The 48419-nt window shown below is 71.7% G+C and carries 46 protein-coding genes; 28 read left to right on the forward strand and 18 right to left on the reverse strand.

Features of this window, described 5'->3' with window-relative positions:
* Window positions 1–151: 151 nt before the first annotated feature.
* The 5 genes from ACSNOH_RS10290 (at window position 152) to ACSNOH_RS10310 (ending at window position 4519) form a co-directional block, all read left to right on the forward strand.
* Complete coding sequence (locus ACSNOH_RS10290) at window positions 152–631, forward strand: nuclear transport factor 2 family protein (RefSeq protein WP_436720944.1); 480 nt, start codon at window positions 152–154, stop codon at window positions 629–631.
* A 132-nt stretch (window positions 632–763) separates the two neighbouring features.
* Complete coding sequence (locus tag ACSNOH_RS10295; protein ID WP_436720945.1) at window positions 764–1327, forward strand: HAD family acid phosphatase; 564 nt, start codon at window positions 764–766, stop codon at window positions 1325–1327.
* A gap of 212 nt (window positions 1328–1539) precedes the next feature.
* Window positions 1540–2658: an amidinotransferase gene (locus ACSNOH_RS10300; protein WP_436720946.1), complete on the forward strand. Its 1119-nt coding sequence runs from the start codon at window positions 1540–1542 to the stop codon at window positions 2656–2658.
* Window positions 2659–2717: 59 nt separating this feature from the next.
* Window positions 2718–3656 carry a fatty acid desaturase family protein gene (locus ACSNOH_RS10305; RefSeq protein WP_436720947.1) on the forward strand — a complete coding sequence of 313 codons (939 nt, stop codon included), beginning with the start codon at window positions 2718–2720 and terminating at the stop codon, window positions 3654–3656.
* Window positions 3653–4519, forward strand: a complete 867-nt coding sequence (locus tag ACSNOH_RS10310; protein ID WP_436720948.1) for a hypothetical protein — start codon at window positions 3653–3655, stop codon at window positions 4517–4519. Before ACSNOH_RS10305 ends, ACSNOH_RS10310 begins: the two co-directional genes overlap by 4 nt.
* A 146-nt stretch (window positions 4520–4665) precedes the next feature.
* Here ACSNOH_RS10310 and ACSNOH_RS10315 read toward each other — a convergent pair whose 3' ends face one another.
* The gene (locus tag ACSNOH_RS10315) at window positions 4666–4989 is read right to left on the reverse strand and encodes an antibiotic biosynthesis monooxygenase family protein (RefSeq protein ID WP_436720949.1); all 324 of its coding nucleotides are present in this window, start codon (window positions 4987–4989) and stop codon (window positions 4666–4668) included.
* 74 nt (window positions 4990–5063) lie between these two features.
* Window positions 5064–6230, reverse strand: coding sequence for a sensor histidine kinase (locus ACSNOH_RS10320; RefSeq protein ID WP_436720950.1), 1167 nt, complete (start codon window positions 6228–6230; stop codon window positions 5064–5066).
* A 131-nt stretch (window positions 6231–6361) separates the two neighbouring features.
* Here ACSNOH_RS10320 and ACSNOH_RS10325 point away from each other — a divergent pair, with 131 nt between their 5' ends.
* Complete coding sequence (locus ACSNOH_RS10325; protein ID WP_436720951.1) at window positions 6362–8008, forward strand: amidase; 1647 nt, start codon at window positions 6362–6364, stop codon at window positions 8006–8008.
* 29 nt (window positions 8009–8037) lie between these two features.
* Here ACSNOH_RS10325 and ACSNOH_RS10330 read toward each other — a convergent pair whose 3' ends face one another.
* On the reverse strand, window positions 8038–8442 hold the full coding sequence (locus tag ACSNOH_RS10330) for a hypothetical protein (protein WP_436720952.1): 405 nt from the start codon (window positions 8440–8442) through the stop codon (window positions 8038–8040).
* A 99-nt stretch (window positions 8443–8541) separates the two neighbouring features.
* On the opposite strand from ACSNOH_RS10330, the gene ACSNOH_RS10335 reads away from it, so the two are divergent.
* A complete protein-coding gene (locus tag ACSNOH_RS10335) occupies window positions 8542–8697 on the forward strand; it encodes a DUF6131 family protein (protein WP_436720953.1) in 156 nt (51 codons plus the stop codon).
* Window positions 8698–8812: 115 nt separating this feature from the next.
* On the opposite strand, the gene ACSNOH_RS10340 is transcribed toward ACSNOH_RS10335, so the two are convergent.
* The 5 genes from ACSNOH_RS10340 to ACSNOH_RS10360 form a co-directional block, all read right to left on the reverse strand.
* Window positions 8813–9277 carry an SRPBCC family protein gene (locus ACSNOH_RS10340; RefSeq protein ID WP_436720954.1) on the reverse strand — a complete coding sequence of 155 codons (465 nt, stop codon included), beginning with the start codon at window positions 9275–9277 and terminating at the stop codon, window positions 8813–8815.
* Window positions 9265–10164 carry an RNA polymerase sigma-70 factor gene (locus tag ACSNOH_RS10345; protein ID WP_436720955.1) on the reverse strand — a complete coding sequence of 300 codons (900 nt, stop codon included), beginning with the start codon at window positions 10162–10164 and terminating at the stop codon, window positions 9265–9267. Before ACSNOH_RS10345 ends, ACSNOH_RS10340 begins: the two co-directional genes overlap by 13 nt.
* 375 nt (window positions 10165–10539) lie before the next feature.
* Complete coding sequence (locus ACSNOH_RS10350) at window positions 10540–11535, reverse strand: aldo/keto reductase (RefSeq protein ID WP_436720956.1); 996 nt, start codon at window positions 11533–11535, stop codon at window positions 10540–10542.
* A 13-nt stretch (window positions 11536–11548) separates the two neighbouring features.
* Window positions 11549–12769, reverse strand: coding sequence for an MAB_1171c family putative transporter (locus tag ACSNOH_RS10355; protein WP_436720957.1), 1221 nt, complete (start codon window positions 12767–12769; stop codon window positions 11549–11551).
* A gap of 127 nt (window positions 12770–12896) precedes the next feature.
* On the reverse strand, window positions 12897–13469 hold the full coding sequence (locus ACSNOH_RS10360) for a toxin (RefSeq protein WP_436720958.1): 573 nt from the start codon (window positions 13467–13469) through the stop codon (window positions 12897–12899).
* A 400-nt stretch (window positions 13470–13869) separates the two neighbouring features.
* Between ACSNOH_RS10360 and ACSNOH_RS10365 the strand changes: the two genes are divergently transcribed.
* Window positions 13870–15144, forward strand: coding sequence for a family 2 encapsulin nanocompartment cargo protein terpene cyclase (locus tag ACSNOH_RS10365; protein WP_436720959.1), 1275 nt, complete (start codon window positions 13870–13872; stop codon window positions 15142–15144).
* 124 nt (window positions 15145–15268) lie between these two features.
* Window positions 15269–16126: a geranyl diphosphate 2-C-methyltransferase gene (locus tag ACSNOH_RS10370; protein WP_436720960.1), complete on the forward strand. Its 858-nt coding sequence runs from the start codon at window positions 15269–15271 to the stop codon at window positions 16124–16126.
* A gap of 154 nt (window positions 16127–16280) precedes the next feature.
* Here ACSNOH_RS10370 and ACSNOH_RS10375 read toward each other — a convergent pair whose 3' ends face one another.
* A complete protein-coding gene (locus ACSNOH_RS10375; protein WP_436720961.1) occupies window positions 16281–17651 on the reverse strand; it encodes a phenylacetate--CoA ligase family protein in 1371 nt (456 codons plus the stop codon).
* 115 nt (window positions 17652–17766) lie between these two features.
* A complete protein-coding gene (locus ACSNOH_RS10380; RefSeq protein ID WP_436720962.1) occupies window positions 17767–18432 on the reverse strand; it encodes a TetR/AcrR family transcriptional regulator in 666 nt (221 codons plus the stop codon).
* Window positions 18433–18655: 223 nt separating this feature from the next.
* Here ACSNOH_RS10380 and ACSNOH_RS10385 point away from each other — a divergent pair, with 223 nt between their 5' ends.
* The 6 genes from ACSNOH_RS10385 (at window position 18656) to ACSNOH_RS10410 (ending at window position 24956) form a co-directional block, all read left to right on the forward strand.
* Window positions 18656–19816 (forward strand): response regulator, encoded by a 1161-nt coding sequence (locus ACSNOH_RS10385; protein WP_436720963.1) that lies wholly within the window; start codon window positions 18656–18658, stop codon window positions 19814–19816.
* Window positions 19817–20028: 212 nt separating this feature from the next.
* A complete protein-coding gene (locus ACSNOH_RS10390) occupies window positions 20029–21615 on the forward strand; it encodes a hypothetical protein (protein WP_436720964.1) in 1587 nt (528 codons plus the stop codon).
* A 162-nt stretch (window positions 21616–21777) separates the two neighbouring features.
* Window positions 21778–22212 carry an ester cyclase gene (locus ACSNOH_RS10395; RefSeq protein ID WP_436720965.1) on the forward strand — a complete coding sequence of 145 codons (435 nt, stop codon included), beginning with the start codon at window positions 21778–21780 and terminating at the stop codon, window positions 22210–22212.
* A gap of 78 nt (window positions 22213–22290) precedes the next feature.
* Window positions 22291–22941, forward strand: coding sequence for a TIGR03086 family metal-binding protein (locus tag ACSNOH_RS10400; RefSeq protein WP_436720966.1), 651 nt, complete (start codon window positions 22291–22293; stop codon window positions 22939–22941).
* Window positions 22942–22972: 31 nt separating this feature from the next.
* A complete protein-coding gene (locus ACSNOH_RS10405; RefSeq protein WP_436720967.1) occupies window positions 22973–23800 on the forward strand; it encodes a 3-hydroxybutyrate dehydrogenase in 828 nt (275 codons plus the stop codon).
* A 235-nt stretch (window positions 23801–24035) separates the two neighbouring features.
* The gene (locus ACSNOH_RS10410) at window positions 24036–24956 is read left to right on the forward strand and encodes a hypothetical protein (protein ID WP_436720968.1); all 921 of its coding nucleotides are present in this window, start codon (window positions 24036–24038) and stop codon (window positions 24954–24956) included.
* Window positions 24957–25100: 144 nt separating this feature from the next.
* On the opposite strand, the gene ACSNOH_RS10415 is transcribed toward ACSNOH_RS10410, so the two are convergent.
* From ACSNOH_RS10415 to ACSNOH_RS10425, 3 genes are all read right to left on the reverse strand, one after another.
* Window positions 25101–26357, reverse strand: a complete 1257-nt coding sequence (locus tag ACSNOH_RS10415) for a protein-glutamine gamma-glutamyltransferase (protein ID WP_436720969.1) — start codon at window positions 26355–26357, stop codon at window positions 25101–25103.
* A gap of 202 nt (window positions 26358–26559) precedes the next feature.
* Window positions 26560–27057, reverse strand: a complete 498-nt coding sequence (locus ACSNOH_RS10420; RefSeq protein ID WP_436720970.1) for a hypothetical protein — start codon at window positions 27055–27057, stop codon at window positions 26560–26562.
* 208 nt (window positions 27058–27265) lie between these two features.
* Window positions 27266–27799 (reverse strand): GNAT family N-acetyltransferase, encoded by a 534-nt coding sequence (locus ACSNOH_RS10425; RefSeq protein WP_436720971.1) that lies wholly within the window; start codon window positions 27797–27799, stop codon window positions 27266–27268.
* Between the two features lie 290 nt (window positions 27800–28089).
* Here ACSNOH_RS10425 and ACSNOH_RS10430 point away from each other — a divergent pair, with 290 nt between their 5' ends.
* The 3 genes from ACSNOH_RS10430 to ACSNOH_RS10440 all read left to right on the forward strand — a co-directional run bounded on the left by ACSNOH_RS10430 (window position 28090) and on the right by ACSNOH_RS10440 (window position 30988).
* A complete protein-coding gene (locus ACSNOH_RS10430; RefSeq protein WP_436720972.1) occupies window positions 28090–29151 on the forward strand; it encodes a polyprenyl synthetase family protein in 1062 nt (353 codons plus the stop codon).
* 200 nt (window positions 29152–29351) lie between these two features.
* Window positions 29352–30212 (forward strand): ABC transporter ATP-binding protein, encoded by an 861-nt coding sequence (locus ACSNOH_RS10435; protein WP_436720973.1) that lies wholly within the window; start codon window positions 29352–29354, stop codon window positions 30210–30212.
* Window positions 30209–30988 (forward strand): ABC transporter permease, encoded by a 780-nt coding sequence (locus ACSNOH_RS10440; protein WP_436720974.1) that lies wholly within the window; start codon window positions 30209–30211, stop codon window positions 30986–30988. The genes ACSNOH_RS10435 and ACSNOH_RS10440 overlap by 4 nt, the downstream gene beginning before the upstream one ends.
* 95 nt (window positions 30989–31083) lie before the next feature.
* Here ACSNOH_RS10440 and ACSNOH_RS10445 read toward each other — a convergent pair whose 3' ends face one another.
* Window positions 31084–31332: a hypothetical protein gene (locus ACSNOH_RS10445; RefSeq protein ID WP_436720975.1), complete on the reverse strand. Its 249-nt coding sequence runs from the start codon at window positions 31330–31332 to the stop codon at window positions 31084–31086.
* 222 nt (window positions 31333–31554) lie between these two features.
* Between ACSNOH_RS10445 and ACSNOH_RS10450 the strand changes: the two genes are divergently transcribed.
* Window positions 31555–32136 carry a CAP domain-containing protein gene (locus ACSNOH_RS10450; protein WP_436720988.1) on the forward strand — a complete coding sequence of 194 codons (582 nt, stop codon included), beginning with the start codon at window positions 31555–31557 and terminating at the stop codon, window positions 32134–32136.
* Between the two features lie 75 nt (window positions 32137–32211).
* Here ACSNOH_RS10450 and ACSNOH_RS10455 read toward each other — a convergent pair whose 3' ends face one another.
* Window positions 32212–33288, reverse strand: a complete 1077-nt coding sequence (locus ACSNOH_RS10455; protein ID WP_436720976.1) for a terpene synthase family protein — start codon at window positions 33286–33288, stop codon at window positions 32212–32214.
* A 345-nt stretch (window positions 33289–33633) separates the two neighbouring features.
* On the opposite strand from ACSNOH_RS10455, the gene ACSNOH_RS10460 reads away from it, so the two are divergent.
* Entirely contained in the window at window positions 33634–34011 is a 378-nt protein-coding gene (locus tag ACSNOH_RS10460; RefSeq protein ID WP_436720977.1) for a hypothetical protein, read from the forward strand.
* Between the two features lie 63 nt (window positions 34012–34074).
* Here ACSNOH_RS10460 and bla read toward each other — a convergent pair whose 3' ends face one another.
* Window positions 34075–35034 (reverse strand): class A beta-lactamase, encoded by a 960-nt coding sequence (gene bla / locus ACSNOH_RS10465; RefSeq protein WP_436720978.1) that lies wholly within the window; start codon window positions 35032–35034, stop codon window positions 34075–34077.
* A gap of 179 nt (window positions 35035–35213) precedes the next feature.
* Between bla and ACSNOH_RS10470 the strand changes: the two genes are divergently transcribed.
* From ACSNOH_RS10470 to ACSNOH_RS10485, 4 genes are all read left to right on the forward strand, one after another.
* Window positions 35214–35603, forward strand: coding sequence for a hypothetical protein (locus ACSNOH_RS10470; RefSeq protein ID WP_436720979.1), 390 nt, complete (start codon window positions 35214–35216; stop codon window positions 35601–35603).
* Window positions 35604–35830: 227 nt separating this feature from the next.
* Window positions 35831–37489: a helix-turn-helix domain-containing protein gene (locus ACSNOH_RS10475; RefSeq protein WP_436720980.1), complete on the forward strand. Its 1659-nt coding sequence runs from the start codon at window positions 35831–35833 to the stop codon at window positions 37487–37489.
* 231 nt (window positions 37490–37720) lie between these two features.
* The gene (locus ACSNOH_RS10480) at window positions 37721–39088 is read left to right on the forward strand and encodes a diaminopimelate decarboxylase (protein WP_436720981.1); all 1368 of its coding nucleotides are present in this window, start codon (window positions 37721–37723) and stop codon (window positions 39086–39088) included.
* Between the two features lie 15 nt (window positions 39089–39103).
* A complete protein-coding gene (locus ACSNOH_RS10485; RefSeq protein ID WP_436720982.1) occupies window positions 39104–39310 on the forward strand; it encodes a hypothetical protein in 207 nt (68 codons plus the stop codon).
* Between the two features lie 90 nt (window positions 39311–39400).
* On the opposite strand, the gene ACSNOH_RS10490 is transcribed toward ACSNOH_RS10485, so the two are convergent.
* Together ACSNOH_RS10490 and ACSNOH_RS10495 are read right to left on the reverse strand one after the other, a co-directional pair.
* Window positions 39401–41929, reverse strand: a complete 2529-nt coding sequence (locus tag ACSNOH_RS10490) for a SpoIIE family protein phosphatase (RefSeq protein WP_436720983.1) — start codon at window positions 41927–41929, stop codon at window positions 39401–39403.
* Between the two features lie 151 nt (window positions 41930–42080).
* Complete coding sequence (locus tag ACSNOH_RS10495; RefSeq protein ID WP_436720989.1) at window positions 42081–43340, reverse strand: PP2C family protein-serine/threonine phosphatase; 1260 nt, start codon at window positions 43338–43340, stop codon at window positions 42081–42083.
* Between the two features lie 170 nt (window positions 43341–43510).
* Between ACSNOH_RS10495 and ACSNOH_RS10500 the strand changes: the two genes are divergently transcribed.
* From ACSNOH_RS10500 to ACSNOH_RS10515, 4 genes are all read left to right on the forward strand, one after another.
* Window positions 43511–44317 (forward strand): serine/threonine protein kinase, encoded by an 807-nt coding sequence (locus ACSNOH_RS10500; protein ID WP_436720984.1) that lies wholly within the window; start codon window positions 43511–43513, stop codon window positions 44315–44317.
* A gap of 39 nt (window positions 44318–44356) precedes the next feature.
* Complete coding sequence (locus ACSNOH_RS10505; RefSeq protein ID WP_436720985.1) at window positions 44357–45979, forward strand: serine/threonine-protein kinase; 1623 nt, start codon at window positions 44357–44359, stop codon at window positions 45977–45979.
* A 294-nt stretch (window positions 45980–46273) separates the two neighbouring features.
* Window positions 46274–47284 (forward strand): LGFP repeat-containing protein, encoded by a 1011-nt coding sequence (locus ACSNOH_RS10510; RefSeq protein ID WP_436720986.1) that lies wholly within the window; start codon window positions 46274–46276, stop codon window positions 47282–47284.
* A 44-nt stretch (window positions 47285–47328) separates the two neighbouring features.
* Window positions 47329–48327 carry an alpha/beta hydrolase gene (locus ACSNOH_RS10515; RefSeq protein WP_436720987.1) on the forward strand — a complete coding sequence of 333 codons (999 nt, stop codon included), beginning with the start codon at window positions 47329–47331 and terminating at the stop codon, window positions 48325–48327.
* The last annotated feature ends 92 nt before the right edge of the window (window positions 48328–48419 follow it).

Raw genomic sequence — 48419 nt, forward strand, 5'->3', positions numbered from 1 at the left:
CCGCCCACCCCCGTACCGCCGCCTTCGCTGTGGTGGTGGCGGAGGCGGCGGCACCCGCTCACGAACCGGCTCATCCACACCACCTCCTGTTGCTCAGGTCACTCTTGTGCCGCTGGACCTCAAGCATGCTTGAGGTGACAAGGTTTTCCTCATGGAGATCGAACAGATGCACCGTCAGCTGCAGGTCCTGACCGACCGCGCCGACATCACCGACCTGCTGGACCGTTACCTCCGCTCCCTCGACGAGCGGGTCTTCGACGAGGCATGGGTCCGCGCGTTCCACACCGAGGACGTGACCGCGGAGATGCCCATCGGCACCGTTCGCGGCCGTGAGGCCCTGCTGGCCCACATCCGGCGCGGCATGGCGCTCTTCGACCGCACCGTGCACTTCGGGACCGGTTCCGTCATCGAGATCGACGGCGACCGTGCCACGGTCCGCGGCACGCAGCTCAGCACGCACGTGCTCGCCGGCGGCTCCGAGGAGCTCTTCGTCTCCGGCGGCCGTACCCTCACCGAGCTGACCAGGACGGCCGACGGCTGGCGGATCAGTGCCACGGCGCTGCACGTGACCTGGACCCGGGGCACGCCCCCGCAGGTGCCGGACGAGTGGCTGGCGGCCCCTGCTGCCTGAGGGCGGCCGCCCTGCCGCAGCAGGCCCCCCGACTGGACATGTTCATGGCGGTGACATCTTCCCGTCGCCCGTACGTCCTTCCGGTGATCGATCTTTCTGACCGGCAGACCGATCACCGGAAGGAACGGGTCCATGTCCGTCAGCAAGTCCCGCATCGCCGCCCTCGCCGTACTCACGGCAGCCGTGTTCCCGGCCGCGTCACCGGCCACCGCCGCCTCGGGCGGCACCGTGCCGGACTACGAGACCTGGCAGTCCGACGTGAAGAAGGCCGTCGCCCCCGCCGTCCCCTGGCTGCGGGACCACTCCGCCGGACGCGGCGGGAAGCAGCCGGCGATCGTCCTGGACATCGACAACACCGCGCTGGAGACGTACTTCCACCCGGGGCGGGCCAACCGGCCCGTGCTCGACGTGGCCGAGTGGGCGCATCAGCACCGCATGTCCGTGCTGTTCGTCACCGCCCGCACCTCCTCGTCGTCCGCCCGGCAGCAACTGGAGGACGCCGGCTACCCGGTGGACGCCATCTGCACGCGCGAGCACGGCGAGAGCAAGGGCGAGGGCAAGGCGCGGTGCCGGAAGGAACTCACCGGGGACGGCTACGCCATCACCGCCAACATAGGAAACCGGTCGACCGATTTCGACGGCGGCTACTACGAGAAGGGCTTCAAGCTGCCCGACTACGGCGGCCGCCTCTCCTGACGGCAAATCGGCGTGCCCAGGCCTGTCAAGAACGCCTTTTACGACAACTTGCGACAACCTTACCGGGAGCCTTGCCTGCCCGGCGGGCGCAAGCGTTGAATTCGATCACTCGATCGATGGCCACCACCGCTGAAGGCACGCTCACGCAAGATCACCCGTGTCTGCCGGTGGCGGCTCCGCACGTCGTACAGCAAGCAAGAGGAGCACAGCCCGTGACACTTGACGCGGTGGACACCAGCGCGACCGAACGCACTGCTCAGGCAGAACAGCCCGAAGGCCCCGTGTGTTCCTACACCGAGTGGGACCCGCTGGAGGAGGTGATCGTCGGCATCGTCGACGAAGCGAGCTTCCCGACCTGGCACATGGCCCTGCCGCCCGTGCTGCCCGGCAACCAGCACGAGACCTTCCGCCGCAACGCCGGGCAGCCCTTCCCCGCCGAGCGGGTCGCCGCCGCGCGCAAGGAGCTCGAGGAGTTCGCCCACATCCTCACCAGCGAGGGCGTCAAGGTCCGCCGCCCCGAGCCGATCCCGCAGCGCACCGAGTACAGCACGCTGGACTGGAAGAGCACCGGCATGTACGCGGCGATGCCCCGCGACGCCCTGCTCGTGGTCGGCAACGACATCATCGAGTGCCCGATGGCCTGGCGCTCGCGCTACTACGAGAACCTCGCCTACCGCCCGCTGCTCAAGGAGTACTTCCGCGGCGGCGCCAAGTGGAGTGCCGGCCCCAAGCCGGAGCTGACGGACGATCAGTTCGACCAGGACTGGACCGACCCGGGCGAGGACGGCCCCCAGCGGCTCGTGGTGACCGAGTTCGAGCCGACCTTCGACGCCGCCGACTTCACCCGCTGCGGCCGCGACATCATCGCCCAGAAGAGCAACGTCACCAACGACTTCGGCATCGAGTGGCTGCGCCGCCACCTCGGCGACGACTACCGCATCCACGTCTTCGAGTTCAACGACTCGCACCCGATGCACATCGACGCGACGCTGGTCCCGATGGCCCCGGGCAAGCTGCTCATCCACCCCGAGCGCGTGCCGGAGGTGCCCAAGCTCTTCAAGGGCTGGGACGTGATGACCGCGCCCGCACCGGTCATCCCCGACTCGCACCCGCTGTACATGACCAGCAAGTGGATCAACATGAACATCCTCATGCTGGACGAGGAGCGGGTCATCGTGGAGCGGCAGGACCAGCCGATGATCGACGCGATGAAGAAGTTCGGCTTCAAGCCGATCCCGGTCAACTTCCGCAACTTCAACAGCTTCGGCGGCTCGTTCCACTGCGCCACGCTGGACGTGCGCCGCCGCGGCACCCTGGAGTCGTACTTCTAATGACGACCGGGGGGATATGGAAACACACACCGCGGGACGCGCTCCTGCTGGTGTTCAGCGTGGCGCAGTTCGCCGTCACGATCGTGCTGGCCGCCGCATGGGAGGGGGCGCCGGTCTCCTGGCGGGCCGGGGGCTTCGCGCTCCTGGCGGTGATGATGGCCTACAACATCATCGTCATCTCCCACCTCTTCACGCACGTCCCGTGGTTCACCTCGTCGCGGCTCAACGGCCTGGTGTCGATGCTCAACTCGGTCAACATCGGCCAGTCGGTGCAGGCGTACCACCTCACGCACGTCCGCAACCACCACCGGTTCAACAACGACCTCAAGGGCGCGGACGGCACGACGCGGGACACCTCGTCCACCTACCGCGGCGGCAAGGACGGCGAGCACGCACCGCTGATCAGCTACGTGCTGCTGGGCGCCCTGGACTCGCTCGTGGGCCGGGCCAAAGAGGTGCTCTACGTGGTACGGCTGTGGCGCGTGGGGGCCGGTGACGCCAACCTGCTGGCCCTCGCCTCGCGCCGGGAGCCGCGCCGCGGCAAGGAGCTGCGCCAGGTGCAGGCCGACCGCGCCGCCCACTGCCTGTCGCTGGTGCTCTTCGCGGTCATCTCGTGGCAGTGGACCCTCTTCTGCTACCTGCCCGCGTTCTTCGTGGCCCTGGCGATGGTGAACGTGCAGAACTACTACCGGCACTACGGGGCCGACCCGTCCTCGCGGGCGACGGACTCCGTCAGCCACTACGGCCGGCTGTACAACTTCCTCACCTTCAACGACGGCTACCACCAGGAGCACCACCTCAGCCCGGCGACGCACTGGTCGCAGATGCCGGTCGTACGGGAACGGCGCCGGGGCGAGCTGGACAGCCGGCCGCGCATCATCAGCCCGGTCCCGGCCATGCTCGGCTTCCTCGACCGGCGGCGCCCGCTGCTCCACCACGGCACCGCGACCGGCGGCGCACCGTCCACCGCGAGCGAGACCCGTCGGAGGAGCGCATGACCACCGGCACCACAGCACCGCGGATCACGGGCAAGGCCCTCCTGCCGGAACAGTTCCGGGTGCACGAGACGCACGCCGACGTCGACGCCGAGGCCGTCCTCAGCGTCCTGCGCGGGGAACTGGCCGCCTACCGGGTGACCGGCTTCGTCCCCGAGGAGGACCGCCGGCGGATCGTTGCGAACTTCTGGGCCTCCACGCGCCGCACGCCCCGGTACGGGGAAGGCGAGGACGGCGTCGAGGGGTACATCGTCGGCGCCTCGCACATCGAGAAGACGACGGACGCCTACCTGACCGAGGTGGAACGTTCCGCCGACGCCGTACGCGCCCTGTACGAGGGTGCGACCGACCCGGTGGCCGCCCTCCGCGACCGGCTGGCCGCCCACGGAAGCCTCGCGGGGATCCGGGCCGCGGTGCACGAAGGACGCGCCGCCGGCGACTCGAAGGCCGTCCTGTGGAACAACACCGGCGCCTTCCTGCTCATGCCGCACGACGACCTGGCCCAGCTCCGGGACCCGCTGCAGGCGGGCTTCGAGATCCAGGAGCTGCGCCGGGTGATGGCGGTCAACGTCTACCCGCAGGTGCCCGGCGGAACGGGGCAGATCAAGCTGTGGAACGTCGAGCCCGACGACCGCTCGCGCGAGCGGCTGGACCTGACGTACAGCGGCTTCCCCTACCCGCCGGAGCAGCTGGAGGGCCACCCCAGCGTGGTCGTCCCGGTCGAGAGCGGGGACCTGTGCGTGATCAACGGCAACCTCGCGCACGCCGTCCTCGGCGGGGAGACGCCCGCCGGCGACGCCAAGCGGCTGCTGCTGACCTGCTTCACGGCCCTGAACGACGCGAACGAACTCGTCTGGTGGACATGACCAGGTGGACCTGACCAGGTGGACCTGATCACGTGGATCTGACCACGGGGACCTGAACACGGGCCCGGTCGCGAAGAAGTGGTGACATCCGGGGGCGCGAGGAACCATCCTCGCGCCCCTGCGCCCCTTCGGGCGTCCGAGCCCGTTCAGGCCTTCTTCGGCGACGCCTGCTGCACGACCTCGAAGGACAGCAGCGAGGAACCCGTAGCAGCCGGCTTCGGCCGCGCCCCGTCACCCCCGCCCTGGTGGCCCTGCCGCATCGGCCCGTTCATCCAGTTCTGGTAGTCCTCCTCGCTGCGCCAGCGCGTGTAGACGAAGTAGTCGTCCGTGCCCTCCACGGGCCGCAGGAGCTCGAACCACTCGAAGCCGTCGCTGGACTCCACGACCCCGGCGCGCGAGGAGAACCGCTCCTCCAGGACGGCGCGCTGCTCGGCGGGGACGGTCAGGACGTTGATCTTGACTACGCTCATGGCCCCATGGTGCCCGATGCCCCTGTTGCCGGTGCGGCAGGGGTGCCGGTTCGCCGGCGTGGCGGCCGCGGTCGTCAGCTCACCAGGGGCAGGGTGAACATCACCTCGAAGCCCCGCGGCCGCAGGGGCCCCGCCCGGAACAGCCCGCCGTACATCCGCACGCGCTCCCGCATGCCGATCAGGCCGTGCCCGCCGCCCGTGGCGTCCCGCGGAGCCTCGCCGCTGCCGCCGTCGTCGGTCACCCGTACGGTGAGGATCTCCGGACCGTAGTCCAGCAACAGGCTCACGCGCGCCGCACCGGCGTGCTTGAGCACGTTCGTCAGCGCCTCCTGGAGGATCCGGAAGGCGCACAGGTCCGGTCCCGGCGCCAGGGGACGCCGGGCGCCCCGGACGGCGACGTCCACCGCGACCCCGGCCGCCCCGACGCGGTCGACGAGCTCGTCCAGCCGCTCCAGGCCCGGCGCGGGCCCCCCGGCCGGCCCGCCGGTCATCTCCGTCCCGTCGGGGGAGATCCGCAGCACCTGCAGCAGGCCGCGCATCTCCTCCAACGACTGGCGGGCGGTGGTGTGGATGGTGTCCAGCGCGCCCCGCGCGGTCCCCGGGTCGGAGTCGAAGACGTACGAGGCGAGGCCGCTCTGCACGGACAGCACGGACAGGTGGTGCGCGACCACGTCGTGCAGCTCGCGCGCGATGCGCAGCCGCTCCTCGGTGACCGCGTGGCGCGCCCGCGCCTCCTGTTCCTCCCGGAGCCGGGCCGTCAGCTCGGCCAGGCGCCGGTTGCGGACGCCCAGTTCCCTGATGGTCGCGCCGAAGACCCAGGCGACGCCCAGCACGACGGCCGTCTGCCCGACGCACACCTCCGCCGACAGGACGCCCGAGGCGAGCGAGCCGTACGTCCACACCACAGCCGTCGGCAGCGCGCAGGCGCCCACCGCCCGGGGCGGCTTGAGGCAGGCGATCGTGAAGAAGGCGAGGACCGGGCCCCAGACGATCGCCGACGGCTGGAAACCCTGCGCCGCATAGGCGGTGTACCCGGCGCAGGAGAGGGCCAGCACCAGCCAGGGGGCCTGCCGCCGGAAGGCCAGGGGGAGGTAGACGACGCCTGTCAGGACGATGGCCGTCGCATCGAACGGAGGCCAGCCGTCCGGCGCGTACTGCAGGGAGAAGACCGTCGTGAGCACGGCCAGCGACACCGCCAGCAGCGCATCGCCCAGACGTCCCAGAACCGGTGAACCGACCATGCGCATTCGCACACCTTAAGCCCGGCCCGTACGGGGGCCACCGGGTCCATTACGGGTCCGGGGCGGCTCTCTTCGGCCACGGCCGGTGTGAACTCTTGTGCCGGGCGCGGCGATGTAGTCCTCTGGCACCCATGGGGAAGCAGAGTGCTCTCGTCGTGACGGCTGCAGTGGCGCTGGTCGTGGGGTCCCTGGTGGCGGGCGTGCCGGGCGGAAGCGCGCAAGCCGCCGGCAACGGGCCCGCGCCCGGCGGCCCTCCACCGGCTCCGCGCCTCGGCCCCGACGCCGGCCCCGACGTCGGTCCCGGCTTCGACCTCGGCTTCGACCTCGACCGGGTGACCATCCCGGAGCTGCAGGCCCGCATGGCGGACGGGTCGCTCACATCGACCGGGCTGACCGCCGTCTACCTGCGGCGGATCGCCACCGTCGACCCGAAGATCAACGCCGTGCTGCGCACCGATCCGACCGCCATGCGCCAGGCCGCCGCCAGCGACGCCAGACACCGGCGGGGGAGTGCACGCGGTCCGCTCGACGGCATCCCCGTGCTGCTCAAGGACAACATCAACACCCGGGGCATGCTCACGACGGCCGGGTCGCTGGCGCTGGCCGGCAGCCCGCCGGACACCGACGCGGCCCTCGTGAACCGGCTGCGGGACGCGGGCGCGGTGATCCTCGGCAAGACCAACCTGTCCGAGTGGGCGAACTTCCGCGCCGCGAAGCCCACATCGGGGTGGTCGGCGGTGGGCGGGCAGACCAGGAACCCCTACGTGCTGGACCGCAATCCGTGCGGGTCGTCCTCCGGCTCGGCCGCCGCGCTCGCCGCGTCCCTGGCGCAGGTGGCGATCGGCACCGAGACCGACGGCTCCGTCGTGTGCCCGGCCGGGATGAACGGGGTGGTCGGCCACAAGCCCAGCCTCGGGCTGGTCAGCCGCTCCGGTGTGGTGCCGATCTCCGCCGAGCAGGACACCGCGGGCCCCATGGCGCGCAACGTGACCGACGCCGCGCTCACCCTCGCGGTGCTCCGCGAGGACGGCGCCGCGCGCCCCGGCGCGGGCCTGCCGGACGATCGGCAGGCGCACTCCGGCGGGCTGCGCGGCAAGCGGATCGGCCTGTGGCGGCTGCCCTCGCTCGGGCCGGACGTGGACGCCTTGATGACCCGTACGGCACAGAAGCTGCGCGCCTCGGGAGCCGAGGTCGTGGAGGTGACGCTCCCGTACCAGGAGCGGCTCGCCCAGCTGGAGTTCCCGGCGCTGCTGAGCGAGTTCCACCGGGACATCGACGCCTACCTCGCCACCCGCAAGGGGCCGCGCGACCTCGCCGGGCTGATCGCGTTCAACCGGGCCCACGCGGCGGAGCGGACCTGCTTCGCCGGCCAGGAACTGTTCGAACAGGCCCTGGCCGCCCCTCCCGTCACCGACCCGGGCTACCGGGCAATGCGCGCCGAGCTGAAGGACCTCTCCCGGCGCTCCGTGGACGAGACGATGGCCGCCCACCGGCTGGACGCCATCGCCGCGCCCGCCAACCCGCCCGCCTGGACGACCGACTGCGCACGCGGCGACAACGACATCATCCCGTCCTCGACCCCCGCGGCCGTGGCCGGATACCCCTCGCTGTCGGTCCCCGCCGGCTTCGTCGGTGAACTCCCCGTCGGCCTGCTCCTCATGGCCGGTGACCACCAGGACACCGCACTGCTGTCGCTGGGCGCCGCGGTCGAGCACCGGCTCAAGGCCTGGCGGGCACCGCGGTACCTGCCGACGGCGGGGCCCGGCGCATCCGGATGAGACCGTTTCACCGCGGGCTACACCACGGGCTACACCGCGGGCTGGACCGCGGCCCGGGCCCGGCGGGCGGCCACCGCCTCGAAGAGGGCCCACCCGTCCATCTCCGCGGTCGGAGGGTCGTCGGGATCCCACCCTCTGACCAGGGCCTCGTCCAGCACGGCCCTGACCGTCCCCGGCTCGTGGAGGTTCAGCACCGGGCCCCCGGCCGTACCGACCGCCCCCGACGGCATGAAGTACCCGTCCGGAACGAGCCGGCCGGGGCTGCCCCCGAAGGACACGTGCAGCCGCCCCCGCGCCCCGAACAGGCGGATGACGAGCGTTTCACAGCAGGCTTCGTACCGGCCGTTGCCGAGGGAACGGTGGGAGTGCCTCAGCGACCACAGGTAGGTCGCCCCGGCGACAACGAGGCGCCGCGCCGTCTTCTTACGAGCCATCCGCCGATCGTAACCGCGCGCCCCCGCCGACTGCCGTGGCGAGAGTCCCGGCAGGGGTGGAGAGTGGATGCAGGGGGATTCCGCCGAGCGGAGGCCACCATGATCATCCTCGGAGTCATTCTCCTCGTCATCGGGTTCGTGACCGGCATCTCCATCCTGTGGACCATCGGAATCATCCTGCTCGTCATCGGAGCGATCCTGTGGCTGCTGGGCGCCGTGGGCCACGCGGTGGGAGGCCGGCGGCACTATTGGTAGGCGGCGTCGCGCGTCACCGCTGAACGGCAGGTCCCGCACGGCGGCCGCTCAGATGAGCGGCGCCGCGGTCCCCGCGCGTTTCGCCGCGTACGCCCGTCGTCGCCGCGTAGGCCTGTCACGCGCGGCTCCGGCCGGGGCCGCGGGTCAGGGCGGTGTCGGCCGCGGCGAGGATGTTGCCGAACGTACGGGTGAGGACCGGCCGCATCAGGAGCCGGGTGAGGAACGCGCCGAGGACGGGCACGCGCACCTCGGCGCGGGTGGTCCAGCGGACGAGCGTCCCGCCGTCGGTCTCGGTGAACGTCATGCGGCCGAGCTCGTGCCGGGACGGCGGCAGGCTGCGGTCGACGACGTACTCCGTGGCGTACGGCGGCTCGTAGCGGGTGATGCGCTCCCGGAACCAGCCCACCACCCACAGGTGGCTGCGCACCGCGCCGGTGCCGTAGGGCGCGCCCTCGCCGCGCCGGGTCAGCCGGCAGCGCACCACCAGCGGCGAGGCCGTGTAGTTGGTGGTCGTGGTGAGCCAGGCGAAGACCTCGTCGACCGGGGCGTCGATGGTGCGCTCGACGACTACAGTTTCCACGGTTGGTGACCTCCTCGGTCGAGGGCGTGCACCGCGTCCGCGCGGTGCAGCTTGTCGGGGTTGCGCATGCCGTAGAGCCCGGTGATCCGGCCGTCGCGGATCTCGAAGGCGACCAGCCAGTCGAGCGCGCCGCCGGTGAGGAAGCGGGCGGCGGGCATGCCGTTGTACGCGGCCTGCTCGATGCGGGCCGCCATGGTGCCGTTGCGGGCCAGGCCGAGGACGAACTTCGCGACGCCGTCGCGGCCGGTGACCGGGCGGCGCACGGCGGTCGCCTTCCCGCCGCCGTCGGCGATCACCACGACGTCGGGCGCCAGCAGGTCCATCAGCGCCTGGATCTCGCCGGTCGCCGCCGCGCGCAGGAACCGCTCGACGACCTCCCGGGCCGCGCCGGAGTCGGGCTCGAAGCGGCGGCGGCGCGCGTGGACGTGCTTGCGCGCACGGTGCGCGATCTGCCGGACGGTGACCTCCGCCTTGCCGATCGAGGCGGCGATCTCGCCGTGGGTGTAGCCGAACACGTCGTGCAGGACGAACACCGCGCGCTCGGCCGGGCTCAGCGTCTCCAGGACGAGCATCATGGCCATCGACACCGACTCGGCCAGGACCGCGTCCTCGCTCACCCCGGGCGAGGTGCGGATCGGCTCCGGCAGCCACGAGCCGACGTACTCCTCGCGCCGTGCCCGGACCGTGCGCAGGTGGTTGAGCGCCTGCCGCGTCACCACGCGGACCAGGTAGGCGCGCGGGTGCTCGACGGTCGCCGGATCGACGGCGCTCCACCGCAGGTAGCTCTCCTGCAGGACGTCCTCGGCGTCGGCGGCGCTGCCCAGCATCTCGTAGGCGATGGTGAACAGCAGCGGCCGGTGCTCGGTGAAGGCGTCGTCCTCAGCCATGACCCGCCTCCGGCACCGTCCCCGGCACTCGCGCGCCTCGGCCTTGCGGCATCACACCCGGCTCCTCTCGTCGGTCCGCGACCGGCGGACTGCTGGTCCGCGGATGCCCATCGAGACACGGCGCACGGGCGAAGCGTGACACCTTCCCGCTGTGATCCCCTTCACAGCGCGGGCGCTGTTCGGACCGGCGTAACGGGGCGGCCGGGAGGCGCCGGTCGCCCGGGGCGTACGCGCCTTCCCGGGACGGTCGGCTTCCGCTTCGGCCAGGGCTGAGCCGGGCCGCGAACGACGGCCCACGAACGACGGCCCGCGAACGACGGCCCGCAGCCCCGGCCCGGCTCAGTGCCTCAGCCCGGCTCAGTGTCCCGGCCGGATTCAGTGCCCCAGCCGGCTCAGCGCCTGCTCCGGGTAGCGCGCGCCGGCCACCGCGCCGGCCGGGACGGCGTCACCGATCCGCGCCAGCTGATCCTCCGTCATGACCAGGTCCACGGCCGCGGCGTTCTCCTCCAGCCGGGCGAGGCGCTTGGTGCCGGGGATGGGGATGATGTCGTCGCCCCGGGCGAGCAGCCATCCGAGAGCGGCTTGCGCGGGGGTGCAGCCGATCTCCCCGGCGACGGATTCGAGGGCACGGACCAGCGCGAGATTGCGGTCGATGTTCTCGGCGGAGAACCGGGGCCAGCGCCGCCGGTTGTCGCCCTCGGAGAGCTCGTCGCGCGAGGAGACGGCGCCGGCGAGCATGCCGCGGCCCAGCGGCGAGTACGCCACCACGGCCGTGCCCAGCTCCCGGCAGGTCGCGAGCATCTCGCCCTCCACCACGTCCCGGGTGGCGAGCGAGTACTCCATCTGCACGGCGCTGACCGGATGCACGGCGTGCGCGTCCCGCAGGGTCCGGGGGCTCACCTCCGACAGGCCGAGGAAGCGCACCTTCCCGGCGGCGACGAGCTCCGCCATGGCCCCGGTCGTCTCCTCGACCGGGACGTCCGGGGAGCGGCGGTGGACGTAGTACAGGTCGATGTGGTCGACGCCCAGCCTGCGGAGGGAGGCGTCGCAGGCCCGCTTCACGTGCTCGGGCGAGTTGTCGACCCGGTCGACCCTTCCGCTGACGGGGTCGTGCCGCAGCCCGAACTTGGTGGCGAGGAAGAAGCTCTCGCGCGCCCGCCCCCGCAGCCAGCTCCCGAGGAGCTCCTCGTTGGCCCCGCGCCCGTAGGCGTCCGCCGTGTCGAGGAAGGTGACGCCCAGCTCCGCGGCGCGGTCCAGGGTGCGCCGCGCCTCCGCCGGATCGGCGGGGCCGTACGCGATGGACATCCCCATGCATCCGAGACCGATGGCCGAAACGGTCGCACCGCTGCCACCGAGTCTGCGGTTCTTCATGACCTGCGTCTCCTCACGTTCCCCGTACGTTCCCATGCGTTCCCATATGTCCCGGCCGTTGACCGCTCACTGCCGCCCCGCCCGGCCCCTGTTTGACCAGGGCGGAATAGGCGCGGGCCATCGCGACCAGCCGGGCGACCTCGCCCGCGTAATCCACGTCCGAAGGGACGAAGGACGTCACCGTCGGCGGCTCCTCGGACAGTTCGACCTCCCGCATCTTCGCATCGATCGCCGCCGCCACGAGGGCCGCCCCGGCCTCGGCGCTCGCGCCGTCCGGATCCCCGGGCATGTACGGGCGCAGGGCGAGGATCCCGTCCTGGATCTCGATGACGCGCCGGTAGAGCCGGTAGTTGATGTCGTACGGCGCGAATCGGGCGAGCCGCGAGCGCTCCGGAGGGCTCAGTGCGATGTTCGGGCTGGCGGCGCAGAGATCGCTCCAGAGCCGGTGGAGCTTCTGATGGGCGACGAAGTGCCTCGTGCGCTGCCGGGCGGCGGAGACCCGCGGACCCCAGGAGGGCATGGTGAGCCCGGCCGCGAGGAAGGTGATGCCGACCCCGTTGGCGACGGGGGTGACGGCCTCCCAGTTCAGCGGGGCGAGGTCCAGCTGTACCGCGACGACGGCCCAGGCCCGGTTGAGGCAGTAGACGAGGTAGGCGGCGGCACCGGCCGCCGTGCAGTGCAGACCGCGGCGCAGCCACGCGCGGCCGGCGACCCTGCCGTACCGGAGGCTCAGCCGGATGATCTCGACCATGCTCGCCCCGAACGCGGTGACGTACAGCAGCAGATAGGCCGCAGTGACGGGGCGGTGCGCGTTCTGCAGCAGGTAGTGCGACGACCGCTGACCGGACCCGTCGTCCCCGGCCCACCACAGGGTGATCATGACCAGGCCGCAGAGGGCGGTGACGGTCAGCAGCACGCGTGTCCTTGCGCGCGCCACCTCGCGCGGGTGGACCCAGTGGACGATCGCGATCAGGAAGGCGGCGCTGGAGGAGGCCCCGCCCGCCAGGTGGATGCCGAGGGCCCCCAGGTTCGTGACGCCCGTGAAGGCGTCGACGGCGGCCGAGACGGCGGGGGTCGACAGGACGAAGGAGACGCCCTTGCAGAGGAACGCGACGAGGAGGGCGATCAGCGACGGATCCCGGCTTCCCTTCCGCACGTCGAGGAGCTTGTACAGGAAGGCGACGGCACAGAGGGCGGCGCAGAGGGGGAAGACGATGCTCTTCAGCCCCAGCACGGTCCCTCCCCGGCGAAGAGCGGCGAGGCCCCGGAGGTCACGGAGGTTATGGAGGTCATGGAGGCTACGGGGGTCGGATAGGTCAGGGATGTCACGGAGGCTACAGAGACCGCGGAGATCACGGAGATCACAGCGACCTCTCTATGCGGGCCACGGCCTCCGCGTCCACCGGGGGAACGTCCCACCTGCTCTCCAGCGGAGGACGGGTGACGTGCTCAAGGATCAGCGACGCCATGATCTCCGCCTCCTGCTCCTCCTCGGTCGAGTAGCTGGTACGGCCGAGCGCCTCGCGGACCCGCTCGGGGTCGAGGTACGAGAACATCGTGGAGAGGCCCGACGTGCCGGCCGGCCCGGTCTCGCCCCGGTGGTTGCAGATCATGTGCGCGAGTTCGTGAGCGATGATGTGGTCCTGGTGGAGCCTGCTGGTGTTGGCCTCGAAGATGACGATGTCGGCCGTGTCCAGGGCCACCCACATCCCGCACGGGTAGGACGCGCCCATGATGACCGGAGCCAGGTGCAGGGGCCGGTTCCGCCGGCGGCTCAGGTGTTCGCATAGCGTCACGATGTCGCAGTGGTCCGGCAGCCCGAGCCGGGTCAGCCGGGCGTCGGCACCCCGGCGCAGCCGCCGCAGCGCCCGCCGGGAACCGCGACCGCCGGCCGCGGATCCTGAACCATCGCTGGGGAAATGATGTGCTCCCACTGACTCTCTCTCACCCGGACCGACTGCGGAAGAAGTACGCCGATGGCACCGGAGAATCTACTAGCCCACCGGTCAGCAAGTCGATACATCGCCGGCGGCCCGTGAAGGGCGTACGAAAGCGCCTGCTGGAGAGGGTGATTGGCCCATGGGGTGATGGGCCCGTAGGCCCACGCGGCAATGGGCCGGTCGGCGTGCCCACCTGTCGGCCGGTCGAGGGACCGCTTCTGCCGTATCTGTACCGCAAGTCGTGCGGATAAACATACACAGCTACATACGGATGAATGTGTGCCGCATCTGCTGTGCAAGAAGGCACCGGCCCGTCAGTCTGCTGCACCGGAGAACTCCGGCGTCGCGGACCGCCGTTCGCGATGCCCGCATGCGTAGCGAAGGGACCCCCCGGATGCCCCAGCTTGACGGCGCCTCTCCGCTCCAGGCAGGAGCGCGCAACGCCCTGCGCCCGCATCGTCCCGCGGCCGACGGGACGGCGCCGGCCGTGGCGGAGGCGGTGCACGGCCTCCTCGCCGGGCCGACGGGGCTGGGCACGTCCGCGGCCCGCCTGTTCCGTACCGCCCTCCCCGCCGACGCCGGCCCGCCCCCGGAGGCCTCCGCCGCGACGGGCGCGCGCCCGGCCGGGCAGGACACGGCCCCGCCCGCGGACGGAAGCGTCCCGGACGCAGGCGCGGAGGGAGGCCCGGAAGGACGATCGGAAGGGGCTTCCGTCCGGGTGCCGCCGCTCTACTGCCCGGACGCCGAGCGCGACGACCCGGCCCTCGGCGAAGAGGTCAACAACCGGCTGGTCGAGTGGGCCGAGGAGACCGGCATCTTCCAGGGCCGCCTGGAACGGCTGCGGTCGCACAACTTCGGGCGGCTGTTCATGCTCGCCCACCCCGACACCGACGACGCCGAGCGCATCCTCGTCGCCGCCAAGTGCGGGCTCGCCGAGTGGGCCGTCGACGACCACTGGGTCGACGAGGGGGAGGACACCAACCCGGAGCTGATCGGCTCGCGCCTGGCCCTCGCCCACGCCGTCGTCGACCCCGTACGCCTCCCGGCCCGCTACCTGGGCGAGTTCGAGAACGTGGTCCGCAAGGAGCCGGTGCTGCGCGCCTTCCGCTCCTGCCTCGACCACCTGGCTCACATCGCGAGCCCCACCCAGGTCGCGCGGCTGCGCCACGAACTGGCCGTGATGTTCGTGGGCTACAACCAGGAGGCCGAGTGGCGCAGCTCCGGGCGCACCCCCGCCGTGTGGGAGTACATGCTGCACCGCTACGAGAACGCCTTCTACCCGTGCATGGTCCTCATCGACCCGGTCGGTGGTTACGAACTCCCCGCCGCGGAGTTCGCCGACGCGCGCGTGCGCCGCACGTACCTGTACGCCGGCACGGCCAACGTGCTCCTCAACGACCTGTACTCGATGACCAAGGAAGACCCCACCGACACCAACCTGCCCAACCTCATCGCCGCAGAGGACAACTGCTCCCTGCAGGAGGCGGTGAACCGGGCGGCGTGCATCCACGACGAGCTGATGCACACGGTGGAGGCCGAGTGCGCCGTCCTCAGCGCGGCCGGTTCCCCGGAGCTGCGGCGCTACCTGGCCGGGCTGTGGGCGTGGATGGGCGGCAGCAAGGAGTGGCACGCCACCAGCCCCCGCTACCGCGAGGCACCGGTCAAGTGAGCGGGTGATCCGGCGATCCGGCGATCCGGTGATCGAGTGATCCGATCCCGGGGCCCACTTGGCCGGACGATCCCTTCCAGTTGAGTTTCCATCAGTTCACCAGCCAACGGAAAGAGAAGACACGGTGACCATTCAGGAGTCCCCTGCCCCGGTTCTCGCCAGCGCGTACCAGCGGTCCGTCGCCGACTACTGGAACCGCGAGAAGAACCCGGTCAACCTCCGCCTCGGCGAAGTGGACGGCATCTACCACCACCACTACGGCATCGGTGACGCCGACTGGTCGGTCCTGGACGGGCCCGAGGAGACCCGCGACGAGCGGATCACCGCCGAACTGCACCGCCTGGAGTGCGCCCAGACGGACCTGCTCCTGAGCCACCTGGGCCCCATCACCCCCGACGACCACCTGCTGGACTCCGGCTCGGGCCGGGGCGGCAGCAGCCTCGTCGCCAACCAGCGGTTCGGCTGCCACGTCGACGGCATCTCCATCTCCGAGACGCAGGTGGCGTTCGCCAATGAGCAGGCCGAGAAGCGCGGCGTCGCCGGCAAGGTGCGCTTCCACCTCAAGAACATGCTCGACACCGGCTTCGAGACGGGCCGCTTCCGGGCCATCTGGAACAACGAGAGCACCATGTACGTCGACCTGTCCCAGCTGTTCCCGGAGTACGCCCGGATGCTGCGGCACGGCGGGCGCTACGTGACCATCACCGGCTGCTACAACGACAGCTACGGCCTGCCGTCCCGGGCCGTCAGCGAGATCAACGCCCACTACATCTGTGACATTCACCCGCGCAGCAGCTACTTCAAGGAGATGGCGAAGAACCGCCTCGTCCCGGCCGCGGTGGTGGACCTCACCGAGGCCACGATCCCGTACTGGGAGCTGCGCGCCCAGTCGCCGCTGGCCACGGGCATCGAGAAGGCCTTCCTGACCGCGTACAAGGACGGCAGCTTCCAGTACCTGCTCATCGCGGCCGACCGGGTCTGACCGGGTTTAACCGGATCTGGACAGGTCTAACCGGGTCTGGCCGGGTCTAACCGGGCGGCCTGACGGAGCCGGCCTTTCCGGCCCTCGGCGGCGTGTGCTGCCGGGGGCCAGGGCCGGAGCGCCGGAGCGCAAGGCCGTTCCCCCCGTCAGCTCGTCAGGGAAGCGGGATGACCGTCCGGTACTTGCCGCCGGGCGTCTGCCGCGGCGGCTCGTCGGCCCGTTGGACGCTGACATGGCCGAGGCCGTTGCCGGCGAGCAGCCGGGTCAGCTCCTGGAGCACGGTCTGCCACACGCCGTCCGGGTCGGCACCGGCGGCCGGGAGCAGACGTACGCGCAGGGCCGCCGGCTCTGTCTGCTCGATCTGGAACAGCTCGACGCCGGGGGTCCGGTCGAAGAGCGTGCCCAGGGCGAGGGGCGAGAGGCTGACCCGGCCGCCGCTGCCGGTGGGGAACGTGAGGATGTCGCCCGAGCGCCCCCGCACCCGGACGGCGGGCAGCGGACTGCCGCAGGGGCACGGGTCGGGCCGGAGCAGGACGCTGTCACCGAGGTCGTAGCGCAGGAACGGCTGCACGCGGTTGGCGAGGTTGCTGATCAGGACGGTGTGGGAGAACTCCCCGGGCGGCGTGGGCCGGTGGTCGGCGCCGACCGGCTCCACCACCGCCCAGTCGCTGTTGACGTGGTACCAGCCCTCCGCGCAGCTGTGGCTGAGGTACGTGCACTCGGTCGCGGCGTACGCCGTGCGGACCGTGGTGCGGAAGGCGCGGGCGATGCGGTCGGTGTCGTGCGTGGTCATCGTCTCGCCGGCGGGCAGGATCAGCAGCGGGTCGATGCGCAGGCGCCCGGCCTCCCGCTCGGCGGTGAGCAGCATGACGGTGCTCGTGTAGCCGATGACGAGGGCGGGCCGGTACGCGTTGAGCCCGGCGACCAGCTGCGGCATCGGCGTGTGCACGGAGAACGCGCGGAGCACCTTCCTGCGCCACCCGCTTTCGCGGATCACGAGCTGGTAGCCGGCGTAGCTCGCGTAGTGCCCGCCGGTGGCGACGAGCTGGGCGATGCGGCCGCCCCGGGCGGCGGTCCGCAGGATTCCGGCCGAACCCAGCCAGGAGGCGAGCGCGCGGGCGGTCAGGGCGGAGCCGACGTCCATGCACCGGTCGTCGAGCACGAACAGGCCGCGCCGGCCGCTCGTGCCCGAGGTCGTGGCCACCAGGTACTTCCCGGCGAAGCGCCGCCCGATCAGCTCCGGGTCTTCGGCGAACGCCCGCACCTTGTCATGGGTGACGTCGCGATCGGTCACCCACGCGTCGAAGTTCCCCATCAGCGTCTTCTTGTCGGTGACCGGCAGCAGGGCCGGGTCCTCCACCCGTTCGGGGAGGCCGCGGTAGAGCTCGCGGTAGTACGGCGAGGCGGCACGGGCGTGGGTGACCATGTCCGCCAGCCGGTTGCGCTGCCGCTGCGTGATCGCGGCCGTGCCCTGCTTGCGGGCCCGGCGGATGTCCTGCGACAGCCAGGCCTTGCTCTCACTCATGGACCGGTACTCCTTCGGGTGACGGTGCGGCGGGCGTGGTGGTGCGGCGGGAGGCGGAGGCTGTGGCGGACGTGGCGGGTTGCGGGGGTTGGTGCGAGGGCGCGGCGGGTTCCGCTCACGGCCGGTAGCCGGCCTGGCGGAGGACGGCGGCGAAGTAGGCCTTCACCTCACCGGGGGGCGTCGTGTCGGGGTGGGCGGCGAGGTGCTGCAGCGCCGCGCCGCCCAGTATCTGCAGCAGGATCTCCGGGTCGCTGTCCGGCGGGAGCTGCCCGGCCGCGCGGGCCCGTTCGAGCACGGCGCGCACGGCCCGGGTGCGGTGGCGTCCGTACGCCTCGTGGTAGGCGCGCAGCAGCTCGGGGAGGTCGTCCACCGTGCTGTAGAGGCGCCGCATGAGGCGGCGGGCGCGGGGGGTGCCGAGGTGTCCGGCCCAGTCCTCGATCATGGCGTCGACGTCCGGCCGGTCCAGCGAGCCGGGGTCCAGGTCCCGGTACTCCCATGCGACGGCCCGCACGAGCAGGTCGGTCAGGGTCGGGAAGCGGCGGTAGACGGTGGCGCGGGTGACCCCGGCGCGGCGCGCGACCTGCTCGATGCCGGTCGCGCCGGCGCCCCGCTCGATCAGCAGGTCGAGCGCCGCCGAGAGGATCGCCTCGTCCGCCTCCTGACTGCGGGGACGGCCGGGGGGCCGCGCGCCCGTGGCCGTAGCGGTGGTGCCGGGGCTGGCGCTGGTGCCGGGGCTGGTGCCGGCGCTGGTGCGAGATCCGTTGTCGCCGCTCTGCTTCATGCATTTACGATACAGCGCACGACTGTATTGTAAATGCCTTCCGGGGAGCGGGTGTTGCGGGGCAACGCCGTGGCAACGGGCATCGTTGCGCCGGTTCCCGGATCGCGAAGCGCAACGGCCCCGCGGCCCTCCATCCTGTGAATCCCCTTCGCACGTTCCGGGTCGGAGGGGTGCCGGGTCCCTTTTGCCGTACCGTGCAAAGGGCTGGAGAGAGGGAAATGCCATGGGTGAGCTTCGGCCGCTGGGGGAGGACCTGACCGACACGTCCCGGGCCCTGGCCCAGGCCCTGCGGGACCTGTTCGAGGGCATGGAGCTGTCCGTGCGGCGGTACGCGGCGCGCCGCCGGCGCGATCCGGGGACGTTCTCGCGCTACCTGAACGGCACCCGGTTACCACCCTGGCAGGTGATCATGGACCTGTTCGCCGACCTCGCCGAGCACCGGGGAACCGCAGTCACCGCCGAGGCCATCGAGTTCGTGCGCGGCCTGTACGGGTCGGCGGTCGACGCCGGTTCGTCGCCCAAGCACGCGGTGGAGATCCTGGAACAGCAACTGGCCGACGCCGACCGGGCCTCCCGGCGCTCGACCGTACGGGGTGACGTGCTCGGCGACGCGCTGCTGGACCGTACGCACCGCATCGCCGACCTGGAGGTACGCCTCAACCAGCTGGAGGCCGACCGCAGCGCCGAGCGGGAACGGGCGGACCGCCTCGCGGCGGCCCACCCCGACGTCTCCGACCTCCTGGAGGAACGCAACGCCCTGGCAGCCGAAGTGGCACGGCTGGGGAAGGAACTCCGCGAGGCACGGGAACAGCGCGCCGCCGCGGAGGCCCGCTGCGACCTGCTCGAACGGCAGCTGGAGGCCGTGGAGCAGCAGCACGTCGCCGCTCCTGTGCCCACCGCTCTGCCGACGGCCGCCCATGTCCGCGGCCCGGATGCGAACAACCCGAACCCGGGGCCGGGGCCGCGCTCGCGCTCGGACTCCCGGTCCATGCCCAAGGTCCTCATCGTCGACGACCAGGCGGACAACCTGCTCGCGATGCGAGCCGTCCTGGAGACCCTCGACCAGGACCTGGTCACCGTCTCGTCCGGGCGGGCCGCGCTCAAGGCGCTGCTCGACCACGACGACTTCGCGGTCATCATCATGGACGTGCAGATGCCGGAGATGGACGGCTACGAGACGTGCGCCCACATCAAGCGCCGGCCCCGCACGCGCGACGTTCCCATCATCTTCCTGACGGCGATGGGCGTGGACCCGGAACACACGGCGCGCGGCTACGCGGCCGGCGCGGTCGACTACATCAGCAAGCCCTTCGACCCCTGGGCCCTGCGCGCCAAGGTCGCCGTGTTCACGTCCATCTACCTGGAACGCCACGCGTCCCGGTGACATGCCGGCCCGCTCGGCCGGCCGGTAACCACCCCCCTACGCTGGGCGTACGCGCTGCTCGGGCACGTACCCGCAAAGCCGTCGCACTCCCGTGTCACCCGTTCCAGTGATTGAGGCCCCGCCGCCCGCCGCCGACCCTGGGCCGGAGAGAGGCGGCAGTAGGCGGAGAAGGGCGCGGAGCAAGGCACATACGGAGGAGAGGGGCACCGCGGATGCCGGTGATCGGCGACGGAGCCGGCCCCGCGCCGGTGACCACGCAGCACAACGACAACCGGCGCACCGGCGCCAACCTCCGCGAGCACGCGCTCAGCCCCTCCACCGTCGGCCCCGCGACCTTCGGCAAGCTGTTCACCCGCGCCGTCGACGGCCAGGTCTACGCCCAGCCGCTCGTCGTCCCGGGCGTCGACGTGCCCGGCGCGGGCCCGCGCGACGTCGTCTACGCGGCGACGATGCACAACAGCGTCTACGCCTTCGACGCGCACGACCCCGCTGCCGAGGCACCCCTGTGGCGGGTCTCCCTCGGGCCGCCGGTGCCGCTCCCCGACCCGCAGATCGGGCCGTCCGGCTACCGCGACATCGCCGTCGAGGTCGGCATCGTGAGCACCCCCGTCATCGACACCGAGCGGCAGGTCCTGTACGCCGTGGCCTTCACGAAGGACGCCGGCGGCTACCACCACACCCTGCACGCCCTCGACCTCGCCACCGGCCGGCAGGCCCTCGGCGGGCCCGTCCGCATCGCCGCCGAGGTCCCCGGCACCGGGGAGGGCAGCAGCGGCGGCCGGATCGCGTTTGCCAGCAGGCGGCACATCCAGCGGGCCGCGCTGACCCTGGCCAACGGCCGGGTGTACACCGCCTTCGCCTCCTACGGGGACCGCCGCCCGTACCACGGCTGGGTCCTCGCCCACGACGCCGCCACCCTCGCTCTCGCGGGCGCGTACGTGACGACGCCCGGCACGCGCATGGGCGGGATCTGGCAGGCGGGACAGGGCCTCGCGGTCGACGACAGCGGAGGTCTGTACTGCATGACCGGCAACGGCGGATTCGCCGCCGACGGCAGCGAACTGGGCGACAGCATCGTCAAGCTCACTCCGGACCTCGCCGTCGCCGACTGGTTCTCGCCGTACAACAACGCCGTCCTAGACGCCCAGGACGCCGACCTCGGCTCGGCCGGCCCGCTGCTCCTGCCCGGCACGCCGCTGCTGCTGGGCGGCGGCAAGGAGGGCAAGTTCTACCTGCTGGACACCGGCGACATGGGCCGCTTCCACGCCGGATCCGACGCCCGGATCCCGCAGAGCTTCTACGTCGTCACGCCCGACGGCAACCGCCACCACATCCACGGCGGCCCGGCGTACGGGGACTTCCCCGATGGTCCCCGGGCCTACGTGTGGCCCGAGAACGCCTTCCTGCGCGCGTACCGCTTCGACGGCCGGCGTTTCGCCACCGCGCCGGTGTCCACGAGCACCACCACCGACCCCACCGGCGTCCCCGGCGGCTCCCCGGGCATGCCCGGCGGGATGCTGTCCCTCTCCGCCCGCGGCACCGATGCCGGCACCGCCCTGCTGTGGGCCTCCCACCCCTACCGGGACGACGCCAACCAGGCGGTGGTCGAAGGAATCCTGCGCTGCTACGACGCGCAGGACCTCACGCGCGAGCTGTGGAACAGCAAGATGAACGCCGCGCGCGACGACGTGGGCATGTTCGCCAAGTTCGTGCCGCCGACCGTCACCGGCGGCAGGGTGTACCTGGCCACGTTCTCGGGCGCGCTGCACGTCTACGGGCTGCTCGCTCCGTCCGGCTGACCTGAGGGGAGGCCCGGCTGCTTCGGGTGAATGCGAGCGAATATGGGCGATTGCCTGCGCGTCGCGGGCGCGTCGAGGAATCCGGCGGTGACCATTCATCCCGTACGGGTTGCGCCGGCGATGTGTGCCGGCGGTGGGAAATGAGCGCGCGGAGGAGTCGTCGTGTCCCCCGAGGAGAACAAGAGGCTGGTACGCCGCTTCTACCAGGAGATCGACCAGGGCAATGTGCAGGCCATGGACGAGCTCGTGGCCGAGGACTACAAGGACCATTCGCCGCCGCCCTTTCCGGGGTTCGCACCGGGCCGTGAAGGGCTGAAACAGGCCTTCCGCCTGTTCTGGGAGGCCACGCCCGGAACCCACGAGATCGAGGACCAGATCGCCGAGGGCGACAAGGTCGTGACACGGCTGACGGCCCGTGGGGTGCACGAGGGAGACCTGCCGGGCATCCCGGCCACCGGCAGGCCCATCACGATGACCGCGACGGTGATCCACCGCATCGAGAACGGCAAGCTCGCCGAGAAGTGGTCGGACAAAGACCTCCTCGGCTTCCTGCAGCAGCTCGGGGTCGTCCCGGCACCGGGAGAGGCTTCGCGCTAGCCGGACCGGCCGGGAGCGGCCACATCGGCGACCGATTCCCGCCGGATTCGGCCGCGCTCGGTGACCAGAATCGGCGTCATGCATGACACGGACACGGCCCCGGACATGGGCACGGACACGGCCCCGGATGTGGGCGCGGACACCGCACTCCTCAGCTACTTCGACACCGCGGCGGAAGGCTTCGGCGAGCGCCTGCGGGCGGTGCCGGACACCTGCTGGGACAACCCGACGCCCTGCACCGAATGGAACGTACGCCGGCTGGTCAACCACATGGTCGTGGGCAACCGCATCTACACCGCGCTCCTGCGCGGTGGCAGCAGCGCGGAGTTCATGGCGCACCTGAACGGGGACGCACTCGGCGGCGATCCGGTCGCCGCCTACCAGGACGCCGTGGCCGAGTGCGGAGAGGCGTTCCGCGCCGCCGGTGCGCTCGAAAGGATCGCGGACTACCCGTTCGGCCCCGTCCCGGGGCGGCAACTGCTGGGCCTGTACGTGGTGGACGCGATCACGCACACGTGGGATCTCGCCCGCGCCGTACGGCTCGACGAACGGCTCGACGCGCGCACGGTGCGCTGGGCAGTCGGCAACTTCGCGTGGATCTATCACGGTGTCAGCGAGAGCCCGGTCACGGACAGCAACCGCTACTACGGGCCGCAGACGGAGGCCTCGCCGGCGGCGGACACGTCGGAGCAGAGCCGGCTCCTCCACGCGATGGGACGCAGGCCGTAGGCCTTCCGGTGCCTCGGTCTAGGGTGCGGACATGACCGCGCCCCACTCCTCGAACTCACCGGCCCCGGGGGACGCTTCCCTCACCTCCCTCAACTCTCCCGACCTGCACGGGCGTACCGCCCTCATAACCGGCGCCGCCGGCGGCATCGGCGCGGCCTGCGCCCTGAGGCTGGCCGCCGCCGGAGCCCGGGTCCGCGCCGTGGACCGCGACGCTCCGGGCCTGGACGCCCTCCGTGCGCAGGCGGCGCACCTGCCCGGCACCGTCGAGGCCGTGGTCCTCGACCTCACCGACCTCGACGCCGCCGAGCAGGTGGCGGCCGCCGGCACCGACATCCTCGTCAACAACGCCGGCACCCAGCTCGTACGCCCCATCCAGGACTTCCCGCCGGAGGAGTTCCGCGCCGTCATCACCCTCCTGCTGGAAGCGCCCTTCCGGCTGCTGAGGGGCAGCCTGCCGCACATGTACGCCCGCGGCTGGGGCCGCGTCGTCAACATCTCCTCCGTACACGGCCTCCGGGCCTCCGCCTACAAGTCCGCGTACGTCGCCGCCAAGCACGGCCTCGAAGGACTGTCCAAGGTCACCGCCCTCGAAGGGGCGCCGCACGGCGTCACCTCCAACTGCGTGAGCCCCGGCTACGTGCGCACCCCCCTCGTCGAGAAGCAGCTCGCCGACCAGGCGGCCCTCCACGGCATCCCCGCCGAGCGCGTGCTCACCGAGATCCTCCTGGCGGACTCGGCCGTCAAACGCCTCATCGAACCCCGTGAGGTCGCCGAGGCCGTCGCGTACCTGTGCGGCGAGCACGCCGCCTTCATCACCGGCAGCACCCTCACCATGGACGGCGGATGGACCGCCCACTGACTGCCTGGACCAAGCACCTGGCCCGGCGCGTACGGACCGAGCTGGAGCACCGGCGTCGGCGCGCCGCTGACGCTGAGCGCCGTCGGCTGACACGCACCACGGGGACGGCGCCGTTGCATCGATTCCGGGGATGCGCTGCCGGGGGATCTGCGTAAGGCTGGGTATGAGAGCCCGTGGTTCCCCGCGGCGGCGTGCCGTCTCAGCAGCCCTTATCCAGGCGGACAGGAAGTGCGCAATGGCCTCCTTGCCTCAAGCAGTCATTGATGCCATGGCGGCCCGTGCGATGCGTATGCATCACATGCTGTGGCACACGGCGCGCAACAACTGGGCGACCATGCCGGACGACGTGCGGCAGGTGTTCCGCGAGCACGGCTGGGAGCCGCCTCGACCGGCCCTTACCGCTACGGGGAAGCGCCAGAGGAACAACGGTTCGGGCGAGGACTTCCTCTATATGCACCGGCAGATGATCGCCGAAGTGGACGGCATCCTCGCGGAAGTCGGCGATCCGGATTACCCCCGCGTCGAAGGATGGCCGAGCGTTCCTGAACCAGGGGACAGCGACTACCCGGTTCCACCGCCGTTCGACGGGGAAGCCATCCACCAGGCGAAGACCGCAGCGTCATTCCAGGAGATGAAGGGCTGGCAGGACGACTTCACCGACCCGGCGAAGTTGCGGAATCTCACGCTCGGACAGCTCGGGGCCGACATAGAGTTCACCATCCACAATCGCATGCACCTGCGATGGTCGCATGAGGTGCCGGAATCCCGTCCGCTGGGCGATGACGAGACAGAGGAGTTCAACGTCGATCCTCAGTGGGACGACCCTGGTTACAACTGGCTCGCCGACACGTACTCCGCCCACGTCAACCCCGTCTTCTGGAAGCTCCACGGCTGGGTCGACGCCCGGATCGACGACTGGATGGCGGCAAACGACCGTACGGGACCGGTCCCTTGGAGCTTCGATCCCCCGTGGAGCGGTCCCACTGCTCACGAGCACCACCATTCGGTGCCGAGGCTCGCCCTTCGAGCGCGGCCGGGGAACACTGAGGCCCGCGTGCTGGATGAACACCGCAGCAACCTTGAGGCCACCGTTGACGACTTGCGCCGAGCAGGCGCCCGCATGTCCACTCCGCTCTTCCCCGTCCTCTCGGACTGAGGAGGCCTGAGGAGAGCTGAGGAGGCCTGAGGGGCATCGTCTCTCGGCTTACATGGAAGCCGCGGCCGTGCCCCCACAGGCACGGCCGCGGCTTCGCGCTGCCTCACGAGGCCGGGCGGCCCGGCCCCGCTCGGCCTGGTTCCGTTACGGCCAGCCTTGCTTCACCTTGGCGGGGGCGGTGTTCCAGCTCTTGGGTATGAACGTGATCATGTAGGTTCCGCGGTCGAAGTCCTCGTAGCCGGCGGACCAGTTCGCGAACCTGCTCTCGTACACGTGCATGGGGCCCAGGCCGCTCTTGGGCGCGTGATAGTGGTCGCCGTGGGTCCATATCGTCTTGTCGGCGTCCGCTTCCGCTTGAGCCCCGAACCAGCCGTAGTCGAAATTGACCCAGCTTTCGCCGGGGTTGGCGGGACTGCGCGGGATGCTTCGGTCCTTCGACATGTCGACCAGGCCGGTGCGCTGGTCGGGACGGAAGGCCTCCGGGTCGCCGTACTTCCTCTTGTCGGAGGGGCCCCGTTGGTCCTGCCCGCTCCAGAAGTGCTTCGAGTAGATCACTGCCTTCATTCTGGAGGGGTCGTAGTTCCCTCCGTCTCTTTCCTTGAAGGAGGGGGTGTTCCTCAGTGCGGAGTAGAAGTTTGAGCGGCTGTCCTCGTAGAGCAGAGCGTCATTCCTGTTCGTGAGCTCCGTCTTGAGTTTGTCCAGGTACGTTCCCTCGTCGTGGGAATTTTCCAGGGCCTTGTTCATGATGGACGCCACGTCACGCGCCCGCTGGAACCCCTTCTCCTCGTCGAAGCTGCCCTTGGCGATGCGACCCTCGAACTCCGCCTGGGTTTCACCGGGTCTGCGGCCGGTGTTTTTCAGGTCGTTCCTGTACTTGTTCTCGTCGAAGAACGCGAACGCCAGTCTGTTCGACGGGTAGGGACCCGAATTGACCCAGGTGACGCCGACGCAACCGTAGGACAGCTTCTCTCGCTGCTCTTCGGTCATTTGCTGTATCTTTCCGTCGCGGTGGCTGTAGACCTGCTGCCACTTGCGTATGTAGTTGTTGACGACCGTAGTGGCCCTGCCCCCGTAGGCTCGGTACGCGTCAGGCATCCTGTCGAGCGGCTCGGCGGGAGGGGTTTCCCTGTCGTCGACGAAGTCGGGCGTCCGGAGGGGCGGGGTCGCGCTCGGAGGAAATCCTGTCGGAGGCTTGCCCGGCTGACCCAGGGTCAGGGCCCGTTCGTTCAGTGCGTTGATGTTGTCGACGTCATCCGGCGTCAGGCCGTGCGTCTCGGCGTAGGACCCCTTCTTCTCTCCATCGCTGCTGCCGGCGGCGTGGCTGACCGTCGGCATGAATCCGGTGGTGCATATGAATGCACTCACCGTGGTGAAGGCGAGGAATCTCCGGCGTTGGTTCATGGAAATCAACAACTCCCTTGTGATGAATTCTCATGAAACGAGGGCGTGCGAGAGCGCGAAGCGAACGAGGGGTTGGGCTTTGCGATGAGCGACCGCTCGGGTCTGGCGGCGATGGCCGCGCGGAGCGCTGGTCAGTGACCGCTGTGGCCGCCGGGTGGGATGCTGCGACTTGGTCACCCGGCCGGCGTGGGCTGGTGGCTCGCTACATCAGGGTCGTCGCGGAGGCGACGACGCGGGCCCGGTTCGGGTGGTCGGGGTCGCCGTAGCGGACCTCGACGCGCGGGTGGGACCGCATGAACTCGGTGTCGACCAGGCGCACCTGGCGGGGGCGGTCGACCGTACGGACGGCAATGTCCGTGTCGAGGAAGAAGCTGAACTCACCCGTGGCCGGGGCGTAGACGAAGAACTTGCCGCCCTTGAACTTCTGCTGCGCGACGTCGTCCGTCAGGACCAGGGACCAGAAGCCCACGCAGTGACCCGCGGGACACATGAGCTGGAAGTCGGCCCGCAAGCCGTCCAGTTCCATCCAGCGGAAGGGGTTGTCGTCGTTCGTGTTGATCGCGGTGGTGGTGGCGGCGGTGGCGACCGCCGGGGCAGTCGTGCCCGGGGCGGCCGCCTGGGCTCCCTGGGCGAGGGGCAGAGCGAGGGCCGCGGTCACGGCGACGGTGGCGAGGGCGCGGAGAGCGGTTCGGCGTATCACTTATCGGCTCCTGGATGAGTGATCAGGCTGATACGAACAGCGATCATGTCCCCGTGTTAACGCCCCGGCAACATCATGGCTTTAAATCCGGCCAATCCGTCACGTAGGAGATATCTGGCCACGGTGCGGTCGGTGACGCGGGGCCGGAAAGCGCCGTCACATGGCGATGAGACGCTGCTGGGTGGGGCGAAGAGCGCACCCCCAACCGTCACGGGGACCACACGCCGAACCACTGCTCGGCGCCGTACTCCTCGAACCGTTCCACCTCGGTGAAGCCCAGCTTCGCCGCGAGGCGCATCGCGCGGTCGTTGGCGGCCTGGGTGCAGAGCACCACCGGCTCGCCGGGAAGCGCGTCGGCGAACCAGCCGAGCGCCGCCGCGCACGCCTCGGCGGCGTACCCGTATCCCCACGCCTCCGGCAGGAGCATGTAGCCGAGTGCGGCTTCGCCGGCTTCCGGGCGAACGTGCCCCGGGTGCTCTGCGCCGCGAGGGTCGAGCGTGACCATGCCGATCATCGCTCCGCCCAGATCGATCACGAAAAGGCCAGGGCGCCGTCCGGGCACCTCAGGCACCACGCGCTCAAGCTCAGCACGCGGTCGAGGGCCCCCGATGTAGGTGCCCACCTCCGGCGAGGCGAACAGCTCGATGAACGCCGCACGGTCCCGCGCCTCCGGCTCGCGGAGGGCGAGCCGTTCGGTCCTTATCGGGGCAGGTGGCCAGGCGGCGGGTCCGAGTCCGGTCATGGCGGGCAACCTAGCGCACGCCCGTGACCGTGTCCTGACAGGCCGGGCCGCCACGGCATGACGCCATCGCCCGGCCGGTCCTCGCGCGGCACCGGAACCGGCCCGTCACGAGAGCAGATGACCAGGAGATCCGCCTGTTGGGCCACCGTGGTGATCTCTCGCCCCGGGCATGGCGCCCGGTGCGGTGGGTCCGATTAGCTGGGGTCGCGTTGAACGGACAGGTCGCCCGCAGGTGGCCGGTGATACGCCGGGCGGCGGGGTGCCGGGCTCAAGCGGTCGAAGGGGCGTTCATGTCGGGTCTGATGGCGGTGGAGGTCCCGTCGGTCACCACGGTGAACACGCTGCTGGAATGGGCGTGGGACCTGGTCGAACCGGCCCTGAAGGACGCCGTCGCAGCCCTGCCCGAGCCGGAGGCGCGTATCGCCGGCTATCACCGGGGCTGGCGCGAGCCGGATGACAGCGCTCCACCGGCGGTCCCCGCCGCACGGCACGGTGGCAAGGCGGTACGGGCCGCGCTCGCGCTGCTGTCGGCCCGGGCGGTGGGGGGACCGGCCACGTGCGCCGTTCCCGGTGCGGTGGGGGTGGAACTGATCCACGACTTCTCCCTCCTGCACGACGACGTGATCGACGGTGACCCGCTGCGCCGGCACCGCCCCGCCGCCTGGTCGGTGTACGGGATCCCCGCGGCCGTCCTGGCCGGCGACGCCCTGTTGGTGACCGGGTTGCACGTCCTGTCGGCATCTGCCTCCTGCGCCGCCGACGCTGTCGTGCGGGAGGTGGTGGACATGCTCGGCGAGCTGCTGAACGGGCAGAGCCAGGACGTGTCCTTCGAAAGATCGCGCCGGGTGACCGCCGAGCAGTACCTCGTCATGGCGGAGGGCAAGACGGGGGCGCTGATGGGCTGCGCCTGCGCCCTCGGCGGGCTGCTGGCACAAGCCCCTGACGACCGGGTGGCAGGGCTGCGGGACTTCGGCCGCCGCCTGGGGGTCGCCTTTCAGTGCGTGGACGACCTGCTGGGCATCTGGGGCACAAGCGGCCGCAGCGGCAAGCCTGTCGGGACCGACCTGGCCACGCGGAAGAAGTCGCTTCCCGTGGTCGCGGCGCTGGCGGACGAGGGTCCGGCCGGCCGGCGCCTGGCCGCGCTGTACGAGCAGCCCGATCCTTTCGGCGAGCCCGAGATCGCGCTGGCGACCACGCTGATCGAGGAAGCGGGCGGACGTGAGAAGACCGAGCAGCAGGTGGAACAGCAGACCGTGGCCGCCGTGCGGGCCCTGACGCGGGCGGAACCCGCTCCGGAGGTGTACCGGCAGATGCAGGAGATCGCCGCTCTGCTCACCAGCCGCGATCACTGAGACCGCCCGGTTGAGAACGCCAGGCCGAGACCGCCCGGCACCCGCGCCTTTCCGGGCTTGAACTCCCGTAACCAATCGGGCTGTCGGCAGTTCATTCCGGAGGGAGGAGCACGGCTTTGCGCCGGGCCGAACCGCCGCCGTTGTCTTCGGATACGGTGAACAACGGAAATACGCGAACAGTGGATCCGAAAGATCTTCATATGAATGGGTGGGGGCTGCCCGGCCCGGCAGCGGTCAGTGTGTACGGTCTGCACGTGGCCCGCGGGAATCACATCCTGTTGCAGGACATCAGCTTCACCGTCCCGCGAGGCGCCATTGTCGGACTCCTGGGACCCAGCGGTTGCGGAAAGACCACGCTGTTACGGTCGGTGGTCGGGATCCAGCCCGGCTCCGCGGGCCATGTACAGCTGCTCGGATTTCCGGCGGGCTCCGCGGTGCTCTGTTCCCGCGTGGGGTACGTGACGCAGGCACCGTCGGTCTACCCGGACCTCACCGTTCTGGAAAACCTCCGCTACTTCTCGGCGGCACTCGGCCTGCGCGGATGGGAGCGGGAGAACGCCGTCGTGCGGGTGGTGAAGGAAGTCGACCTCGCCGAGTACGCCGACAAACCCGTCGCCCGCCTCTCCGGCGGGCAGTACTCCCGCGTCTCGCTGGCCGTGGCCCTGCTCGGCACCCCCGAGGTGCTGGTGATGGACGAACCCACCGTCGGCCTCGACCCCCTCGTGCGCCGCGAACTGTGGGCGGTCTTCAGACGGCTCGCGGACCAGGGAACGACGCTGCTGGTCTCCAGCCACGTCATGGACGAGGCCGACCGCTGCGACCGGCTGCTGCTGATGCGCGGCGGCCGGCTGCTCGCCGCGGCGGGACGCGAAGAGATCCTGTGCCACACCGGCTGCGGCAGCGTGGAGGATGCCTTCGTCCACCTGGTGTCCGCCGCGGCGAAAGCCGAAGCGGCGCCCCGGCCGGAGCCCCCGGCCCGCGCCCCGGCCCCGCTGCTCACCGACTCCCTTCCCGTCCAGGACCAGCCGTTGTCGTACTTCGCCCCGGACACCCGCTCGTGAACCCCGGCGATCCTTACGGAGCGCGGCCGCCGCGCCGCCCCCTGCCCTTCTCGCCCGGCATCACCCTGGCCACCGCACACCGCGTGCTGCGCCAGGTCTCGCGGGACCGCGGCAGCACCACCCTGGTGCTCGTCATCCCCTGCATGCTCATGCTCCTGCTGAAGCTGATGTTCAAGGACTCCGAGAGCACGTTCGAGCGGGTCGGTCCCCAGGTGTTCGGCGTCTTCCCCGTCATCGTCATGTACCTGGTGGCGTCCGTGTCCACGCTGCGCGAACGGACCTCGGGAACCCTGGAGCGGCTGCTCACCCTGCCGGTGCGGCGCCTGGACATCGTCTTCGGCTACAGCCTGGCCTTCGCGCTCCTGGCCGTCCTGCAGGCGGTCCTGTCGACCCTGCTGGCGATCGGCCCGCTGGGGCTGGACATCAAGGGGCCGGCCGGTCTGCTGATGGCCATCGCCATGCTGGGCGCCCTCCTGGGCCTGGCCCTGGGCCTGTTCGTGAGCGCCTTCGCGCGCAACGAGGCCCAGGCCGTGCAGTTCCTGCCCGCCGGCGTCCTGCCCCAGTTCCTGATGTGCGGGCTGTTCGTGCCGGCCGACGAGATGAGCGGCGTCCTCAGCGTCACGTCCAAGATCATGCCCATGACCTACGCGGTCCAGGCCGCCTCGGAAGCGGCCACGCACACCGGCGTCACCGGCATTTTCGTCCGGGACGCCGTGCTCGTTCTCCTGTGCGTCATCGGCGTGCTGGTGGCGAGCGCCGCCACGCTCAAGCGCTGACGCATGTCAAGTGCCTAACAGAAAGCGGGTGGGTACGGTCGTTGCCGTACCCACCCGCAGCAGTGTGTATCCGATGGAATCCTCTTTCGGTGCGGTTACAGTCCTAGCAAACCGCCGCCGCCTCCGTTGTTTGTTTCCCATCCGAATCCGCCGCTGACCTGTCCATTGTGCGGGATTTCGAACGGGCCGAAGTGGATCGGGCGGCCACCGTGATAGCCGTCCCCGCCGGGAAAGCTTGCCGTGGGTGTCACCGAGGGCGCCGCGACGGCCGAAGCCGCGGCGCCGCCCATGACGAGCGAGGCGGCCACGGCGGAAAGAACGATCAGACGACGGAAGAATGACATTCGCCAACTCCTCTTGCCAGGAAGGGTCCAGGAACAATGCCAACGGTAACGAGGAGAAGTGTGGGTTGCATGGGAAAAGGTGGCCATTCCCTCGAAGGTGGAGGAATATCGACCGGGCCCGCGCGGCTGTGTGCGGCTCTGTACGGTGCTCGCGTGAAACGCTCCGCTCCGGCCGTGGCCGCAGCCTCTTTGTTGTTGGTGCTCACCGGTCCGGCGGCGGCCATGAGCCCCGCACCACCGCCGGCTCCGTGGCAGTACACACCGCAAGCGCCGCCCGCCTGGAGGCCGTCCGCTGTGCCTTCCTGGCAGCCACCCGGCCGGCAGTCCGGCAAGCCCGCGCGGCCCCGGCCGCCCAGACCGTCCCCGCCATCCCAGCCGTCCCGCCCGGAGGGCCAGGAGCGGCCTGATCCGGCCCGGCCGGGCAGTTTCCGGGCCGGCGTCGTCAAGTCGCTGAACCAGGAACGCCGCAGGGCCGGTTGTCCCGCCGTGCATCCGCGGCGAGCACTGAGCGAGGCGGCCCAGGACCACAGCGCGTTCATGGCACGCGCCCAACGGCTCTCGCACACGGGGCGGTCCGGATCCGATCCGGGCCGCCGGATCACAGCGGCCGGCTACCGCTTCGACCGCGTGGACGAGGCCATCCTCGCCGGCCCGGAGACACCGGAAGCCGCCGTACGGGCCTGGATGAACAGCCCCCCGCACCGCCGTTCCCTCCTCACGTGCGCGTTCCGGCACGTCGGCGTCGGTCGCAGCGGGGGTGCCCACGGGCCCTGGTGGGACCTGCTGCTGGCCGCACCACGCTGAGGAGCCGAGAGGGCGTGCGGGCGTGCGGGCACACGGGCGTGCGCAGACCATCCCCGGGCCGCGGTCAGGTCACCGTCAGGCCAGGTCCTCGTCCCACCACCACGCCAGGCAAGGCGCGTCCGGCAGTGGCATGGCGCAGCCGTCCAGGGGCGCCTCGGCCCACTGCAGCGGCGCCTCTTCCATGGGGTCCGGCACCCGGCCGAGGCTGAGATAGCGCGGCACGCGCAGCCCCCACTCGGCGTTGCCCCGGATTCCGTAGCGCAGTCCCTGCAGATAACTCCCCAGAGCTTCACCGGCACCCGGCCGGACGCGGTCGTGCAGATGCATGAACCGGACCAGGATCCGGTCCCTGATCCGGGTGGCCGCCTCGATCGCCTCCGGCAGCGACATCTGCCGGTGGTGCATCAGGACGTTGTAGAGGTTCTGGTCCGTGTGCCCCCGGGACATCTCCTTGCGCAGGGAATGCCGGTCGTTGTCGAGCCCCGCCACCATGATGGCCATTTCGGTCAGGGCGCGTACGGCGGGCCGGTGCAGTTCCTCGTCCGTCATCTCCAGGCCGGTGGCCAGTTCCAGCATCGCGAAGGTCGGCTCGCCTCCGCACGACAGGAGTCTCATGGCGAGGTAATCGTCCACGTCCGGCATGCGACCGGCCCCCTGATTCCCGACCTGCCAGGCGACACCCGACAGCCACGCCCGCTGGGCGTGCAGGAAGCGGCGTACCAGTACGGGTGAACCGAAGGAACGGAAACGGCCGATGATGTCCTGCAGCGCGGGGATGAACCGTTCCCCGCCGTCGGCCGCCGTAGGGGCCTCGGCCGCGCGCTGCACGCGCCCCGCCAGGGCGTTGAACTGGGCGGGCCGGGTGCTCAAGGGCCCGTTGTCGCAACGGGCGTCGTCGAAGGCGAAGCCCCAGTACACCCACAGCGAGGTCGCCAGGAGACGGTCATCGTCCGAGACCGGAGCGAACCGGGCGAAGAAGTCCGTGCTGTGCGTGGCCACCACCCAGGCAGTCTCGTCCTCCGACGCGCACATGCCGCTCTCGGCGATCCACCGCACGGCTCTGTTGCCGACGTGCCGCACCCGTTTGTTGATCGCCGACTCCAGAGGGCAGTAGAGGCTGGGCAGGTCCTTCTCGGCGACAGTGAGTGCCATGAGCGTTTCTCTTCTCTCGGTGGGGACAGTCTCGGTGGGGACCGGCCCTCACATGGTCGGCCCGGCACCTGCCGCACGTGCGTACATTCACCCCCGTAAGCGGCAAAGTCCCCGAAAAGTGCACGACTCTGGCAACACTTGGCGCCCTCTCGAACGGGAGATCACCGTCGCCGTTCAGTGCGCGCCTCCGGCCGGGCGGGCGGTCCCTGCCGGTTGATAAGACCGTGAGGCGCCGGATGGTGCACGATGTGCGCCGTCTCCGCTAGCGTGCAGGGCCTGAGCAGCCGGAAAGCCTGGGCGCCACTGCGCCCTCTCCGGGTCCTGCCCGAAGGAGGTCGTGCACAGATGGATGCCGTTGAAACTGCCCTGGAGAAGGCGTTGGCGATCAGCGGAGCCACCGGTGTCGCGATAGTCGACTTCCGGCAGCGCAGGGTCCTGGGCTGGCTGGACCGCGGCAGCGGGCTCGACATGGACAAAGTCGCCTACGGGGACAGCGATGTCATGCGGGCCAAGCTGTACACGCTGGAACTCCTCGGCTACCCGCCGGACAGTGTGGAAGACATTCTGATCACGCTGGGCGAGGAATTGCATATGATCCGGCCTCTGCCGCGGCTGCGTGAGGGCGGCATTTTCATCTACCTCGTCCTGGAGCGCGACCGGGCCCTGCCCCTGGATGAAATCCGCCGGCAGCTGCGCGCCGTGGAGCCCTTGCTGGCGCTCTAGACGCCGGTTGTACGGGGCCGCGGGGGGCGGGGCTTCGGCCGGGCGGCCCGGCACGAGTAAGGCTCAGGCCAGTGACCTCGCCAGGAGGCGGACGGTCTCCGCGATGAGGGCGTTGTCCCCCTTCGCCTCGGGATCGTGATGTGTCGTCAGCACTGCCATGACGATCGGCGGGCGCTCCGGCGGGCGGACGAGCCCTACGTCGTTGCTGGTGCCGTACTCGCCGCCGCCCGTCTTGTCGGCGACGGCCCAGTCGGCCGGGACCCCGGCCCGGAACCTGTCCTTGTTCGTCGTGTTGGCCAGCATCCATGCGGTCAGTCGCTGCCGGTCGCCGGGAGCGAGGACGTTGCCGAGGGTGAGGCGGGCGTAGGTCCGTCCGATGGCGTGCGGGGTGGTGGTGTCGGTGACGCGCCAGGGCTCGGCCGTGTTCAGGGCGGGCTCCCAGCGGTCGAGGCGGGTGACGGCGTCCCCGGTGGAGCGGCAGAAACGGGTGATGGCGGTGGGGCCGCCGAGGAGGCGGAGCAGCAAGTTGGCCGCGGTGTTGTCGCTCTGGGTGATGGCGGCGTCGCACAGTTCCGCGACGGTCATGCCGTCGGCGACATGGTGCATCGTGACCGGTGAGTTCCCGGACTTACTGACGTCCTCCAGGGTGTAGAAGATCCGCCGGGACAGGACCTCGCCGTCGTGGTCCAGGTCGCGCAGGACGGCCGCTACGGCCAGGGTCTTGAACACCGAGCACATCGGGAACCGTTCGTCCGCGCGGTGCAGGACGGTCGCCCCGGTCTCCGTCGAATGCGCGTACACGCCCAGCCGGGCGTTGTGCTCCGCCTCAAGCTCTCTGAGACGTCCTGCGATCCCTTCGATCCCTGCGATCCCTGCGATCCTTGCTGTCCCTTCTATCCCTTCGGGCCGGGCTGCGGTCGGCCCGTCGGCCCGGGCCGAGGAGGGTAAGGCCGTGGCGAGTGCCGTCCCGGCGCCGAGGGCCAGGAGCGTGCGGCGGGACGGGCGGGAGCCGGTGATTCCCATGAGAGCGTTCCTCTTCTCTCCGCGTTTCTCTGCGTGATTCGGTCATGGATCATCACGCTTCGCTTGCGCGGATCGGTTCCGTTCCGGCCGGCGGCCGGGCCGGACCCGCGGAGTCCTGCCGATGGGGAGTAACTCCGCAGCAGCGGCTAGGCTTTGGTCGATCTTGTGAAGGGGCGCTGATGGGCACCAGGTTTATCGAGGTAGACGAATCGCGGCAGAACGAGCCGGGCGTGCGGAAGGGAGGCAGGACATTGACGGTGGGAGACCAGTCCGTCACCCACGAAACATGGGTGAAGGTCGAAGCCTACGACGACCTCGATCCGGCCGTGACCGAGGACGTCCATCCGCACATGTTCGCCGTCCCCGGTATGGAAGTACGGGCCGGGGCCGCCAAGGACGATGAGGACGGAAGCAGCGAATTCGAGACCAGGCTGGTCCCCTCTGTCCAGTATTACCGGATTGATCTCGGGCCCGACTCGCTGAACAAGCTCCATGACGCGCTCAAGCCCTTCATAGCGGCCGCGCAGGAATGCGAGCCGCCGAAGGGCCGCAAGGCGCGCGCCAAGTAGTCGGCGATGCCCCCTCCCGCGAGGGGGCATCGCTTTACCGGCGACGGCAGGAACACCCCGCCCCCCACGGCGTGCTCCGCAACGGCTGCGGACGCGACCGTCGTGCCGTACGTTGTCCGGACCGGCCGCCGGCGGTGCGTGGCGTGCGCGCGCTCCGCGCTCTGCGCTCCGGTGCCGGGCCGGGCAGAGAACTTGTCGGACGCGGGGCGTACGAGCCGGGGGGCGACGTGACGGACCTGGGCGGATCAGCCGGCCGGGAGACGGCCGGCCGGACGCGGGTGACGCTGGAGAGACTGCTCTCCGTCGTGGGGGCGGGCGCCGTCGAGCTGTACGCGGCGCCCGGGGGGCTGGGCACCGCGGTCACCGGCGTGAACGTGCTGGACCTCCTCGATCCCGTGCTCAGGCCGCGGGAGCTGCTCCTCGCCGTGGGCGTCGATCCGCGCTCGCCTCAGGCGGCCGGCATCGTGCGCCGGGCGGGCGAGTCGGGCGCGGCGGGCGTGGTGTTCGGGCCCGGCCGGCCCGAGCCGTCCGCGGAAGCCCTGCAGGCGGCCGCCGAAGAGGGCGGTACGGCGCTGTTCTTCCGCACCGCCTGGTGCACCTGGGCGCACCTGGTGGGCGTGCTGCGGGCCGGGCTGGCCGCGGCGGGCGTACCGCCCGTGGAGGGGCTCGGCGGGCCGCGCCCGGGTGACCTGGACTCGCTGGCCGAAGCGGTCGCGGCCCTGACCGGCGGCGCAGTGACGATCGAGGACACCGAGTCCAGGGTGCTCGCCTACTCCTCGACCGAGGAGAACGTGGACGAGCTGCGCCGGCTGACCATCCTCGGCCGCCGCGTCCCGCCGTGGCGGGTGGCCGCCATGCGGGAGGCCGGGTTCTTCCAGGCCCTGTGGTCCGGGGACGAGGTGCTGCACCGGCCGGCGCACGGGCCGGACCCGGAGCGTCTGGTGGGCGCCGTACGGGCGGGCGGGGAGGCGCTCGGGTCGATCTGGGTGGCCGCGGTGGCCGGCCGGCCGCTGGCGCCCAACGCCCCCGAGGCGCTGCGCGCGGCGGCCCGCTCCGCCGCCGCCCACCTGCTGCACCACCGCACCCACGGTTCGGACGACCGCCTCGCCGAGGACGCGGCCCGCGCCCTGCTGGAGGACCGCGGATCCGTCGAAGTCCTCGCCGAGCGGGCCTCGCTGCCGCCGCGGGAGCCGTGCGCCGTCCTGGCGGTCGGCACCGGCGCCGCCGGTCACGACGGTGGCGGGCCGTCAGGAACACACGGGCTGGTGGCCCTGCGCTGCGCCGCCTACGGCCACCGCGCGGTGGTCGTCCCCGCGGGCGGCCGGATCCTGGTGCTGCTGAGCGCGCTGGACCGCGACCCCGAGCGGGCCGCGAGCCAGGTGACGCGGCTGGGGGAGTCCCTGGCGGACCAGCTGCCGGCCACGCTGGGCAGGCCGGTGAAGGTCGGCCTGGGCGAGGTGACCCCCGGGCTGGCGGGAGCGCCCGCCTCACGCCGTTCGGCGGAGCTCGCCCTCAGGGCGCTCACCGAGGCCGCGGGGACGCGGACCGTGGCCAGGACCGCGGACGTCGCGGACACGGTCGGCATCCTGCACGTCGTCGACGCCCTGCGCGGGGTGGCACTGCCGCAGCAGACATCGGTGGCCCGGCTGAAGGCTTTTGACGCAGAGCACAACGGCAGTTGCCTGGTGGAGACCCTGCGCGCCTATCTCGCCCACTTCGGCGACGTGTCCGCCGCTTCCCGCGCGCTGGGCCTGCACTCCAACAGCCTGCGCTACCGGCTGCGGCGCATCACCCAGGTGTCGGGGCTCGACCTGGAGGACCCCGACGCCCGGCTGCTGGCCCAGTTGCAGTTACGCCTGGGCGACCAGGGCGACGGCACGCACTGAGCGACCGGGAGGACGGCCCCCTGTTTGTGCGCCGGCACGACCGGAGAGCCGCTCCTTCGTCGGAGCGGACAACGACACGGCCGGGCCGGCGGCCTATTGCTCCTGAGCGCTGTGAGACGCGCCCGCGGCTTTGACGACTCGACGAAGACGCCCTCCCGGTACGGACAGCAGCCTGGTACTCCGCCCCCGGGAAGGCCCCGGGCGTCGCGCAGAGCACCCGGAAGGCTCACCATGACCGGACTGACCCCCGCCGCACAGCGGCGCGAGCGGATCCTGCGGGAGGCGGTGCGACAGGGACTCCTGGACCGCGAACGGTCCCTGCTGGCCGCCTTCGTCGACCTGGACGGCGTCGCCGCGACGGTCGGCTCCCTGCACCGCGCGTTCCCCTCCTCCCCCTCCGCGCCACCCGTACTGCACGCGTTCGCCGCCAAGGCCAACAGCCTCGTGCCGGTGCTGGCGGAGCTGCGCAGGCTCGGCATGGGCTGCGAGGTCGCCAGCGCGGGCGAGCTGGCCCGCGCACTGGCCGCCGGCTTCGCGCCGGACCGGATCGTGTTCGACTCGCCGGCCAAGACGGAGGCCGAACTCCGGTACGCCCTCGGCCTCGGTGTGACCGTCAACGCGGACAACCACCAGGAACTCGCCAGGATCGACCGGGCGCTCGGCGGCCGCGCCCCGCTGTCGAAGATCGGTGTGCGGGTCAACTCCCAGCTCGGCGGCGGCGCCATCGCCGCCATGAGCACGGCCACGAGCACCTCCAAGTTCGGCGTGCCGCTGGCCGACCCGGGCAGCAGGCGCGAGCTGCTGCGCGCCTACCGCGCCCGGCCGTGGCTCACCTGGGTGCACACCCATGCCGGCTCCCAGGGCTGCCCGCTGGAGCTGATGGCGCGCGGGGTCGCCCGGGCCGTGGCGTTCGCCGAGGAGGTCAACGCCGCCGCCGGCCGGCGCCAGGTCACCGGCATCGACATCGGCGGCGGGCTGCCCGTCGACTTCGCCGGCGACGCGACCGAGCCGGCCTTCGGCACGTACGTCGCAGAGCTGCGCGCGCACGCGCCCGCGCTGTTCTCCGGCGGGTACGGGATCGTCACCGAGTTCGGCCGTTCCGTCCTCGCCAAGAACGGTTTCACCGCGGCCTACGTCGAATACACGAAGCACATGGGCGGCCGGCCGATCGCGGTCACCCACGCCGGTGTGCAGGTGGCCACCCGGACCGTGTTCGATCCCGGCGCCTGGCCCCTGCGGATCGAGGCGTACGACGGCGGCGGCACGGCGAAGCGCGGCGCACCGGTCCGCCAGGACATCGCGGGCCCGGCCTGCTTCGCCGGGGACCTGCTGGCGCGCGACCGCGCGTTGCCGCTGCTGGAACCCGGCGACATCGTCGCCGTCCCGGACACCGGCGCGTACTACTTCTCCACGCCCTTCCACTACAACAGCCTGCCCGAACCCGCCGTCCACGGAGTGCGCACGCACAGCGACGGCCGCGTCGCCTTCGAACTCCTGCGCCCCGCGCAGGATCCGTGGGACGTCCCCGTGCCGGACCGGGGCGTGCACGGTACGCCCCGGCGGGAGCGGGCGCACGAGCCCGCTCATGGCGTCAGGTGAGGGAGGCGCACCGAGGTGGCACAGCCCAGCCGTCGGCGGCCCGGCCGGGAAGGGCCGCTCCTCACTCAGCGCGCCGCCGTCGTCTTCCTCCTGGCGGCCCTGGCCGGCATCGCCGCCACGGTCCTTGCGGCGCTGGCCGGGAACGCGTGGCCCGTCGCCGTGAGCATCGGCGGAGGGGTGCTGGCCCCGGCGGTCCTGTTCTTCAACCAGATCATCGACTAGCCGGACGCTTCCTTCAGCCACGCGGCAGCAGGGCGTGCCGGGGCGCTCGTCGGCGCCGGGGGCACCGCCCAGGTTGCGTGTTCCTCGCCGTCAGGCGGATGCGGGCAGGTGGATGTCCAGCAGGCACACGTCGTCGCCCTGGTCGCCCGGGAGGAGGCGGGACAGCAACGCGTCGAGGGAGCCGGGGGCGTCCGCGGAGAGTTCGGCCTCGGCGGCGCGGGCCAAGCGGCCGAGGCCCTCGTCCAGGTGTTCCCCGGGGCGTTCGACCAGGCCGTCGGTGTACAGCAGCAGGTGGTCGCCGGGCATGATCCGGCACATGGCTTCGCCGAAGGACGGCCGCAGCGTGGCGCCGAGCAGGATGCCCTGGGGCGGGGAGAGGAAGCCGGCCTTCCCGTGGCGTACGAGCAGGGGCGGCGGATGGCCCGCCTGGACCCAGGTCAGGCAGCGGTCGGCGGGGTCGTAGCGGCCGAGCACCATCGTGGCGGTGGTGTGGTGGTCGCGGGTGTGCAGGAGCAGGGTGTTGAGCCGGTGCAGCGCGCCGGTCAGCGACGAGCCGGTGACGACCATGCCCTTGGCCGTGAAGCGCAGCTGGGCCATCGTCGCCACCGCGTCGATGCCGTGCCCGGCCACGTCGCCGACCGCGAAGAGCACGCCGCCGCCGGGCATCTCCAGGGCGCTGTACCAGTCGCCGCCGACGTTGAGGTCGTCGTGGGAGGGGAGGTAGGCGACGTCGACGCGCAGACCCGCCAGGTTCAGCGACTGCCCGGGCAGCGGCAGCAGGGCGTGCTGCAGCCGGGCGGCGACCGTCCGTTCCGCCTGCAGCACGTCGTACTGGGCCCGCACGGCCTGCCGGGTCTCCGTCAGGGCGAGTTCGGTGGTGCGCTGCGCCGTGACGTCCTGGACGAAGCCGTGCACTTCGACGGGGGAGCCGTGGGCGTCCGGCACCGCCTCGGCGACGACCCGCAGGTGCCGGACGCCGCTCCGGGTCGCGATGCGGACCAGGCGGTCGACGGGGGTGCCGGAGCCGCGGAGCTGCCGGATCGCGCGGGTGAAGGCCGGGGCTTCCTCGGGCAGGACGTCGCCGGGGAAGGCGTCGAGGGGGAGCGGGCCCAGTGCCGGATCGCGGTCGAGGACGGCGTGGACCTGGGGCGACCACGTGATGGCGCCCGTGACGAGGTTCCAGTCCGTCCAGCCGAGGTTGCCGAGCCGCTGCAGGTCGGCCAGGAGGGACTGCTGCCGGGCGATGTCGTCGTGCCCCGTCCAGGTGACCACGAGGCCGTCACCGAGTTTGACGGCCCGGACGGAGTAGGTGGAGCGCTGCCGCAGGCCGGCGACGACCTCCTCGTAGGCGAAGGGCTCGCCCTCGTACGGCGTCCCCGTGGCGAGCGTCCGCAGGTAGCCCTGCCAGACGTCGGCGCCGGCCACGGTGGGGTAGCACTCCAGGACCCGCAGCCCGACCAGCCGGCGGCCGCGCCGGCCCGCGACGTCGACGGAGTGCGGCGCGGCGGCGTCGATGCGGAAGTCCTCGACGTCACCGGTGGGTGACCGCAGGGGGGTGAGGAGGACGGCCGGGCCCGGGAGGGCGTCGAAGACGGCCTGGACGAGTGCGGCCGGGCCGGCCGGCCCGGCGTCGGATCCTCCCGGGCTCCCGGGCTCCGCGCCCTGTCCGGCCGGTGCGGGCCGGCCGTGCGCTCCCGGGGCCACTGCCGTGCCGGGCCACGGGGACGGGCCGGGGCGCCCGTTCAGCCGGAGCGGCCCGGGGCGCACGTCCCCGGTACGGAGGCTCCCGGCGCACAGCCGGGCGACCGACCGCAGCAGCTCGCGCACCTCCTCGCCGAAAGGGGTGTCCACCGTGCGTAGGATGCCGAGCGCCGCGGTGACCCTGCCGCCGGTGGTGACCGGAAGCCAGGCGCGGGTGCCCCACCTCTGCGGCGGCTGCCCGATCAGCTGGTAGCGCTCCGCGTCCCGCGCCGGGTCCTCCAGCCATACGGCTTCGCCGCGGCGGACGGCGTCCAGGGCGGCGATACCGCCGACGGGCGGCACGAACCGCCACTGGGCGGCGACGGCGGCCCCGGCGCCCGCGTGCCCGGCGAGCTCCAGGGCGTCGTGATCGGTGCGCGAGAAGAGCAGGACGGCGTCGGCCCGGACCGGGGCACCGGCCAGGTGGTCCAGCAGCCGTTCGGCGACGTCCTGCGGGCAGCCCGCGTCGGCGAGCGCCGCGCCGAGGCCGGCGAGGAGCGCGGGGCGGGACGACGCGCGCGCCTCCGTGCGGGGTTCCGGCACCCGGCCGGGCCGGCCGGCGGGGGAGGACGCTCGGCCCGCCTGCGGCATGCCTGAGGTGTCCGGGGCGTCCGGCAGGTCGCCGAGGGTGATCCAGCACTCCTCGGTCAGCGTGCGGCCGCCGGCCCGCGCCTGTTGTGCCAGCTCGCTGTGCGCTTCCGCAGCCGAGCATCCCGACCGTGCCATCAGTACGCCTGTGGCGCGCTCCAGCACGGCCGAGGTGGACATCTGGTGGTGCAGGCGCTCGTTCTCGGCGCGCAAGGCGGCCACCACCTTGGCCAGCGCGACGACGTCGGGTGCGACGCCGGACTCCTCGTCCTCGACAGGCTCGCTCGTCACGTCCCCGAGGATGTCACAGGCGGCAGCCGCAGGAACCCCCGCGCAGGAGGCCGGCACCCGGCCGGACGGGGGAAGTTGCACTTCCGTGCCCGGAGGGTGCAGCCCGGGGTCCGGGGCACCGGCGCAGTCCGGCTCCGGCCCCGGGACCGGACTACCAGCACTGCGGGCGCCATTCGAAGAGCAGGATCGTCGCGTCGTCCCGCAGCCGGTTGCGCTGGTAGTCGAGAATGGCGTGGATGAGCAGCCGCAGCACCTCGGCCGGCCGCTGGCCGGCAGCGGACGAGCGGATGATGAAGTCGGTGAACCGGTCGAGACCGAACTCCGCACCGTCCGCGTCGCGGGCTTCCACGACACCATCGGTGTAGAGCAGGACGCAGTCACCCGGTTCCAGCGTCGTCTCGTGGACGTGCCGGGCCGCCGGGACGAGTTCGCCGGCCAGACCGAGCGGCGGCTGCGGGGGACTGTCCAGCACCCCGCCGAGCACCCGCTCGGCACGAATCAGCAACGGCGGCGGATGACCGCAGTTGACCCACCGCAGCACCCCGCTGACCGCGTCGAGCCGGCACAGCACGCCGGTGCAGAAGTGATCGGGCAGCCATTGGGCGAGCGCCTCGTCGACGGAGCCGACGACATCGGCCAGGTCGCCACCGTGGCGGCGGGCGTTCCGCGCCGCCGCCATGGCGACCGACGTGGTCAGGCCGGCGGTCAGGTCGTGCCCCATGGAGTCGAGGATCATGGTGTGCAGCACGTCCTTGACCACCGAGTGGTCGAAGGCGTCGCCGGCGATGTCGTACGCCGGCTCCAGGACCGCGGTCGAGACGCACCTGCTGCTGCCGATGGTGTGGGACGGCAGGAAGGCCCGCAGCATCTCGGTGGGCAGCCGCATGGTCGTCGTGCGGGCACGGGCAGCGAGCCAGTCGCTGTAGGCGCGCTTCGAGGTGATCAGCATCGCGAACAGAAAGGCGAGCATCCGGCTGCGCCGCATCCGTACGCCGTCCAGCGAGGGGGTCCGCACCGCGAGCACGCCCAGCCGCTCCGCACCGTCGACCAACGGCATCCAGAGGACCATGTCGTCGCCGGCCTCGGTCACGCGCGGAGTGACCGTGCGGTAGGCCCAGCCGGCCAGTGACCGGTCCACCGGCAGCGGCTCCCCGGCCTCGTCGAGCGGGATGAGCAGTTGCTGCTGCAGGTCGACGAGGTAGATCAGCACGGCGCCCAGACCGAGGGCCGCGGCGCACCGGTTCGCCAGGCCGGGCAGCTCGAACGGCAGCGTCGTCTGCGCCTCGACGATCAGATCCTCCAGCCGGTTCTCGTCGACGGCGTTGTCGGGGCGGGTGGACGCACGCGATGGCTCCGGCACGGGGATCACCCCTTCCCCTCCCAGTCTCACACCGATCGCCGCCTCGCTCATGTCGGGCACGGCCCCATGCGTGCGGCGGCGCTACCAGGGGCCCCGCCGCTCCTCTCCATGGGCGTGCTCAAGACCGGCACCTGGCCGCCCGGGGCCGAGGGACATTCGTGTACGGAATGTGTAACGTTCGCCCTGCGCGACAGGCGCTGACGGGGAGTGAGGAGGGGCCGGTGAGCGGAATAGTGGTCCACCTGCCGCAGGGGAGCGGAGAGGCCGGCGGGGAACCGGCGGGCGAGGCCGTGACCTTACGGCTCGGCCCGGGGGAAGTGGCCCGTTTCGGCCGCGGATCCGCCAGGACCCCCGTCGAACTCCGCCTCGCCGACGCGGCGATCTCCCGGCTGGCGGGCGAGATCCGGGTGACCGACGACCACTGGCAGCTCAGCAACCACAGCACCACCCAGAGCTACCTCGTGGAGAACCCGGAAGGAGCGGGGGAGTACTTCCGGGTGCCGCCCCGGCGCGCAGGGGCCCCCATCCCCTTCGAGTTCTCCCGGGTCGTGCTGCCCACGCGCCGCGGCACCACCGTCTCCTTCCAGGTGTTCGCGCCCGACCACGTCTACTTGGACGCCGACGGCGCGGGCGGCGGCTGGGGGAGCCGTACGGTCACCGCCTACTCGCTCGACGAGACCGCCGCCTACTTCCTCGTGCTCGTCGCGCTCTGCGAACCGCGCCTGCGTGACGAGTCGCCGGTCGCCGTGCCCACCACGCCCCAGATCGTCGAACGGCTCCGGGGGCACCCCGCCTGCGGCCGCCTGACGGCCCGGGCCGTCAGCTCGCACATCGACTACCTGGCCGAGGAGAAGATGCGCATCAGCGCCCCGGCCGGTGCCGATCCGCGCAGGGAGGCCCGGCGCAACGGCAAGCGGGAGACGATCGTCGGCCTCGCGCTGCGCTTCGGCCTCGTCCGTGAGGAGCACCTGGCTCTGCTGCCGCCGCGGGCCGCCGCGGGCATTCCGGCGCGGGGGTCCGCCCGATGAGGCGCGGGCGGACCGCAGGACGGGCCGTAGGAGGCGGCGGTGCACGGCCCGGCAGGTGAGGGCTCGGGGAGCGACGCGGCGGAGCTGCTGCCGCCCGGACATCTCGTCGGCCGGTGGGAGGTCACCGCGCCGCTCGGGACCGGCGGCTGGGCGACGGTCTACGCCGCACGGCGGGCCGACGGCCGTAGCGGCGCCGGCGAGCGTGAAGACACGGACGGCGGCGACGCGGGTGAGGGCACGCCCCGGGTCCCGCTGCCGCGGGACGTCGCGCTCAAGTTCCTGCCGACCGGCGGCCTCGCGCCGAGCCAGGCCCGTAAGGTCGCCGAAACGGCCCGGCGCGAGGTCGAGTTCGGCCGCCGCACCCGCCACCCCCGGATCATCCGCCTCCTGGACTCCTTCGTGCTCAGCGAACCGGGCCACCCGCTCCTGGACGGCGCCATCGTCCTGGTGATGGAGCGTGCCGAACGCAGCCTGCGGGACCTGCTCGACGCGACGAGCCGGAGCGGACAGAGCCGGAGCGGACAGAGCGGGAGCGGGCCGGGTCGGAGCGGGCCGGGCCGCAGCGGCATCGACGAGGCCACGGCGGAACAGCTCCTCACCGAGATCTGCGAAGGCCTGGCCCACCTGCACCGCAGCGGCTGGGTCCACGGCGACCTCAAACCGGACAACGTCCTCCTCATGCCCGACGGCTCCGCGCGGCTCTCCGACTTCGGACTCGCCACCGAGCTCACCGGCACCCGGGGCACCCACGGCTACGGGCCCCCGATGGGCACCTTCGACTACCTCCCGCCCGAACGCTGGAAGGCGCCCCTCGGCGAACACGGCGTGCAGGTCCGCCCGAGCGCCGACGTCTGGGCCCTCGGCATCGTGATCCACGAGGTGTTCACCGCGGGCGCCTCCCCGTTCCCCGGCGCCACCCCCGTGGCCCGCGCGGCCGCCGCACAGGAGTACGCCGACGGCCGGGCGCCCCTGCGCATGGACGACGCGGTGCCGCCGTTCTGGCGCGCCCTGGCCGCCGACTGCCTGGCCCCCGCCCACGCCACGCGCGCCGTCCACACCGCCGAGAGCCTGCTGGCCCGCATCGCCGAGCACCGGGCAACCGCACCCGCAGCGCCGCCCCGGCCGCGCGGAGACGAAGAGGAAGGCGCGGCGGCAGTCCCCGGCACCCGCCGGCGGCGCAGGATCCGCGCCGGCCTCGTGGCCGTCGCGGTCTGCGGCGCGGTTGCGGCGGGCTGGTCGTACGCCGTGCGCGACCACGGGTCCGGCCCGCTGCCCCGGCCCGGCGCGTCCACCGCCGCCGCGGCGGCCGGTGCCGCGTCCGGGCCGTCCGGCCACCTCCGCGTGTTCAACGCCGAGCGGGGCTGCCGGGAGCGCACGGACCGGGACCCGCAGTGCAGCCTCGGCATGGCCATCGACCCCCGGCAGCCCTACACCATCGACAACGTCGTACCCGTACGGGTCTGGCACGGGGACGTCCTGGACGCCGAGTGCCGTCTCCCCGGCGGCGTGCCCATCGTGGACGAGGCGGGGACGTGGTCCGCCGACTGGTACCGCGTCCGGCTGCCGCGCGGTTCCGCGCGCTCCACGGCGTGGCTCCCCGCCGTGCGCACCCAGGACCGTCCCGGCGTGCCTCAGTGCCCGGCACCCGGCCCCGCCCGGTGACCGGCGGACCGCTGACCGCGGCACCGACCGACCCCTCCTGACCCCAGTCCTCCTGACTCCAGTCCTCCTGGCTCCTCCTGACCCTTCTGACCCTTCCTGGTCTCTCCGCGCCCCCATCCCTCATCCCTACCGGGAACCGCCGGCCTCCGTCACTCCGGATCGTTCCGGATGCCGCGCCCCAAGGAGCGGTGGCTACCTTGCGGGCCGTCCGGTCGTACCGCCGGCCCGTACCGGAGCGGGCCCCGGCCCCCTCTGCAAAGGAGCAAGGACGTGCATGGCAGATCCGCACGGCGCGTGAGATCCGCAACGGCGACCCTCCTGCTGGCGACGGCCCTCTCCGCCGCCCTGGCACACCCGGCGGCAGCGCGGGGCACCGGCAAGGCGCCCCTGCCCGGCCCCCTCGGGCACCCCATGACGGCCGAGGCCTTCTGCGGCGTCCCCGCCGAGCGCGACATAGCCGTGACCCGCAAGGTCTACGAAGTCGGCCAGCGCCGGAACGTCTCCCCGAAGGTGATGCTCGCCGGCTTCGAGACCGGCTGGGTCGAGTCCCACATGAACAACCTGGCCTGCGGCGACCGCGACTCGCTCGGCGTCTTCCAGCAGCGCCCCTCGCAGGGCTGGGGCAGCCCCGAGCAGGTCATGGACGTCGGCTACGCGGCCAACAAGTTCTTCGAGGTCGCGCAGCAGATGGAGCCCGGCATGGAGGGCAGCACCGCCGGGCAGCTCGCCCAGGCCGTCCAGCGCTCCGCCTATCCGGACCGCTACGACCAGGCCGAGGCCCACGCGATCGCCATGCGCGACGAGGCGTTCCGGCCCTACGGCACGATCGGCGCCAAGTACGAGGGCACGGGCGGCCCCGGAGGCCCCCTCGGCCTGCCCCTGCGCGCCGAGGAGGACGCGATGCTGGGCGGCCGCTTCCAGCTGTTCCAGAACGGGATCGTCATCTGGCACCCGGACGTGGCCTACGCGGTCTACGGCGAGATCCTGAGCAAGTTCTGGGCGACGGACTCCGAACGGCGCTGGGGCTTCCCGACGATGGACGAGGCGGATGCCGGGCGGGCGCCCGACGGGACGCGCGGCCGCTACCAGTTCTTCGAGCAGGGCCTCTTCCTCTGGTCGCCGCAGACGGGTGCGCACCCCGTGCACGGCGAGATCTACAAGGCCTTCCACGCCGCCGGTCACGAGCAGGCGCTCGGCTACCCCGTGACCGACGAGGTGGACGAGGCCGGCGGCAAGGCCCAGAAGTTCCAGAAGGCCACCATCCACTGGAACCCCTCCAGGGGAACCTGGATCACCAACAACTGACAAACCATCACCAGAAATGACCGTCTTCCGGCCAGGAGGTCCTGTTGAACGAGCACCGTCCCACCCGCCGAGGTGTCCTGAAGGCCGTCGGAGGCCTCTCCGCGGCGATGGCCCTGGGCGGCGGAGGCGTCCTCGCGGCCGCTCCCGTGGCCAGTGCGGCCAGTGACGGCCGCGGTCTGCGCATCGTCGAGGCGGGCGAGTCCGACCCCCGCATGTGGTACTACCGTTTCGAGACCTCGGCGATCGGCTGGAAGCCCGCCGTGAACGTCCTGCTCCCCGACGACTACCACACCAGCGGCCGCCGGTACCCCGTGCTGTACCTGCTGCACGGCGGCGGGGGCGACTTCATCGAGTTCGACCGGCAGGTGGGCGGCGGCATCCGCGCGTGGACCGCGGGCAAGCCCCTCATCGTCGTCATGCCCGACGGCGGGAAGGCCGGCTGGTACTCCAACCCCGTCAGCTCCTTCGTCGGCCCCCGCAACTGGGAGCACTTCCACATCGAGCAGCTGATCCCCTGGATCGACGACAACTTCCGCACGTACGCCGAGTACGACGGCCGCGCCGTCTCAGGCTTCTCGATGGGCGGCTTCGGCGCCCTGAAGTACGCGGCCAAGTACTGGGGCCACTTCGCCTCCGTGAGCTCCCACTCCGGCCCCGCCAGCCTGCGCGGCGTCGCCGGCGGCATCGCCGGCGGGGTCGTCCACTGGGCCAACGCCTCCTCCGCGGCGGTCGAGCTCGGCGGCGGCATGGTCTACGGCATGCCCTGGGACCAGAACCGGGTCAGCATGGACAACCCGTGCGAGCGCGTCGAGAGCTACCGGAACAAGCGTGTCTTCATGGTCGCCGGCACGAGCCCCGAGCCGACCTTCTGGGACAGGTTCAACGAGACCGGCGTGCTGCAGACCCAGCGCGAGTGGCGCGGCTACCTCGACCGGGCCGGCATCCCGCACGAGTGGCACGAGGAGCCCGGCGGCCACTTCGTCCGCGAGCACCTCTTCCGCCAGGACCTCGACGGCATCATCGGCCGCCTCCGCAAGGCGTAGTAGCAAGGCGCAGGCGCACGGCGGACCGCCCCGGGCTCCGTTTCCCGGGGCGGGTCAGGTGCGGGTCAGGCGGGGGTAAGGCGGGGGTCAGG

It is taken from the genome of Streptomyces sp. URMC 127 (assembly GCF_051386535.1).
GTDB lineage: Bacteria > Actinomycetota > Actinomycetes > Streptomycetales > Streptomycetaceae > Streptomyces.

Excerpts from the sequence above, each read along its gene's own strand:
- ACSNOH_RS10290 (WP_436720944.1), top strand. The coding sequence starts at position 152 with ATGGAGATCGAACAGATGCACCGTCAGCTGCAGGTCCTGACCGACCGC.
- ACSNOH_RS10295 (WP_436720945.1), top strand. The coding sequence starts at position 764 with ATGTCCGTCAGCAAGTCCCGCATCGCCGCCCTCGCCGTACTCACGGCA.
- ACSNOH_RS10310 (WP_436720948.1), top strand. The coding sequence starts at position 3,653 with ATGACCACCGGCACCACAGCACCGCGGATCACGGGCAAGGCCCTCCTG.
- ACSNOH_RS10315 (WP_436720949.1), bottom strand. The coding sequence starts at position 4,989 with ATGAGCGTAGTCAAGATCAACGTCCTGACCGTCCCCGCCGAGCAGCGC.
- ACSNOH_RS10320 (WP_436720950.1), bottom strand. The coding sequence starts at position 6,230 with ATGGTCGGTTCACCGGTTCTGGGACGTCTGGGCGATGCGCTGCTGGCG.
- ACSNOH_RS10325 (WP_436720951.1), top strand. The coding sequence starts at position 6,362 with ATGGGGAAGCAGAGTGCTCTCGTCGTGACGGCTGCAGTGGCGCTGGTC.
- ACSNOH_RS10330 (WP_436720952.1), bottom strand. The coding sequence starts at position 8,442 with ATGGCTCGTAAGAAGACGGCGCGGCGCCTCGTTGTCGCCGGGGCGACC.
- ACSNOH_RS10335 (WP_436720953.1), top strand. The coding sequence starts at position 8,542 with ATGATCATCCTCGGAGTCATTCTCCTCGTCATCGGGTTCGTGACCGGC.
- ACSNOH_RS10345 (WP_436720955.1), bottom strand. The coding sequence starts at position 10,164 with ATGGCTGAGGACGACGCCTTCACCGAGCACCGGCCGCTGCTGTTCACC.
- ACSNOH_RS10350 (WP_436720956.1), bottom strand. The coding sequence starts at position 11,535 with ATGAAGAACCGCAGACTCGGTGGCAGCGGTGCGACCGTTTCGGCCATC.
- ACSNOH_RS10365 (WP_436720959.1), top strand. The coding sequence starts at position 13,870 with ATGCCCCAGCTTGACGGCGCCTCTCCGCTCCAGGCAGGAGCGCGCAAC.
- ACSNOH_RS10375 (WP_436720961.1), bottom strand. The coding sequence starts at position 17,651 with ATGAGTGAGAGCAAGGCCTGGCTGTCGCAGGACATCCGCCGGGCCCGC.
- ACSNOH_RS10380 (WP_436720962.1), bottom strand. The coding sequence starts at position 18,432 with ATGAAGCAGAGCGGCGACAACGGATCTCGCACCAGCGCCGGCACCAGC.
- ACSNOH_RS10385 (WP_436720963.1), top strand. The coding sequence starts at position 18,656 with ATGGGTGAGCTTCGGCCGCTGGGGGAGGACCTGACCGACACGTCCCGG.
- ACSNOH_RS10390 (WP_436720964.1), top strand. The coding sequence starts at position 20,029 with ATGCCGGTGATCGGCGACGGAGCCGGCCCCGCGCCGGTGACCACGCAG.
- ACSNOH_RS10400 (WP_436720966.1), top strand. The coding sequence starts at position 22,291 with ATGCATGACACGGACACGGCCCCGGACATGGGCACGGACACGGCCCCG.
- ACSNOH_RS10405 (WP_436720967.1), top strand. The coding sequence starts at position 22,973 with ATGACCGCGCCCCACTCCTCGAACTCACCGGCCCCGGGGGACGCTTCC.
- ACSNOH_RS10410 (WP_436720968.1), top strand. The coding sequence starts at position 24,036 with ATGGCCTCCTTGCCTCAAGCAGTCATTGATGCCATGGCGGCCCGTGCG.
- ACSNOH_RS10415 (WP_436720969.1), bottom strand. The coding sequence starts at position 26,357 with ATGAACCAACGCCGGAGATTCCTCGCCTTCACCACGGTGAGTGCATTC.
- ACSNOH_RS10425 (WP_436720971.1), bottom strand. The coding sequence starts at position 27,799 with ATGACCGGACTCGGACCCGCCGCCTGGCCACCTGCCCCGATAAGGACC.
- ACSNOH_RS10430 (WP_436720972.1), top strand. The coding sequence starts at position 28,090 with ATGTCGGGTCTGATGGCGGTGGAGGTCCCGTCGGTCACCACGGTGAAC.
- ACSNOH_RS10435 (WP_436720973.1), top strand. The coding sequence starts at position 29,352 with ATGAATGGGTGGGGGCTGCCCGGCCCGGCAGCGGTCAGTGTGTACGGT.
- ACSNOH_RS10445 (WP_436720975.1), bottom strand. The coding sequence starts at position 31,332 with ATGTCATTCTTCCGTCGTCTGATCGTTCTTTCCGCCGTGGCCGCCTCG.
- ACSNOH_RS10450 (WP_436720988.1), top strand. The coding sequence starts at position 31,555 with ATGAGCCCCGCACCACCGCCGGCTCCGTGGCAGTACACACCGCAAGCG.
- ACSNOH_RS10455 (WP_436720976.1), bottom strand. The coding sequence starts at position 33,288 with ATGGCACTCACTGTCGCCGAGAAGGACCTGCCCAGCCTCTACTGCCCT.
- ACSNOH_RS10460 (WP_436720977.1), top strand. The coding sequence starts at position 33,634 with ATGGATGCCGTTGAAACTGCCCTGGAGAAGGCGTTGGCGATCAGCGGA.
- bla (WP_436720978.1), bottom strand. The coding sequence starts at position 35,034 with ATGGGAATCACCGGCTCCCGCCCGTCCCGCCGCACGCTCCTGGCCCTC.
- ACSNOH_RS10470 (WP_436720979.1), top strand. The coding sequence starts at position 35,214 with ATGGGCACCAGGTTTATCGAGGTAGACGAATCGCGGCAGAACGAGCCG.
- ACSNOH_RS10480 (WP_436720981.1), top strand. The coding sequence starts at position 37,721 with ATGACCGGACTGACCCCCGCCGCACAGCGGCGCGAGCGGATCCTGCGG.
- ACSNOH_RS10495 (WP_436720989.1), bottom strand. The coding sequence starts at position 43,340 with ATGAGCGAGGCGGCGATCGGTGTGAGACTGGGAGGGGAAGGGGTGATC.